Here is a 57,671-nt window from a genome sequence, read left to right on the forward strand (position 1 = left end):
GTGGTGGTCAGCGCGGGTCAGCCCAGGCCCGCACACCCCCACGCTGAGAAGGGCCGGCCCCTAACCCCCGCGGCCCCCCGGCCCCCACCTCCGCAGTGAGCGGAGGACGGGACCGGGGCGTTTCGGGGGAGCCCTTCGCAGCCTCCGACCAGCGTGCGGGGCCCGTGCGACCACGGCCGTTCGGGACCTCGGCCGCAGTGCGGCAGAATGGAAGGCTGCAAGCCGAATACTCACGACGACGCCGGAGCGATCTCACGTGGCGGAATACATCTACACGATGCGCAAGGTGCGCAAGGCACACGGCGACAAGGTCATCCTTGACGACGTGACGCTCAGCTTCCTCCCCGGAGCGAAGATCGGTGTCGTCGGCCCCAACGGCGCCGGTAAGTCGACGGTGCTGAAGATGATGGCGGGGCTGGACCAGCCCTCCAACGGCGATGCCTTCCTCTCGCCGGGCTACACCGTCGGCATGCTCCTGCAGGAGCCCCCGCTCGACGAGTCCAAGACCGTCCTGGAGAACGTCGAGGACGGCGTCAAGGAGATCAAGGGCAAGCTCAACCGGTTCAACGAGATCGCCGAGCTGATGGCGACCGACTACTCGGACGCGCTGCTCGACGAGATGGGCAAGCTCCAGGAGGACCTGGACCACGCCAACGCCTGGGACCTCGACGCCCAGCTGGAGCAGGCCATGGACGCCCTGGGCTGCCCGCCCGGTGACTGGCCGGTCACCAAGCTCTCCGGTGGCGAGAAGCGCCGCGTCGCGCTCTGCAAGCTGCTGCTGGAGGCCCCCGACCTGCTGCTGCTCGACGAGCCCACCAACCACCTGGACGCCGAGTCGGTGAACTGGCTGGAGCAGCACCTGGCCAAGTACGCCGGTACCGTCGTCGCCGTCACCCACGACCGGTACTTCCTGGACAACGTCGCCCAGTGGATCCTGGAGCTCGACCGCGGCCGCGCGTACCCGTACGAGGGCAACTACTCCACCTACCTGGAGTCCAAGCAGTCCCGTCTGAAGGTCGAGGGCCAGAAGGACGCCAAGCGCGCCAAGCGCCTCAAGGAAGAGCTGGAGTGGGTCCGCTCCAACGCCAAGGGCCGCCAGGCCAAGTCCAAGGCCCGTCTCGCCCGTTACGAGGAGATGGCGGCCGAGGCGGACAAGATGCGGAAGCTGGACTTCGAGGAGATCCAGATCCCGCCGGGCCCGCGTCTGGGCAGCATCGTCGTCGAGGTGGGCAACCTCTCCAAGGGCTTCGGCGAGAAGCTCCTGATCGACGACCTGTCCTTCACCCTGCCGCGCAACGGCATCGTCGGTGTCATCGGCCCCAACGGTGCCGGTAAGACCACCCTGTTCAAGATGCTGCAGGGCCTGGAGACCCCGGACGGCGGCGACGTCAAGGTCGGCGAGACCGTCAAGATCAGCTACGTCGACCAGAACCGGGCCAACATCGACCCGAAGAAGACCCTGTGGGAGGTCGTCTCCGACGGCCTCGACTGGATCAACGTCGGCCAGGTCGAGATGCCGTCCCGCGCCTACGTCTCCGCGTTCGGCTTCAAGGGCCCGGACCAGCAGAAGCCGGCCGGTGTGCTCTCCGGTGGTGAGCGCAACCGCCTCAACCTGGCGCTGACCCTCAAGCAGGGCGGCAACCTGCTGCTCCTCGACGAGCCGACCAACGACCTCGACGTCGAGACCCTCTCCTCGCTGGAGAACGCCCTGCTCGACTTCCCGGGCTGCGCCGTGGTCATCTCCCACGACCGCTGGTTCCTGGACCGAGTGGCCACCCACATCCTCGCCTACGAGGGCGAGAGCAAGTGGTTCTGGTTCGAGGGCAACTTCGAGTCGTACGAGAAGAACAAGATCGAGCGGATGGGCCCCGACGCCGCCCGTCCGCACCGGGCCACCTACAAGAAGCTGACCCGAGGCTGACACCCCGGCGCAGCAACGGCCCGGCAGACTGCCCCACGGTGGTCTGCCGGGCCGCCGCCCGTAAGCTACCGGCGGGTATTCGGATTTGAGGAGAACGCTCGTGGCACGCCACATCTACGCCTGCCCCCTGCGGTGGTCCGACATGGACGCCTTCGGGCACGTCAACAACGTGGTCTTCCTGCGCTACCTGGAGGAGGCCCGGATCGACTTCATGTTCACCCAGGCCGCCGCGGCCGGGGCCGGGGAGTTCGCGGGTGGCTCGGTGGTGGCGCGTCACGAGATCGACTACAAGCGTCCGCTGGTCCACCGCCCCACGCCGGTGACCATCGAGACCTGGGTGACCAAGATCGGCGGCGCCTCGCTGACGGTCTCGTACGAGATCAAGGACACCCACGAGGACGGCACCGAGACGATCTACGTCCGGGCGTCCACCGTCGTCGTCCCCTACGACCTGGTGGAGGGGCGGCCGCGCCGGATCAGCCCGGTCGAGCGGCAGTTCCTCACCGGTTTCATGGACGGCGCCGACGAGGTCGAGGGTGCGGCGAAGGCCGTTGTCGCCGGCAGCGTCGCGGCAGCCGTCTAGGTCGCGCCGGCCGCGCCCGGCCGCCGACCGTCGCTCCGACCACCGACCGTCCCCGTACCGAGTGAGCTGATCCGTTGAGTACGCCAGTCCGCCTGATGCTCGCCGATGCGGGGGAGGCTGCCGACCTGGCCGCCTTCCTGGTCCGCCTGCTGCGCTTCGACCGGGCCGCCGCCGTGCGGCTGCAGGCCGTGCGTTCGGCGGGTTCCGGGGACTCGGCGGCTGCGGAGCCGGAACCGGGCACGGACGCGTCGGGCAGCGGCGTGCTGGCGGTCTTCGGACGGCTGCCGCTGGGGAGTTCGGGGGCGCTGGCGATCCGCACGGCGAGGCTGGTCGAGCTGGGCGGGCCGGCCGATCTCACCGTCTCGGCGGGCCAGTTGCTGGAGTCCGTCGACGAGCAGGCCAACACCGTGCTCGTCCCCGCCGCCGTGACCGGGCCCGCGTGGGCCGGTCTGCTGCCGCCCCGGACCGGGTGGCAGCCGCTGGCCGAGCCGCCCGCGTCCGAGGTCTTCCCCGAACTGATGGCCGCCGTCCGGGAGTTCAAGGAGCGCAGCGAGGCGGTCCCCGAACACCACCGGACCCGCGGTGTGCTGGACGGGCTCGCCGACGAGATCTGGTCCCGCCCGTTGACAGCCGCGCCCGAGCTCCCGCTGCGGGCGGCGCACGCCGCGTACGTGATGGGCTTCCTGCGGCCCGCAGTTCCGCTCACCGTGCACGGGGCCGGGGCCTGGCTCAGGCTGAGTGCTCCGGCCGGCTCGGTGGCCGTGCGCAGCGCCGCGGCGCCGGGGGCCGGGCTGGGCCTGAGCCCGCTGCGCTGAGCCCGCTGCGCTGATTCGCTGCACAGTCCGGGCCCGTCCGGGCGCCCTGCGGTGAAGGGCCGTCAGCCCGCGGTGTTGATCATCGATGCGGCGGCGTAGGTCAGGTAGTCCCACAGCTGGCGTTCGGCGTCGGCGGGGAGCTCCAGCTCGTCCACGGCCGTGCGCATGTGCTTCAGCCAGGCGTCGTGGGCGGCGCGGTCCACCTTGAACGGCACGTGCCGCATCCGCAGCCGGGGGTGGCCGCGCTCGTTGCTGTAGGTGCGGGGGCCGCCCCAGTACTGCATCAGGAAGAGGGCCAGCCGCTCCTCCGCCGGGCCCAGGTCCTCCTCCGGGTACATCGGCCGCAGCAGTTCGTCCTCGGCGACGCCCTGGTAGAACCGGTGCACCAGCCGCCGGAAGGTCGGCTCGCCGCCGACGGCGTCGAAGAAGGTCTCCTCGCTGAGCGTGCCACGTGGGATGTCGTTCACCCGACCATGGTCGCAGACGGCCGCAGGGGCCGTACACCGGTCTTTCGGCGTACGACCCCTGCGGGGTGGACCGGAGTCCGGTCCGGGAGCGTGGTTACGCGTCGTCCCAGTTGAAGAAGCGCGAGGCGATCAGCGTCATCACGGCGGCGAAGGCCAGCAGGATCCCCATGGACGGCAGCGCGTCCATCACGCCGCCGCCCTTGCTCAGCACCGTCTTCGCGGGGTCGATCAGGTAGCGCAGCGGCAGGGCGTGCGAGACGGTCTGCAGCCAGCCCGGTGCGACGTCCAGCGGGATGAACGCGCCGCCCAGGAAGGACATCGGCAGCACGATGATCTGGTTGATCCCGTTCGCCGCCTCCTCGCTCTTCGCGATCGAGCCGGTGACCAGGCCGATCGACATGAACGCGATGGTGGCGCAGACCACCAGCGGCACGATCAGCCACCAGTTGCCGGACAGCTTGAGGCCGAAGTACGGCATGGTGGCGACCACCAGGAAGAGCGCGGTCTGGGCGAGTGCGACCAGCACGCTGACTCCGACCCGGGCGCCGACGATCGCCAGCGGTGAGACCGGCGTCAGCCGCAGGCGCCGCAGCACCCGCTTCTTGCGCCAGGTCACCAGGGTGAAGGAGGCCCCGTAGACGGCGCCCATGGCGATGGCGTAGCCCAGCAGGCCGGGGGTGAGGTACTGGATCGGCTTGAGCGAGTTGTCCTCGACCTGGCTGGCCGCCAGGGTGAAGGCCGGGGCCTTGCCGGAGGCCGCCTGGTTGGCCGACTCGACGATCGAGTTCAGGATGGCCTGCACGCTGCCGGACTTGACCTGGTCGGAGGCGCTGAAGCGGAGGACGACCTGGCCGTTCGGGCCCGAGGTCACCAGCCCGTCCAGGTCGCCCTTGCGCACCTTCTCCAGGGCGGCGTCCTGGTCCTCGTACTTGGTGATGGTGAGGACCTTGTCCAGCTGCGCCCGTGCGTCGCCCTGCGCCTGGTCGAGCAGCTGGACCGAGCCGACCTCGGCGATCTTCACGTGGGAGGTGCCGGAGCTCTTGTAGAGGCTGCCGAAGAGCAGCAGGAACAGCAGCGGCAGGACCAGCGTGAAGAACAGCGTGCCGCGGTCCCGCAGGAAGCCGAGCAGCATCACCCGGGAGAGGCCGGCGAAGGCGCTGACCCGCTCCCGCTCCGCTGGCGGCTGCCCGGTGGGTGTCTGCTGCGCCGTGGCCGAAGTCGTGCTCATGCCCGGTACTCCCGTCCGGTCAGCTGGAGGAAGACGTCCTCCAGGGTGGCTCCGCGGACTTCCAGGCCGCGCAGGGCGTTCTGCTCGGCGAGCACCGACAGCACCGGGGCCGGCGCGCGGGTGGAGACGGAGAGCGAGACCCCGTTGTCCTCCAGGTTGGCGATCTCGGCGTCGGCCGCGCCGAACAGCTCGCGCGCCCGTGCGGCGGTGAGCTGGCCGGACTCGACGCTCACCCGGACGGTGTCGTCGATCTCGCGCACCAGGGCGGCCGGAGCGCCGGTCTTCAGCACCTTGCCGTGGTCCATCACCGAGACCCGGTCGCAGAGCACCTCGGCCTCGTCCAGGTAGTGGGTCGTCAGGACGACCGTGCGGCCCTCGGAGTTGATGTCGCGGAGCAGGTCCCAGAGGTTGCGGCGGGCCTGCGGGTCGAGGCCGGTGGTCGGCTCGTCCAGGAAGACCAGTTCCGGATCGTGCGCCAACGCGCAGGCTATGGAGAGGCGTTGGGCCTGACCGCCGGACATCTTGTCGGTGTGGACGGTGGCCGAGTCGGTCAGTCCCACCCGCTCCAGCATCGCGTCGGCCCGCTTCGGGCCCACCCCGTAGAACGATGCGAAGGTGCGGATGGTCTCACGGGCCGTCAGCTTGTTGAAGAAGGCGGAGGCCTGGAACTGCACGCCGATGCGCGGCAGCAGCTTGCTGTTGCGCGGCCAGGGCGCCAGCCCCAGCAGCTCGATGCGGCCCTCGTCGGGCTCGCGGATACCCTCCAGGATTTCCAGAGTGGTGGTCTTGCCGGCCCCGTTGGGCCCGAGAATTCCGTAGAACTCGCCAGTCTCGACGGTGAGTGACACTCCGTCGACAGCCTGGACATCCCCGTACCGCTTCCGGATTCCGTCCGCGGATATAGCTGCAGTCATGTCCTGAACCCTAGGGGGTCGAGGGGATGATCGTGCAGGTCGGCGCAGCCGCTTGGGGAAATCGTGACCAGCCGGTGGCCGGGGTGGTGGGGCCCGCCGTCGACGGGCCCCACCTGAGCAGGCGTCAGGCGCGGTGCAGGGTGATCGTGGTCCAGGCGCCGACGTGGATGCGATCGCCGTCGGTCAGTGGGATTGCGGTGTGCGGCGGCACCGGTTCGGAACCGCCGTTGACCGTGGTGCCGTTGGTCGAGTCCTGGTCCACCAGCACCCAGCTGCCGTCGGTCTGCTCGGCCAGCAGCGCGTGCTGGTGCGAGGCCCCCGGGTCCTCCGGCGCGACCGACAGGTCGATCTCCGGGACGGTGCCCCGGTGCTGGCTGCGGCGTCCGATCCGCAGCTGGCCCCGGCCGGTCAGCGGGATGCGCCGCTCGGGGCAGTACGGCGGGAAGAACAGTCCGGCGGCCTCCGGACCGCTGCGCGCCATCATGTCGGTGAAGTAGTCACGGTCGGCGCTGACCACCGCTATCCACGTGGTGCGGGCGGGCTGCGGCGGCGCGGCGGGCGCGTTCGCGGGCGGCGCGAGCCTGAACGACGTCCCGAACTCGTCGCCGGGGGCGGTCGGTCCGGGCTGTGCGTACACCGGGCCGGTCCGCTCGAAGCCCTCAGGGTCGGGGAACGCCGCCGCCTTCTCGTAGGGCTGCCCGCCCTCGTACGGAGCGCCGGTCTCGTACGGCGCGGCCTTGGCGTACGGGTCGGCCTTGGCGTACTGGTCCCGTGCGTACGGGTCGGCGTTCTCGTACGGCGCCGCCTGGGGCTGGGCGTACGGATCGCGCCGGGCGTACGGGTCGGCGGGGGCGAACGGGGAGGAGCCGTCGTACCCGGGGGCGTTCGGCGCGGGAGCGCCGCCGCCGTCGAACGACATCCGGCCCGGTGCGGGCGGCGGGAACGGCGAGGGCTCCGGCGTGGGCGCGGGCGGCGGCGTCGGCGGCTGGTAGGGGCTCGGCGCGGGTGCGGGCGGTGGCATCGGGGGCTGGTACGGCGCGGGTGCGGGCGGCGGGAAACCGTACCCGCCGCCGTTCTGGTCGCCGCCGCGCGGCCCGCCGACCGGCGGCGCGGCGCGGTGCTGGCGGCCCGAGGGGGCGGACAGGTCGTAGTCGTACCCGCACTCCTCGCAGTAGCGCCCGGTCTGCGGGGTCCGGCAGATCGGGCAGGTGACCAGGCCGGCCGTCGGCTCCTGGGGGGCGGGGAAGGACGGCGGTGCCATCGGGCGCCCCATCGGCGGCGCCCCGTGCGGTGCGAACGAGCCGGGCGCGCCGGGACCACCGGGTGCGCCGGGACCACCCGGGGCCCCCGGACCGCCGAAAGGCGCCGAGCCCGGGACCGCGACGCCGGGCGGCGGGGTCATCGGGAAGCCGCAGAAGTCGCACCAGTCCTCGGCCCGCGACTCGTGGCCCCTAGGGCAGATCGGCATCAGTTCCCCCACATTCCGGCAGGTCCGCCACGCTCAGCTGAACCGGTCACTTCTTCACCCGTACCGTCTTGGTCGACCGGGTCTCGAGAGTCATCGAGTCGGCCTCGCTCACGTTCTTACGGAACCGAACCGTACCCTCCCCGGCGTCTACTACGTCCACCACCTTCTGCAGCAGCTTGAACGTGCTCTCGTTGCCGGTCTCGTGAGCGAGCCGGACGGCGGCGCCCAGCTTGGCGGTGGCGCGGTCCAGGTCGCCCGCGCGGTGGGCGGCCATGCCCTCCTGGATGGCGGCGGAGAGCTCCGCCTGACCGGTGTAGTGCGCGACCTGCGGGCTGATCCGGGTGGAGGAGACCAGGTCGTCCGTCCAGACCGCCCGGACCAGGCCCTGGGAGAGGATCTCGGCGCTGCCGTCGGGCCGGGGGAGGAGCAGGCTGATCCGGGCGGCGAGCATCTCGTTGCCGACGGCGGCGGCCGGGACCTCGATGCAGACGTGGTAGTCGCGGCTCTCGTCGCCCCAGGAGCCGGTCGGGTAGTCCCCGGCGCGCGGTCCGGCCTCGGCCCGGCGCCCGGTCAGGTCCTCGACCGTCGGCGCGACCTGCTTGACGTACCTGACCACCGCGTTGGCCGGCGTCCAGAGCCGCAGCGCCACATCGGCGACCTGCTTGCCCATGGCCTTCTCCATCATGCTGCGGAAGTCCTCGGCCAGGCCGGAGGGTTCCGCGACGATGTCCACCGTGCCGAGCAGGGCGGAGGAGATCCGGCGCAGTTCGTCGACCTTCCAGTCGGTGCCGACGCCCCGGCAGTCCACCGTGAACCGGCCGGTGACCTTGTCCAGGACGCGCTGCAGCTCGTCCGGCTTCTCGTGCTCGTTGCGGCCGTCGGTGAGCAGGATGCCGTGCCGGATGGGGATGTCGGACCGGGTCTCGAAGAGCTGGTGGGCCAGGGTCAGCCAGCTCCCGATCGCGGTGCCGCCGGACGCCTCGAGCTTGCGCAGGGCCTGCTTGGCCTGCTCGCGGGTGGCGTGGTCGGCGACGGCCAGCCCGCCGTTGCCCGGGTAGACCTCGGTGGCGTTGTGGCTGCCCGCGACCACGGCGAAGGCGACGCCGTCCCGCAGCGCGTCGATCGCGACGGCGGTGGCCTCACGGGCGTTGCGCATCTTCGTCGGCGGGTAGTCCATCGAACCCGAGCAGTCGACCATGACGACCACCGCGGCGTCGGCCCGCGCGCTGTCCGCGGACAGCCGCCCGCCCGCGGTGCCGCCGCCGGTGGCGGTGACGGTCACGATCGCGTTCACCTCGCGAGCACCGTCCGCCAGGTACTCGTTCTGGAAGATGTCGACGCTGAAACCCGGGTGCGAGTCGGACAGAGTGGCCATCGCTGCTCCTGTCGAGCGGTGAGTGAGTAGAGCGGTGAGTGAGCCGGGGGAGAGTGAGCCGGGAGAGGGCCGGGGGAGGGGGAGGGGAGGGCCGGTCGCGAGGGAAGGTGTGCCGGTGCCGGGTGGCGGAGGGTCAGACGGCGGTGCCGGTGGACGTGGGGGAGGGCTGGTCCGGCAGGGTCCGGAAGGGCTGGAAGTCCACCAGGGTCGGGGCGGGTTCGATGGCGGGCGGGTCGATCGGCAGGACGGCGACGGTGATGTTGTCGTGTCCGCCGGCCGTGACCGCGAACCTGACCAGCGCCTGGGCGGCCGCCAGCGGGTCGGTCCGGGCGTCGGCGCGGACGAGGAAGGCCAGGTCGGTGGCGGCCTCGGCGTAGTTCCACAGGCCGTCGGTGCAGACCAGCAGGACGCCGGGGACGTGCGGGGTGAAGCTGACGGTGTGCGGTTCGAGCTCCTCCGCGTCCGCGCCGAGCCAGCCGGTGATGGCGTGCGCGCGGGGGTCCGCGTACGCCTCGGCCTCGCCCATCAGCCCGGCTGCGACCACCCGCGCCGCCCAGGAGTCGTCCTCGGTGAGCCGGTACGGGACGGCGGAGACCCGGTCGTCCGGGATCCAGTACGCCCGGGTGTCGCCGACCCAGCCGATGGTGATCCGTCCGGCGGCCGAGATCGCGCTGACGTACGTGCACGCCGGCGCGTTGAGGCTGCCACCGCGCGTGAGCGGTTCGTCCTGCGCCAGCGCGGAGACGGCGCGGGCGGCCGCCTCGATGGCGCCGCGCATCGCGGCCTCGGGCTCCTCGCCCTGCTCCAGGGCGGTCAGCAGGGACTCCGAGGCGGCGTCGACTGCGGTCGCCGACGCCTCGTCGGGCCGTGCGGAGGAGGAGACGCCGTCGCAGACCACCGCGACCACGGCGGGTTCGCCGCCGGGCAGTGACGTGGCGGCCACGGTGAACGCGTCCTCGTTGCGGTGGTGGCGCAGACCGCGGTCGGTGACCCCGGCGACGCCCGCGAGGGAGCGCTCCTGGTGGTCGCGCGGCCGGGGCTGCGCGCCCCCGCAGGACTCGCAGTACCCCTCGACGGCGAGTTCGGCCGAACCGCAGTGCACGCAGCCCGGCGGCGCGCCGGGGCCGGCCTCGGCGGCGGCTTCGGGGGCGGTCTCGGCCTCGGGCCCGGCGGCGGCCTCGGGGGCGGCCCCGGGTTCGTTCAGGTTCCGGCCGCAGGCGCCGCAGAAGACGTCCTCCGGGTCCAGCGGCTCGGCACAGTTCGGGCACACGGTCTGCTGCGGCATTGCTCTCACACCCACGTCCGGGGGCGGGCCCGGTTCGCCCGCTCCACCATGTCGATCCTGGTCTCGGCCCGGTCGGACAACCGGGCCAACACTCGGTAGGAGTGTTCCAGAGCGAACCGTAGTTCCCGCTCGCTGGCCGGATGTCCGAGCACCTGAACGGCGGCCTTCGCGCCCTCGCCCGGCAGCCCGGCCAGCACCCAGCCGAGCGCACTGTCCAGCACCTCGACCGCCAGTTCCTCGCGCCGCCGGGCGTCCAGGGCGAGCCCGGACAGCTGCTCGGAGCACCGGACCAGGTCCGGTCCGAGCGGCTCCGCCGGGGCCCGGCCGCGCAGCCGGGCCCGGACGGCGCCGATCCGGGCGGCGGTGAAGTGCGCGGACGCCTCGGGCACCGCCTCCAGGGCGCGCACCGCGCCCGGCCGGTCCCCGGCGGCCAGCCGGACCCGGGCCAGGCCGAAGGCGGCGCTGACGTAGGCCCGGTCGGTGCTGCCGACCAGCCGGTAGAACTCGGCCGCGTCCTCGCCCGCGCCGAGCAGCTCGGCGCAGACGGCCAGGCCCAGCTTGGGCGCGGCCTCGCCGGGGAAGGCGTCGTAGACGGCGTCGAAGGCCTCGGCGGCCTCGGAGATCCGGGCCGGGTCGGCGGACGCCCAGGCGCCGCCGGCCGCGGTGCCCCCGGAGACGTCGGTGCTCCCGGAAGCCCCGGAGGCGGCGGTCACCAGCGCGGCCAGCCCCCGGTACCAGACGACCCGCCAGTCGTCGGGGTGGTCGGCCTCCAGGGCGCGCAGCGCGGTGTCCACCGCGGGGCCGTCCCGCAGCTCCAGGTGGGCGCGGAGTTCGCGCAGCAGCAGCTCGACCGAGGGGGTCGGCGCGGTGGCCAGCGCGGCCAGCGCCTCGGCGGGCGAACCGGCGACCAGGGCGGCGAGGAACCCGGCATTGGGGTCTGCGGGGTCGACACGCGGGGCGGGCAGGGCCAGTGCGGCGGCCGCCGGATCCAGTGGCCCGGTGGCCAACTCGGTGTCCACCACGCGCAGTTCCGGTCCGAACAGGGTGGAGAGCGCGGGGCGCGGACGCCCGTCCTTGAGGCTCAGCACCTCGCGCAGCACGCCGGTCAGCTGGTCGGCCATCTCCTCGGCGGAGGCGAACCGGCGGGCCGGGTCGGGGTCGGTGGCCCGGACCAGGAAGCGGTGGTACGACTCGTACGTCGCGAACAGCGGCACCTGCTCGGGGCCGGGCAGCTCGTAGCGGTAGGTGGTCGAGTAGCCCTGGAAGTCGAAGGTCAGTACGGCCAGGGTGCGGGCGACGGTGTACAGGTCGGAGGCGGGGGACGGGCCGTCGGTGGCGATCTCCGGGGCCTGGTAGCCGACGGTGCCGTAGATCGGGCCCTCGTCGTCGAGGCGGCGGACGGCACCCATGTCGATGATCTTGAGTGAGTCCTCGGCCTGTATCACGTTGTCGATCTTGAAGTCGCAGTAGACCAGCCCCCGGCTGTGCAGGTAGCCCAGCGCGGGCAGTGCCTCCAGCGCGTACGCGATGGCCTGTTCGACCGGCAGCGGGTCGCGGCGGCCGTCGCGGGTGCGGCGCTCGTTGGCGATGTCCTTGAGCGACTTGCCGCCGACGTACTCCATCACGATGTAGCCGTCGGCCGAGCCGGTGCGCAGGTCGGGGTGCTCGACGAAGTTGATGATGCGGACGATGTTCGGGTGGTCCACCTCGGCCAGGAAGCGGCGTTCGGCGATCGCCACCGCCAGGGCGTCCTCGTCGCCGGTGTCCAGCAGGCCCTTGAGCACCACCCAGCGGTCGCTGACCCGCCGGTCCACGGCCAGATAGATCCAGCCGAGGCCGCCGTGCGCCAGACAGCCGAGCACCTCGTACTGGCCGCCGACCAGGTCGCCGCGCGCCAGCTTGGGCGTGAACGAGTACGGCGTGCCGCACTTGGTGCAGAATCCCTCGGGACGGCCCGGACTGCCGTTCTTCTCCCGGCCCACCGGGGCGTCGCACCTGCTGCAGAACCGCTTGCGCTCGGGCACCCGGGGGTCGGTCAGTACGGCTGCGGCCGGGTCGGGGCTGGGCACCGGAGGCACCGTCACCAGCCCGGCGCCCAGGTTGCCGCGCCGCGCCGTACCCGCACTGCCGCCCTTGCTGCTGCGCACCGAGAGCGAACGGCCGCTGCCGGTGCGGGCGGAGCGGTGCGAGCGGGAACGGCTCGACGTCGACCGGGCCGAGCCGGTGCGGGCGGAGTCCGGCGAACCGGTGCGGGCCGAGGGCAGGTACGGCTGGGTCCGGGTGCCCGCCTCCAGCGGGGCCAGCCCGCACTCGTCGCAGTAGCCGTCCGCGTCGATCGTCCCGGCGCAGTCACCCCTGGCGCACCGGTCGCCGGGGCCGGCCGGCCCCGTCTGCCCGCTCTGCGTGGCCTGCCCGGTCCGGCCGGCCGACGCGCCCGCCGGAGCCAGCCCGCACTCGTCGCAGTAGCCGTCCGCATCGATCACGCCCGAACCGGAGCACTCCGGCCGTGCGCACGCCTCGCCTGCCTCGCTCATGATTCCCAAGCCCCCCGCTCGTCCTGGTACCCGGTCGCCGATTCGCCAACCGCCGGCTCCCCGGTCGGCTGCGCCGCCGCCGGCCGCGCCGGCCGCAGCGCCTGCTGGAACCGGCTCACCGCCTCCGCCGCCGCCCGCAGGTCGCACGGTGCGCTCCACAGCAGCCAGCGGGCCTTCTCGAAGCGCTCGACGACCTCCGGGTCCTCGACCACGCCGAGCCGGGCGGCCATCGCCTTGTACGCCTCCAGCCGCCCGCGCAACTCGGCCCGGAGGGCGAGCGGTTGGGCCACCTCGGTGAGCGACTGCCGGGCCCGGGCGAGCTCCTTGACGGCGGCATCCTCCAGCGTGTCCAGCAGTGCTGCCAGCCGGTGCCACTGGCCGGACTGCTGGAACTCCACCGCCTGGACGATCCGTTCGCGCAGCGCCGAGGCGGGCCCGGGCACGGCCGGGACCTCGGTCGCGGCGATCTTCGCCAGCACCTCGCCCCGGGCGCGCCGGGCCTCCGCCAGCGTGGCGTCGGCCCGTTGCAGCAGGTCGCCGACCTGCTGCAGCCGTTCGTGGGCCTCGTCGCGCAGCCGGAGCAGGCCCTCCAGCTCGACCCGGATCTCGTCCAGGCCGCGTCCGGCACGGTCGAAGCGCTCGGTGTCCACCACACCCGAGGCCGGCGCGAACGGGCCCGCGCCGGTGGGGGTGTCGCTGCCGCGCTGCGCGGGCACCCGGACCGGGCGCCAGAGCGCCAGCGGGTCGGCCAGGACCTCGGCCCGCAGCGCCGTCAACTCCCCGCTGAGCAGGGTCAGGTCGTCGCCGAGCGGGTGCGCGCCGGGCCGGACGCCGACCGAGACGGCGAGCATCTGCACCCGGCCGAGCTCGGCCAGCAGCAGGTCTATCCGGGCGGGCAGCGCGGACCAGACCGCGTCGGCGGCGTTCACCACCTCCAGCACGGTGGCGTACCAGGCGTTCATCCGCTCCATCAGCGCGTCCAGGCTGACCCGTTCCACCAGCCGCGCCGGTCCGGGGCCCGCCGCGTCCGGCAGCTGCCCGCCGGAGACGGTCACGGCCTCGCCGCCGAGCAGTTCGCTCAGCTCGGCCAGTTCGGCGCTGCCCGGACGGTTGCGGCGGGAGCGGACCGCCCGGGCGGAGGCCAGCGCCTCCGAGTAGCGGTCGAACAGCGCCCAGAGCAGCGTCAGGCCCTGCGCGGCGACGGACCAGCGTTCCTCGGTCCGGCCGCTCAGCGCGGCGCCCTCCAGCAGCCGGCGGCCGGGGTGGTCCTGCAGGGCCAGCAGCGCCGCCTCCACGGCATCGCGCTCCGCGCCGAGCCGCGCCAGTGCGCGGTCCACCTCCTCCCGGTTCATCACCGGGCCAGCAGATCCTGCCAACGCTCCGTCCTTCCTCTGTTCCTACGTTCGTGTCCCGGTCCCGGCACGGGTCCGGTCCTGTCACTGCTCCCGGCCTGCTGCGGCCCGGCGCCTGCCACTATCGCGGACCGGTCACCTGAGGTAGTCCGCCGGGTCGGCACCCATGCTCGCGGCCAGCCAGTGGTCGTAGCTGGCCCGCCAGCCGCCGTTCGCCCGGTAGTCCACCAGCACCTGGTTCACCCGCGCCACCAGGTCGGTGTCCTCCTTCTTCATCGCGATGCCCATGTGGGCGAACGCGATCTGCTCGCCGGCCTGTTCGACCGTCGGGTCCTGTGCGGCCTGGGCGGCCGCCAGCGCCGTGTCGGTCAGCGTGGCGTCCACCTGGCCGAGCTGCATCAGCACCAGGCAGTCGAGTTGGTTCTCCACCACCTTGACGTCAGCGGTCCCGTGGGGGTTCTGCCTGAGCAGTGCCTGCGAGGACGACTGGTCGGCCACGCAGGCGCGCTTGCCCTCGAGCCCCTGCTCAAGGCTGGTGACCTTCGCGGCCCTGGGCACCACCAGCCGTTGGCCGGAGGCGAAGTACGGGGCCGAGAAGGCCACGTCCTGCCACCGGTCGCAGGTGATCGTCATGGTACGGGCGATCAGATCGACCTGGCCCGTCCTGACGGCTTCGATACGCTTCGCCGTCGGGACGGTCTTGAAGGTCACCCTGTCAGGGTCGCCGAGGATCTCTTTGGCCACCGCCCTGGCGAGGTCGATGTCGAAGCCCTCGATCCGGCCGGTCTGCGGGTTCCGGTAACCCCAGTGGTAGCTGTTCTGGTCCACCCCGACGATCAGCGTGCCGCGCTGCTTGATCTGTCGGACCTTGGGCCCGTTCTCGTTCGGACTCGGCGCCGCCGTACGGTCCTCGCAGCCGCCCGCCAGGTCCTGCGCCGACTGCGCCGCCTGCGGCGCGGCCGCCCCGGCCAGGGTCTGCGCGGCCGTGGCCGGACCGGCCGCACCCGAGGTGCCCGCGCCGATCAGCCAGGCCGCGAGCACGGCGACGCCCGTCATCCGCGCCGCCCGCGCCGGCCTTGCACGTCCCGTTGCGGTACGTCCCGTCGGGATGAGTGCCGTTGCGGTACGTCCCGTCACCTGCCGTGCCTTCGTTGCCGTACGCATCGTCGGTTCCCCCTCACCGGTACTCGGCCAGTCGGCGGCCCAGGCCCCTGATCACACCGACCGCCGCCAGGACGGCCAGCACCGCGGCGCCCGCCGCCACGGCGTCCAGCACCCCGTCGGTGCCCTTCGCCGACCGCGTGAACGCCGTCTGCTCGGCCGTCGCGGCCCGCGCGAGCTGCTGGTCGAGTGCGGTGAAGACGCTCTCCGCGGAGTCGTCGGAGGTCCCGACCGTGGTGCGCAGCGCGGCGTCGTAGTCGCCCTGTTCGTTGCTCCTGGCGGCCGCCCGGTGGTGGCCGTCCCAGGCGGTGAAGAAGTCCTGTGCCCGGGCCAGCGCCGCGTCGGCCCCGCCGGGCGCGCCCGTGCGGGCCAGGGCGAGGGTGCCGCCGGTCCGGCTGCCGCCGTCCGCGGCGGGCGGACCGGCCAGCGCACCGGTCAGCGCGGCCCAGCGCGTGGTGTAGGTGTCGGAGGCGCCCCGGGCGACCAGGTCCAGGTTCTCCGCGGTGTGCGACTGGAGTGCCTCGATCCTGGCCTGGTTGAGCGTCCGCAACGGGACCGCGCCGTGCTCCCGGCTGTCCGTCAGGTCGGACCGGGCGGACAGGCTGCCCGTCGCGAGCCAGAGCACCGCGGCCAGTACGGCGGCGGTGGCGCCGAGCAGACCGGGGTTGAACACCCGGTTGGTCCGGCGCAGCAACAGCACTTGGCACAGGACCAGTGCCGCCAGCGCCAGCACGCCCAGTACGAGTGCCGCCCACGGGAAGGCGCCGGCGTCCGCGTAGTCGCCGTCCAACCGCGCGGCCTCCACCGCCGCGAGGCGTTCCGCGGCGGGCAGCATGGACTCCTGCATCTGCTTGGAGGCGTACCGCAGATACGCGCCGCCGAGCGGCAGGCCCTGCCGGTTGTCCGCCCCCGCGGTCTCCACCAGGCCCGCGTACTGCGGGAGTTGCCGGTTGAGGGTGGCGACCCACTGCTGGGCGTCGGAGGAGGAGCCGGTCCTGGCGGCGGCCTCGGTGAGCAGCCGGGCGGCGGTGTCGAGGTCGGTGCGGTAGCGGTCGCGGACGGCCTGCGGGGCGTCGCCCGCGAGCAGGAACGCGGAGGCGGCGGTGGCGTCGGCGTCGGCGAGCGAGCGGTAGATCTCGGCGGCGTTCTGGCTGAGTGGCTGGCTGTGCGAGACCACCTGGTCCGCCGCGCGGGCCCGGCCGGTCGCCTGCCAGGCCGTCAGCGTGCCGAAGGCCAGCACCAGGACGGTCAGCAGGACGGCGGCCGTCCGCAGTCGGCCGGGCGCGGTGTCCGTCGTCCGCCGCAGCAGTGCCAGGGCACGCCGGGCGGTCGGCGGCGCCGGAGCCGGTCCGGGAGCCGGGCCCGGACCTGGTCCCGGAGCCGGCGGTGGTGACTTCGGTGCCGGTGCTTCTGATCCTGGTGCCGGTGCCGGTGCCGGTGCCGGTGCCGGTGTCGGTGCCGGTGTCGGTCTCGGTGCGACTTCCCCCGTCTGTGCCGGTGTTGCCACCTGCCCCACTCTCCCCCCATGGGCCGCACCGTCCACCGGAGCCCGCCCGTTGCCAAGCAGTATGGCCGCAGCTTCGGGTGGCCACACGCGAGTTGCGCGGCTCTTGAGCTTCGGTGGACCCCTGCCCGCCGACTCTCCGGCTCCCCGGCTCCGGCCCGGATCCACCGGTGACGGGGCGTCCGGGGCCTGCCCGGTGTCTGTCGGCGTCCGGTGGCGGCACCTACCATGGACCGCATGCGTCTGCTCGGAACGATCACCCCTGACCGCCCGCTGCTCGTCGTCGCCGTCCAGGAGGAGGCCGTCTACCTCGACGACAGCCTTCCCGTACTGCTCACCGGCATGGGGAAGGTCAACGCGGCCGCCTCGCTGGCCACCGTGCTGGCCCGGGGCGACCTCCCGGCCGGGATCGTCAACCTGGGCACCGCCGGTGCACTCCGTCCGGGCTGGTCCGGTACCCACCAGGTGGCGCAGGTGATCCAGCACGACATTGACACCCCGCTCCTCGAGGCGCTCAGCGGCCGCGTCTACGGCGCACCGATCACCGTCAGCGAGACCGCCGGGCCGACCCTGGCCACCGGTGACCTCTTCGTCTCCGACCCCGAGGCCCGGGACCGCCTGGCAGAGCGCGCCGACCTGGTCGACATGGAGGGTTACGCGCTCGCCACCGTCGCCCAGCGGGCGGGCGTCCCGATCCGACTGATCAAGCACGTCAGCGACGAGGCCGACGAGGGCGCCGCCCGTACCTGGCGCGAGTCGGTGGACAGCTGCGCCAAGATCCTCGCCGAGTGGGTGCGCGCCGAGCTCCTCTGACCCGCCGCGGCCGGGCACCCGGCAGGCCCCCCGGGGCGGGGGCGGTTGTGCGACCGGGTCCGCACGTCCGCGGCGGGCTGCTCGTGAGCCCCGCCCCGCCGCGCCGCGGGGGAGCGGGCAGCGCCTAGGGTGCGGGCCATGGGACTTCTCGCGCTGATCCGGGACAACGACGACGTCGCCGACTTCCTCTGCTCGCCCGGCGAGTTCGACACCACCTGGCGGGACCACGTCGAGGAGGTCCGGCTGGCCTCCGGCGAGGCGCTGCACGGGCTGGCCAAGGACGGTGCGGGCGGCACGTACTTCTTCTGCGGCGAGGGCGGTGACGAACGCCCGGTCCTCTACGCCGACTCCGAGGGCGGCGCCGCGCTGCTCGCCGTCGGCCTGCCCGAGCTGCTCCGGCTGCTGATCGGCGCCCCGCACTGGCGCGACTGCCTGTACGGGAGCCTGGAGCAGACCCTCGCCCGGGACGACGACGAGGCACTGGAGGACCTGCTGGAGTACCACCCCGACTTCTACGCCGACCAGGCCGCCACCGCGGCGGCGCTCGGCCTGCCGGTGCTCGACCGGACCGAACTGCTGACCAGGCTGCACGAGGTCGCGACCGGCAGGGGGCGCGAGTACGTCCTGCTCAACGCCGAGGAGGGCACGGCGTACCGGTTCCTCTGGGCTCCGAGGTAATCCGCTTGCCGTGACCGTCGTCCGGTGCTGGAGTACGGCCAATGGACAGTGAAGCGATGCTGGCGGTCTTCGACCAGCAGATCAGGCAGGACGCGCCGGCCGACAGCCCCGGGGCCGTCGTCGAGCGGGTGGGCGGCGTGGTGCGGCAGGTCGGCGCGCAGCACGAGTGGAACGGTGTGCTCTGGTCGGACCTGGACGAGGACACCGCCGACGCGGCGATCGCGGCGCAGGTGCGGCACTTCACCTCGCTGGGCCTGGAGTTCGAGTGGAAGCTCTACTCCCACGACCGTCCCACCGACCTGGGGGACCGGCTCCGGGCGGCCGGCTTCGTCCCCGAGCCCCCGGAGACGCTGCTGGTGGCCCGGGTCGAGGACCTGCCCGTCGAGGTCCGGCTGCCGGACGGCGTCCGCCTGGTACCGGTGACCGACCCGGCCGGCCTCGACCTGGTGACGGCCGTTCACGAGCAGGTCTTCGGCACGGACGGCTCCCGGCTGCGGCAGCGGATGCTCGACCAGCTGACCAGGGATCCGCAGTCGCTCTCCGTGGTCCTGGCGATGGCCGGTGAGCAGCCGGTGTGCGCCGCCCGGCTGGAGTTCAACCCCGGCACCGAGTTCGCCGGCCTCTGGGGCGGGGGGACTCTCGCCGAGTGGCGCGGCCGGGGCATCTACCGGGCCATGGTGGCCCATCGGGCCCGCATCGCCGCCGAGCGCGGCTACCGCTACCTCCAGGTCGACGCCTCCGACCAGAGCAGCCCGATCCTCCGGCGGCTCGGCTTCGCGGCCCTGAGCACCACCACGCCGTACCTCCACCGGCCGTAGGGCCCGGTCCGTCGACCAGCCGTAGCCCGGCCGGGTCGGGGCGGCCGCCGCGCCGACCCGGCCGGGCTACCCGCGCGCCCCGCCCGCCGCCAGGACGGCATCGGTGGTGACCACCTTCGCGAACCGCATGCTGTGCAGCACCGCGGCGGTGGCACGGGCGAGTTCGGCGGCGGGGATCGTCTCGCCGTCCGGGCCCGCCATGTCGAAGGTGTGCATCGCGTCGATCGGGAAGACCACGTCGTAGCCGAGGTTGCCGCCCATCCGGGCGGTGGTCTCGTTGCAGACGTTGGTCATGATGCCGACCGTCACCAGCTGGGTGGCGCCCCGCTCCTGGAGCCAGGCGTGCAGGTCGGGGGTGCCGTAGAAGGTGCTGTTGACGGTCTTGGTGATGTGGAGGTCGGCCTTGGCGCGGGCCACGAAGGGCTTGAGTTCGTAGCCGGGGGTACCGGGCTCCAGCGGGCCGGACGCCGACTGGTGCTGCGCCACCACGACGGGGCGGCCGGTGGCCTGCCAGAGGTCCAGCAGCTCGGCGATCCGCTGCTCGGCTCCGGGGTTGTCCCGGGGCCCGAAGTGGTCGTACCGCTCGAAGCCCTGCTGGACGTCGATCACGATCAGGACTGCGTCGTCGGCGAGGTGGAGCGGTGCGTCGAAGGCTGCGGTGTTCGTCATGGCCCCATCCTGTGGCCGGGCCCGGAACCGCGGTGAGTGGCGGGACTGCCGGTGATCGATAGATTTCCGCCATGAGTACTGCTGCCGGTCCCGTTGCAGGTGTTCCCGCCATGCGGACGGTGGGGTGTCTGCTCTTCGACGGCGTCCGGGCCTTCGACTACGCCGTGATCGGCGAGGTCTGGGCGGACCGGACCGGCGTGCCCGCCTTCGACCTGCGGGTCTGCGGGCCGGAGGGCGCACGGGTCCGGCTCGGCGGTGGTCTGGAACGGCTGCCCGACCACGGGCTCGCCGCGCTCGCCGGGTGCGATCTGGTGCTGGTGCCCGGAGTCGAGGAACCGGCGGCCGCGCGGGCCCCCGAGATCCTGGACGCGCTGCGCGCCGTGCACGCGCGCGGCGTGCCGATCGCCTCGCTCTGCGCCGGGGCCTTCGTCCTCGCCGAGGCCGGTCTGCTGGACGGCCGGCGCGCCACCACCCACTGGGCGCTGGCCCCCGAACTGGCCCGCCGCCACCCCGCCGTGGAGGTGGATCCCGACGTGCTGTTCACCGGCGACGGCGAGATCTGGACCTCCGCCGGGGTCGCCGCCGGGATCGACCTCTGCCTGCACCTGGTCCGCTCGGCCCACGGACAGCAGGCGGCGGCGACGATCGCCCGCTCGATGGTCACCGCGCCGTTCCGGGCCGGCGGGCAGGCGCAGTTCATCCCTTCGCCCGTGCCCGGGGCCGCTCTGGCGGACGACCCGTTGGGGGCGGTCCGTGCCACGGTCCTCGGTGCGCTCGAAGTGCCGTGGACGGTCGAGCGGTTGGCGAAGCTGGCGACCATGTCCGAGCGCTCCTTCGCCCGGCACTTCACCGCCGCGACCGGGACCCCGCCGCTGCGCTGGCTGCTGGAGCAGCGGGTCCTGGCCGCCCAGCGCCTGCTGGAGGAGACCGACCTGCCGGTGGACGAGATCGCCACCCGCTGCGGCTTCGGCTCGGCTGTTTCGCTCCGCCCCGCCTTCGTCCGCCGCACCGGTGTCGCGCCCCGCGACTACCGCCGTGCTTTCCGGGGCCGGGACGCCGGTTGAGCACCCGGCCCCTCGGCCGCTCCGGGTGACCGGCCTCGGACACCCGATCCCCGGACAGCCGATCTCCGGACAGCCGATCTCCGGGCAACCGGCGGACCTCCGCGCCGCTCCGGACCCGTCCGGCGCTCCGACCGCCCGGAGGCGGCGCTCAGGCGAGGCCGGCGGCGCCTGCGGTGATCGGCGGCCTGGCGGCGTAGCCGGCGCGGAGGCGGCGTTCGGCAGCCGGTCCGCCGCCGAGGCCGGCCGCGGCGAGCTGGTCGAGGCCGAGCAGGGCGGCGCCGAGGACGGGCGGGGCGACCACGACGCGGGGTTCGGCCAGCGGGGCGGCGGCGGCCAGCCTGCCTGCCAGGTTGTCGATCAGCAGTGGCTGCCGGGCGGCCAGTACCCCGCCGCCGAGCACCACCGGCGTCGCCTCGTCGAGCAGCTCCAGCCGGGTGAGGGCGACCACCGCGAGCCCGGCGATCTCGGCCGCCTGGCGGTCGATCAGGCCGAGCGCGATGGCGTCCCCCGTCTCCGCGACCTCGAACAGCACCCGGGAGAGCTCGTGCAGCCGGATCCGTTCCAGCTGCCCGAGGTGGACCGCCTCCGCGACCGCGGTCGCGCTGGGCAGCCCGAAGTGGGCGGCGATGGCGGGGGCCAGCGCGGTGGCGGGCCCGCGTCCGTCCTCGGCGCGGGCGGCGTGCCACATCGACTCGGCGGCCAGCCCGCCGCCCCCGCCCCAGTCGCCGGTGAGCCGGCCGAGGGCCGGGAAGCGCGCGGTGCGGCCGTCGGGCAGCAGTCCGACGCAGTTGATGCCGGCGCCGCAGACCACCGCCACGCCGCGCGGCCCGTCGGTGCCGGCCCGCAGCAGCCCGAAGGTGTCGTTGGCGACGACGCTGCTCAGCCCCCACGGCTGGGCGGCGAGCGCGGCCTGGAGCTGCTGCTCCTCGACGGGCAGGTCGGCGTTGGCCAGGCAGGCGCTGACTCTGGTGGTGAGGAGTCCGTCGGCGATTCCGAGGCCCGCCTCGGCGGCCGCCGCCGCGACCAGCGGGGCCAGCTTGGCGACGGCCTGCCCGGCACCGTCCAGTTGCGGCTGGAAGCCGCCGCCCCGCGCCGTTCCGAGTACCGTGCCGTCGGCGCCGACCAGGGCGACGTCGGTCTTGCTGTTCCCGGCGTCGATGGCGAGCACGCCGTGGAGTTGCGCAGTCTGCTGCTGGTCCATCGGTCGGTCCATCAGTCCTCGCTGGTAGGCCCCCCGGCCCGGTCCGGCCGGGGGGAGTCGGTGTCGGCAGGGGCCGGCTCAGGCCCAGCTCAGGTGGGTGCGGTTGTGGGCCAGCAGCCGGTCGGTCAGCCGGTCGGCGAGGTCCAGCTGGCCGACCAGCGGGTGGGCCAGCAGGGCGTCGAACACCCGGTGGCGGCCGCCCTTGAGGGCGGCTTCCAGGGCGAGCCGCTCGTACGCGGTGACGGCGGCGATCAGCCCCGCGTACAGCGGCTCGACGGGGCGCTGCGGCAGCGGTCGCACGCCCTGGGCGTCCACCTCGGCGGGGACCTCGATCACCGCGTCGTCGGGGAGGAAGGGCAGGACGCCGTCGTTGCGGGTGTTGATCACCTGGACGTCGGTGCCGCCGCCGGTGCCGAGCAGGGCACCGATCAGCTGGACGGCGGCCTCGGAGTAGAACGCGCCGCCGCGCCTGCCGAGCAGCTCGGGCTTGCTGTCCAGCGCCGGGTCGGCGTACATCCGGAGCAACTGCCGTTCGATCTCGGCGACTTCGGCCGCCCGTGAGCCCTTGACCCGGAGCTCCTCGACCACCGCGTCGTGCTGGTAGAAGTAGCGCAGGTAGTACGAGGGCACCACGCCGAGGCGGCGGATCACCGGGAGCGGCAGCCGCAGGTCGTCGGCGATGGACTCGCCGAAGCCGTCCAGGAGTTCGGGCAGCACCTCGCGGCCGGCGGTCGCGCCCGGGGCGTCCAGCAGGGTGACGCCGCGCTCCCAGGTGAGGTGGTTGAGGCCGACGTGGTCGAGCCGGATCAGCTCGGGCGCGACACCGAGGTGGGCGGCGAACTTGCGCTGGAAGCCGATGGCGACGTTGCAGAGTCCGACGGCCTTGTGCCCGGCGTTCTGCAGGGCGCGGGTGACGATGCCGACCGGGTTGGTGAAGTCGACGATCCAGGCGTCCGGGTTGGTGCGGCGGACCCGTTCGGCGATGTCCAGGACCACGGGCACGGTCCGCAGCGCCTTCGCCAGGCCGCCCGCGCCGGTGGTCTCCTGGCCGACGCAGCCGCACTCCAGCGGCCAGGTCTCGTCCTCGTTGCGGGCGGCCTGCCCGCCGACCCGCAGCTGCAGCAGGACGGCGTCCGCCCCGGCGACTCCGGCCGTCACGTCGGTGGTCGTGGTCACCGTCGCGCGGTGCCCCTGCCGGGCGAAGATCCGGCGGGCCAGGCCGCCGATCAGCTCCAGCCGTTCGGCGGCGGGGTCGATCAGCACCAGTTCGGCGACCGGCAGGGTGTCGCGGAGCCGGGCGAAGCCGTCGACGAGCTCCGGCGTGTAGGTCGAACCGCCACCCACGATGGCCAGTTTGAGAGACATCAGCCCTTGACCCCTGTCAGTGTCACGCCTTCGACGAAGGCTTTCTGAGCGAAGAAGAACAGCACGATCACCGGTGCCGTCACGAGCAGCGTGGCGGCCATGGTGAGGTTCCAGTCGGTGTGGTGGGCGCCCTTGAAGGACTCCAGCCCGTAACTGAGCGTCCAGGCACCCGGGTTCTCGCTGGCGTAGATCTGCGGGCCGAAGTAGTCGTTCCAGCAGTAGAAGAACTGGAACAGCGCGACCGCCGCGACGGCCGGCCTGGCCATCGGCAGGACCACCCGCAGCAGGGTGCGGAGTTCACCGCAACCGTCGATCCTGGCGGCCTCCACGTACTCCTTCGGGATGGTCAGCAGGAACTGCCGCAGCAGGAAGACGGAGAAGGCGTCGCCGAAGGCCATCGGGATGATCAACGGCCAGAGCGAGCCGGTGAGGTGGAGCTGTTTGGCCCAGAACAGGTACATCGGGATGACGGTGACCTGCGGCGGCAGCATCATCATCGAGATCACCGCCATCAGGGCCAGGTTCCGGCCCCGGAAGCGGAACTTGGCCAGCGCGTAGGCCACCGGGAGACTGGAGACGATGGTCAGCAGGGTGCCGAGACCGGCGTAGAGGAGCGTGTTGCGCCACCAGCCGAGGAAGCCGGGGGTCTGCCAGACCTTCAGGTAGTTGCCCCACTGCCACTGGTGCGGCCACAGGTCGCCGGTGAGCGCCTGGCGGTCCGACATCACCGAGGTGAGGAAGACGAAGGCGAACGGCAGCAGGAAGAACAGGGCTGCCGCGACGGCCACGGAGTGGACGGCCACCCAGTGCAGGACGGCCCTGCGGCGGGCCGCACCGGCGGCAGCGGTGGTGGTGGTGGTGGAGCCCGCGGCCTTCGTGGGCCGGGTCACGGTGGTCACGGTCATCTCAGTCCTCGCTCGACACGAAGCCGCTCCGGCGCCGCAGCAGCAGCGAGGTGACGGCCATCGAGATGGCGAACAGGACCAGCGCGGCCACGCAGGCCGAGCCGGTGTCGAAACGCTGGAAGCCGAGGTTGTAGACCATCTGCGGCAGCGTCCAGGTGGAGCCGTGCGGGTAACCGGGCTCGAACTGCTGGCCCGAGCCGCCGATCACCCCGCTGGCGACCTTCCCGGCGACGATCGCCTGGGTGTAGTACTGCATGGTCTGGATCACCCCGGTGACCACCGCGAACATCACGATCGGCGCGATGTTCGGGAAGGTCACGTAGCGGAACTTCTGCCAGGGGCCCGCGCCGTCCAGTTCGGCGGCCTCGTACTGCTCCCGGGGCACGTCCAGCAGTGCCGCCATGAAGATCACCATCAGGTCGCCGATGCCCCACATCGCCAGCATGGTGAGGGCCGGCTTGGACCAGGACGGGTCGGTGAACCAGCCGGGCTGCGGCAGGCCGAGGTCGCCGAGCAGGTGGTCGACCGGCCCGGTGCCGGGGTTGAGCAGGAAGGCGAAGGCCATCGTGGCGGCCACCGGCGGTGCCAGGTACGGGAGGTAGAAGGCGGTCCGGAAGAAGCCGGCGCCGGTCTTCAGCTTGGTGATCAGCAGGCCGATGCCGAGGCCGAAGGCGACCCGCAGGGCGACCATCACGACCACCAGCCAGAGGGTGTTGCGCAGCCCCTGCCAGAAGAAGGGGTAGTGGTTGAAGACGTAGTCCCAGTTCTTCAGGCCGTTGAAGGTCGGGGCGGTGAAGCCGTCGTACTGCATGAAGGAGAAGTAGACGGTGGAGATCAGCGGGTAGGCGAAGAAGACGCCGAAGCCGATCAGCCAGGGGGAGAGGAAGGCCAGGGTCCGGGCGGTCTCCCGGCGGTGCTTGCGCTTCAGGGCCGCGGGGACGGCCGTGCTGCCGGCTGCCATCTCACTTCGCCTGGTCGATGGCGGCGTCGATCTCCTTGGCGGTGGCCGCGAGCCCGGCCGCCAGATCGGGCTGCCTGCCGGACTCGTACGCGTAGCCCAGGTTCTGGATCGAGATCTGGTACGCGCCGCCGTTGACGCTGGCCGGGGTGGTGCCGGAGTGCGGGTTCCTGGCGATGTCGATGAAGGTCCTGAAGTTGGCATCGGCGTCCAGCCTGGGCGAGTCGAGCGCCGCGACGGTACTGGGCACGTTGTGGATCGCGTTGGCGAGATCGACCACGGCGTCGGTGTCGGTGGTCAGGTACTTGACCAGCTCCCAGGAAGCGGCCTGCTTCCGGCTGGTCCGGGCGATCCCGATGATGGTGCCGGTCTGGTAGCCGCGACCGTAGGTGTCGGCCTGGTCGTCCGGCACCGGGAACGGAGCGGTGGCCCAGTCGAAGGAGACCTTGTCCTCGGCGATCGAGGCGGTCCGCCACTCCCCGTCGATGGACATCGCCACCTGCCCGGTCTCGAACGGGTTCTTGGCGCTGTACTCGTCGCCGAAGCCGCTGCGGTACTTCTCCAGCCGGTCGAAGCCGCCGAGCTTGCCGATCAGGTTCTTCTGCCAGGTGAACATCGCGGCGACCCTGGGGTCGGTGGCGATGTCCGACTTCCCGTCGTCGCCGAAGTAGGACGCGCCGTACTGGCCCAGGTAGTGCGAGGGGACGGACTCGTAGCCGTGGTAGGTCGGCATGAAGCCGAGCTGCTTGTAGCCGTCCCCGTCGGCGACGGTCAGCCTGACCGCGTCCGCCTCGAACTCGCTGAAGGTCTTCGGCGGCGCGGTGATCCCGGCGGCGGCGAACGCCGTCTTGTTGTAGTAGAGCCCGTAGGCGTCGCCGAGCAGCGGCAGCGAGCACTGACTGCCCTCGAACCCGCTGTACTTGAGCATCGCGGCGGGGAAGGTCCTGGCCGGGTCTATGCCGTCCTTCTTCAGCAGCGGGTTCAGGTCCGCCCAGACCTTCGCCGAGCAGAACTTGCCGACGTTGTCGGTGGTGAAGGAGGACACCACGTCGGGGGCGTCGGGCCCGCCGGCCCGGAGCGCCTGCTCGCTCTTGTCGTCGGCGATGTTGCCGACCACCTTCACATGGATGTTGGGGTGCAGCTTCTCGAAGGTGTCGATGTTCGCCTGGATCGCCCGGGTCTCGTTCTCCTGGCTCCAGCCGTGCCAGAAGGTGATGGTCACGTCCTTGCCGGAGGCCGAATCATCCGCACCGCCGGCCGAGTCGGTGCCGGTGCAGGCGGTGGCGAGGAGCGCGAGGACGGCGCTGCCGGTGACGGCGGCGGCCGTGCGGCGGGAACGGCGCGGGGAGTGCATCGGTCGGTCCTCCTGGGGGTGCGGGGGCAGGCGGCATCGCCCTTCGGCCCGGGCGCGGGGGATGGGTGGTGGTGCGGGGGAGCGAACAGCGGGTCAGTGCGTCGTGAAGGCCGCTTCCCGGGCGGCGGCCAGGGCGCGCTGCAGGGCGCCGTGCACGACGGGGGAGTCGGGCACGGTACTGCAGCGCACCTGCGGGCGGGGGATGGAGATCCGGGCCAGTGCCTCCTGGACCAGGGCGCGCAGCCGCTCGCCGCCCGCGGTCGGGGTGCGGCCGGAGAGCACCAGCAGCTCCGGGTCGACCACGGAGACGATCACGGACAGTCCGACGGCCAGCCGTTCGGCCAGGGTCCGCAGGAACGCGTCGCCTCCGCCGGGCGTCCGCAGGGCGAGTTCGATGGCCTGCTCGGAGGTCGGCGCGGCCAGCCCGTGCTCGGCCGCCAGGGCGAGCACCGCCTCCTCACCGGCCAGTTCCTGGAACCCGCCGGAGTTCTTCCGGTGCACGTCGTGGACCACCGGGGCGCCGGGGACCGTCATGTAGCCGACCTCGCCCGCGCCCCCGGTGAAGCCCCGGTGCAGCCGCCCGGCGAGCACGATCGCGGCACCGACGCCCTCGGCGGCCCAGAGCAGGACGAAGTCGTCGCAGCCCTGCGCTGCGCCCGAGGTCTGCTCGGCGACGGCGGCCAGGTTGACGTCGTTCTCGATGCTCACCGTGGTGCCGAGTGCCTCCGTCAGTTCGGCCAGCAGCCGGGGGGAGTGCCAGCCGGGCAGGTGCGAGGCGTACCGGAGCCTGCCGGTGACCGGGTCGAGTGCGCCGGGCACGCCGATCACCACCTCGCGCAGGCTGCCCGCCGGGAGCCCGGCCAGCCGGACCGTCTCCGCGACCGCCGCGACCGTCCGCTGCACGGCCTCGGCGGCGGGCCGACCCCTGGTGGCCACGGTGTGCTCGGCGAGGACGGCGCCGGTGATGTCGGCGACCGCGATCCGCACCCGGACGGTGTCCACGTCCAGCCCGGCGACGTACGCGGCGGCCGGGTTGACCCGGTACAGCTGCGCGTTCGGCCCGGGACCGCCGGCCGTGGTGCCCATCGGCTGCACCAGGTCGGCCGATTCGAGGCGGGCCAGCAGCTGGGAGGCGGTGGGCTTGGAGAGCCCGGTCATGGTGCCGATCTGGGTGCGGGAGAGCGGCCCGTGGGCCAGCAGCAGTTCCAGCGCGGCCCGGTCGTTGATCGCACGGAGCAGGCTCGGGGTGCCGGCCAGCGGGGTCTGCCTGGCCGAAGCGGTGGGGATCTTGTCGTTCACGGCCCGATCCTCCTCTGCCCTCGGCGCCCGGTGCCGTGCGGGGTGCGGGAACGATAACTGTTAGGAAAGTTTCCAATCGCTGAGAGGACCGTAGGTCCCGCCGCCGGAGGGTGTCAATGACCGCGCGGGCGGTAAATGCCGAAGCGGTGCCGAAGACGCACCGAGCCCCGTCCACCACCAGGGTGAACGGGGCTCGGTCGCCGCACGGGGGCTCAGTCGAGCGGCAGCGGTATCGGCTTGGCGGCCAGCGAGCGCGCCGAACTCGGGTCGGCCAGCGCCGAGGGTGCGGCCGATTCCACCGCGGGCACGGCCACCACGGGCACCGGCTCCTCCTTCAGCTTCACCCCGGCCTCGTCGAAGGCGATCTTCAGCCGCTGCCGCAGCGCCCGGCCGACCTTCGCGGACTCGCCCGGCGACGTCCTGGCCTCGACCCGCAGCACCACCGAGTCGGCGGCCACCGACTCCACGCCCAGCACCTTGGCCCGGCCCCAGATCAGCTCGTCGTACGGGGTCTCCTTGCCCAACTGCTCGGCGGTCTCCGAGATCAGCTCCGCGACCCGCTCCAGGTCCTCCCGGTAGGCGATCTGGACGTCCACCGAGGCGGTGCCCCAGCCCTGGCTCATGTTGGCGATCCGCTTCACCTCGCCGTTGCGGATGTACCAGATCTCACCGTTGCTCCCGCGCAGCTTGGTGACCCGCAGCCCGACCTCCAGCACGGTGCCGGTGGCCACCCCGGTGTCGATCTCGTCCCCGACGCCGTACTGGTCCTCCATGATCATGAAGACCCCGGACAGGAAGTCCGTCACCAGGTTCCGGGCGCCGAAACCGATCGCGACACCGGCGACACCGGCACTGGCCAGCAGCGGCGCCAGATTCACCCCCAGGGCGGACAGCACCATCAGCGCGGCCGTGCCCAGGATGCTGAACGAGGCCACGCTGCGCAGCACCGAGCCGATCGCCTCGGCCCGCTGCTGCCGGCGCTCGGTGTTCACCACCCCGCTGTTGGCCAGCAGTCCGCCGAACCGGCCGAAGTCCGCCTCGTGCTCCCCGTGCCGGATCATCCGCGTAATCAACTGCGTGATCAGCTTGCGGACCATGGCCCGCAGCACCAGCGACAGCAGCACGATGAAGACGATCCGCAGCGCGCCCTCGACCCAGTTCTGCCAGTTGGCGTCCAGCCAGCTGGCGGCCTGCCGGGTGGTGGTCGAGACCTCGTTCGCGCTGGTCGGCAGCCTGAGGTCGAGCTTGGGCAGCGGGTCGGTGGTGGCAGGGGCAGTGGGGGTGGCCGCGGGGGACGCGTCGGCGAGAAGGCCGGTGACACCGGACCGGAACACGTGCGGAGCCTCTTTCCAAACAGGGGTCGGTGGATCGGTCCAGCGTAGCGGCCGGGCGACACCCGGGCGGACGCCCCATCAGGAACCCCCGGAGCCCCCGGGGCCGCAGGTGCAGCCGCGACCAGCCGCCCCGCGGTGCACCTGGCCGGGTCGCGGGCATACCCGCTATGACGGAACCCACATCGGACCCGTTACACAGGAGTGGTGGCGCCCTACCACGGCGTAAGGCGACACTGGTGGAGATCGCGTGGCAGAAAACGGCGCGATCACCCGCTCGTCCCGGCGCGAGCCACGCGCCGCAGGCGTCCAAGGAGGCATCCGTGCCGCATGTCCTGGTCCTCAACGCGTCCTACGAGCCGCTCGGCGTGGTCTCCATGCGCCGGGCACTCATCCTGGTCCTCAACCACAAGGCGGTCAGCCTGGAGGACTCGGGAGTCACTCTGCACAGCGCCACCAGCGTCGTACCGGCGCCGTCCGTCGTCCGACTGACCCGGTTCGTCCGGGTCCCGTTCCGGGGCCCCGTCCCCCTCACCCGCCGCGCACTGTTCGCCCGTGACCACGGGCGCTGCGTCTACTGCGGCGCCGCCGCCACCAGCGTCGACCACGTCATCCCGCGCAGCCGGGGCGGTCAGCACCGCTGGGACAACGTAGTGGCGGCCTGCCGCCGCTGCAACCACACCAAGGCCGACCGCCACCTGACCGAACTCGGCTGGCGGATGAAGCGTCCCCCGGCCCCGCCCAGTGGCCTGGCCTGGCGCGTCATCGGCACCGGGATCAAGGATCCGAGCTGGCGGCCCTACCTGGAGCCGTACGGCGGGGTCGAGCAGTTCCGCGAGTACGAGCACCACGACCATACCGAGTCGACCGGAGCGCTCCCGGCGCCGCTGGGCCGCTCCCACCCCGTCCACCCCGTCCACCGCGGCGAGCGTCCCGAACCGGAACCGCTCTCCGCCTGACCGACAAGGGCTTGCCCGCCGAGACATCCGGTACGCCTCATGGGCCGCCGGCGCACCCCCCAGTGGGAGCGCCGGCGGCCCGCCGTCTGCGGGGCGGAGGGTGACCGCGGTCGGGTGCGGCCGTCGGCCGGGCTGCACCCCGAGCGCCCCGGCGGTGCGGTGCGGCGCCTCCTCCGAAGGCCCGTGCGGCCCGGTGCCCTCCGGCGCGCCCGGTGCCGCGCGCTCCCGGTGGTTCCCCCGGGACGACCCCTCAGGGCGCCGCCGCGTACGCCTCGATGCCGTAGAGCGAGTACCCGTACTTGGTCGCCCGTGAGACGCCCTGCATGCGCAGGTACTTGGTCCCCGGGGCGTCGAACCGGATCGTCTCGGTCCCGCCCCTGCCGCTGTCCACCGAGGCGACGGTGGTCCAGGTGACGCCGTCCGGCGAGGTCTGCAGCTTGTAGGCGGAGGCGTACGCGTCCTGCCAGTGCAGCACCGCCGACCCCAGCCGGACGGCCTGCGGCAGTGCCAGCTGCACCCAGGCGTCGTCCTTCGCGGGCGAGGACCACCGGCTCTTCGGGTCGCCGTCGTTGACCGCGGAGGCGGGGAAGCCCGGGGCCTCGTCGCCCGAGGAGCTCGCCGTCGCGCCGGGCGCCAGGTCGGGGCCGGCGGTGGCGGGCACCACGTGTACCTGGAGCACCTGGCGGACCGTCACCCCGCCCGCCGTGAAGGTGACCGGAACCTGGTACGTCCCCGACGGGGTGTCCTTGGTCGCAGCCACCACCAGCGGGGTGCCCACCTTGCCCCCGCGCGGCACGTTGACGGCCGCCGCCGGGGTGACCGTGAGCCCCTTCGCCGCCGCCGGGACCTCGGTCTTGAGCTCACCGGTGGTGCCGTCCGGGCGGCCGGACTCGACCACGGCCTGGGTCTGCGCGGGCGTCGGCGCGCCGGCCACCACGTCGAGCCCGGTGTCGGTCAGGCTGAGCAGGGCCGCCGGGACGTCCGTGTACCAGGGGATGATCTGGTTGACCACGGGCGGCTCGCCCCCGGGAGCCCAGGTCAGCCGGATGGCGTCCGCGTTCTCACCGCCGGCCGGCAGCTCGTTGTAGCCGGGCTGGGCGGTGCCGATCGCCACCCAGCCGCCGGCCCGGCGCACCTCGACGGTGGCGGTGGCCCGCACCGTCGGGTCGGTCAGCACCGTCACCCGGTCCATCGGCCGGGCCGTGCCCAGCTCGACGACCAGCGGGGCGTCGGAGGCGGTCGGCGCGCTCGCCGCGCGGAAGGCGGAGTCCGGGTTGCCGTCCAGGACGTCCGAGGGCGAGGAGCCGGGCACGGCGGTCGGACCGCCGCTGACCGTCGCCGGGGTGTCGCCCGGCGCTCCCACGGTGAACTCGCGCACCGCCACCGCCGTCTTCTGCCCGGTGGTGGCCCGCAGCCGGACCGCCCTGGCGACCGTCCCGGCCGGGGCGGTGACGGTGATGTTCTTCTGGTTGTGCACCTTGGCCAGCTGCTTCCAGCCGCCCTCGCCGGTCGAGTACTCCAGGACCCCGTCGTGCAGGTAGTCGTCGGCCGCGCTGATGGCGTCGGGGTCGTCGCCCCAGGAGCCCATCAGCACGGTGATCTGGCCCACCGGCCGTCCGGCGCCGAGGTCGACCCCGACCGAGTCACCGGTCTGCGGAGGAGCGGAGCTCCAGTAGAAGGTGTCCGCCGCGCCGTCCGTCATCAGCGCCGGGCCGTGGTCGTGCGCGGTCCCCAGCGTGGTGGTCGGCGTCAGCGAGCCCGCGCTCACGCCCGACCAGTTGTCCGCCGACTGCAGCGCCCGGTCCAGGAACGGATCGAGGACGCCCGAACCGACCGTCGCCCCGCCCTGGGTCAGCTGCTGGCGCAGCTGCCGCAGCTCCACCCGGGCCTGCCAGGCGGCCGAACCGTCCCCGCTGTGCTGGGCCAGCAGCATGTCCACGGCGGCCTGTCCGGCCCGGCCGTAGGTGCTCAGCTGGGCCAGCCAGGGCGCGGCCTCGCTGCCGACCGCCTCCAGGGCGAGCGCGCGCTGGGCACCGGCCATGGTGGTGAACGCGTCCCGCACCGGGGCCGCCGCGTCGCGCAGCTTCGCCAGGTCGGGCGGGCTGCCCGCGCTCGGCTCCAGCGCCGCCCAGAACTTGTCCAGCAGCGGTGTCAGGTAGCCGGACTCGGTCCTGGCCATCGGGGAGGACTCGCTGTTGCCCGCCAGCGCGGTGAGCGCCGCCAGGCCCGGACCGTCGCCGACCAGCGGTCGCAGCGCGGCCTGCCAGGAGTCGGCCGGACGGTAGCCCGCCGGGTTCCAGGCGAAGTCGGCCGCGGTCGCCAGCGGGATCCGGGAGGCCACCGGCTGGCTCATCGCGGAGGTCAGCAGCGCGGCCGACCGGCTCGCCACGCCCGGGTCGCGCCCGGTGTAGCTGCCGAGGTACAGCCGGTCCGGCGTGGAGTCGTTGACCGGGTAGCTGTCCAACGTCATCAGCGGGTGGCCGTTCCCCTGGGCCACGGCCTGGGCGGTCTGCGCGTCCGTGATCTTCGCCGGGATCACCGCGCCGCCGCTCCAGGCGATCTGGACGCCCTTCGGCAGCGCGGCCGCCAGCGCCGTCCGGTACGGGCTGGTGCCGGCCCGCTGGTACTCGGTCGGGACGATCGACAGCGGGGCCAGTCCGGGGTGCTTGGCCATCAGCCGGTCCTGCACCTTGGCGACCACCTGGGCTTGCGCCTTGGCGGCGGCGGCCGGGCCCTTGCCGAAGTTCTTCCGGTCGATCGTGCAGTGCCACTCGTCGTAGCTGACGTCCAGGAACTGCAGCTGGAAGGCGCCGAAGCCGATCTCCCGCAGCCCGTCCAGCTTGGCCACCAGCGCGTCCACGTCCCGGTCGGAGCTGAAGCAGAACGACTGGCCGGGGTCGACGGAGTACCCGAGCGTGACGTGGTTGTGCCGGGCCCGCTCCGCCAGCTGCCGCAGGTCGGCGGCCTGTGCCTCGGGGTACGCCTCCCGCCACCGGGAGAGCCGGTACGGGTCGCCGCCGGGCGCGTAGAGGTAGAAGTTCTGCTTGCTGCGGCCGAGGAAGTCCAGCTGGCTCAGCCGCTGGTCGGTGGTCCACGGGGTGCCGTAGAAGGACTCGGCGATGCCGCGCACCGGCGCACCGCTCGGCCAGTCCCGGATGCTGACGGCCGGGAAGCCCTTGGCGCCGTCGCCCTGGCCCTGCCCGGCGGGGACCGGGGCGAGCAGCTGGCGCAGGCTCTGCGCGGCGTTGAACGTCCCGACCTTGTCCGCCCCGGCGAGCACCACCGCGCCGTACGTCCCGCCGTCGGTCGGCAGCTGGCCGGTCGTCAGCAGGTAGCCGCCGGTGGGCAGGCCGACGAACGACGGGACGGCGGTGCCCGTGCCGGCCCCTCCGTTCGCATCCGCGGTGCCGGTCGCGCCCGCCGCCGCGGCGAGGTCGCGCAGCACCCGGTCGGCCGTACCGCCGGCGCCCTCGGTGGGGCCACCGACGTACACCACCAGCGAACCGGCGGCCGGGGTCTGCGGGGCCATGGTGGTGATCTCGGCGGCCCCGGCGGAGGTGAGCACCTCCCGGACGGCGTCCAGGGCCGGCCCGTCGGCATCGGCGGCGGCGACCAGGACCACGTTCCTGGGAACGCTGACGGGCCGTCCGGCGGCGTGCAGCTCCTGCGGTCTCGGGTAGACCTGAGGATCGGTCACCGTGCCGAGTTGCACCTGCTGGGCGCTGCTGACCGCCGGCTGCTCCTGCGGGGCGGCGGCACAGGCGGGGGAGCCGATCAGCAGGCTGCCCACCACGGCGGCGGCCGACAGCGTCGCCGCGAGCTGCAGCGCGGCCCGGCGGCGGCCGGCCGGGCGGCCGGTGCCGCCGGCGGTCCGGCGCTCGGCGCGGACCGAGGCGAGCAGCGGTTCCGTCCCCTTGAGGTCCGCGATCAGCCGGTCCGCCGTCTTCGGCGCCAGCTGTCGCGCGGTACGCGCCGTCGCCCGGCGCGCGGCCAGCGCGGCCGGGTGCTGCAACACCTCACGCAGGGCCGTGCCGTGCTCGATCCGCTGCCTCAGCCGCCGCCCCGCGAATTCCGAAACCCGCGCCTGCACAGCAGCCTCCTTGCACCCGAAAACCCCAGTTCACCGGCCCGGCGCCCGCACACTCCCAGCCGGTCCCGGCACGCTCGACCCCACTCGCCGCACACCCCACCAGCTACCCGGGCCGGTGTCAACGTGGCCGGTGGGTATAGATGATATGTCCCCTACATTCCCCTCCCGACCAACGAGCCCGCGCGGGCGCCGGGGAGGCCGCGACGCGGTCGGTGCGCCACGGTTCCTGACCACCGCTCAGCCCGGTCGCCGTGGCCGGTTCACCGCTGCACCGCCGTGCCGGACTCGCAGCAGGTTTCGCCGGCGGCTGGACGGCGAGGCGTTCTTGACGCGGTGGGCGGCCAAGTTCACCCGTCCGGTGCCCGGGGCCGGTCGTGTCGTACGGGGTCGGGTGGGGTGGGCGCGGGTAGGACTGTGGGGTCCGAATCGCCCTCTGGACCCGCAGGAGTGCAAGAGTGGCCGCTTATCTCGACAGTGCCGGAGCAGCCGGCAGCTCGCAGGCCCCCGCCGAGGACGCTCCGCCCCCGCCACCGGAGTTGGCGGCGCTGGCGCACGCGTACGGGGTGGACAGTACGTACGACCCCGGCAGCGGGCCGGTGACGGTGGCGGCGCACACGCTGGTGGCGGTGCTCGCCGCGCTCGGAGTGGACGCGCGGACGCCGGAGGCGGTGCGGCAGTCGCTGGAGCGCCACCGCGCCCAGCTGGCGGACCGGTTGCTGCCGCCGTGCGTGGTGGTGCGGTCCGGGCGGCGGACGGCACTGGACGTGCCGGCCGGGGCGCAGCTGAGTCTCACGCTGGAGGACGGCAGGGTGTGGACGCTGCCTTCCGCACGTTCGCACTGGCTGCCGGCCGATCTCCCGCTCGGGCGGCACCGGCTGACGGTGCGCCTGGCGAAGGGGGCACCCCCGGCCGAAGGCCGGGGGAGGGAGGAGAGCGCCGTGCTGATCGTGGCGCCGCAGCGGGTGCCCGAGCCGACGGGCCGGAGCTGGGGCTTCCTGGCGCAGCTGTACTCGGTGCTCTCGGAGCGCTCGTGGGGGATGGGCGACCTGGGGGACCTGGCCGAGCTGGCGAGTTGGTCCGGCAGCGCGCTCGGCGCGGGATTCCTGCAGATCAACCCGCTGCACGCGGGACGTCCCGGGGCGCCCTGCGACCCTTCGCCCTACCGGCCGTCCTCGCGCCGCTTCGCCGACCCGGTGCACCTGCGGATCGAGGCGGTGCCCGAGTTCGCCTACGCCGATCTCGGTGAACTCCCGGCCCGCGCGGCCCGGTTGCGCGACGAGGTGCTGCGGCACGACGGGCTGATCGACCGGGACGGGGTCTGGGCGCTCAAGCGCGAGGCGCTGGAGATCCTGCACCGGGTGCCGCGCGGAGCCGGCCGGGAGGCGGCGTTCCGGGCGTTCGTCCGGCGCGAGGGCGAGTGGTTGGAGCAGTACGCCACCTGGTGCGCGCTGGCCGACGTCCACGGCAGTGACTGGCGCGGCTGGCCGAAGGGCCTGCGCCGGCCGGACAGTCCGCACGTCACCGCCGCGCGGGTCGAGCACGCCGAGCGGGTCGAGTTCCACCGTTGGCTGGCCTGGCTGGTGGACGAACAGCTCGGCGCCGCACAGGGGGCCACCGAGCGGGCGGGCATGCCGATCGGGCTGATCCACGACCTCGCGGTCGGGGTGCACCCGGAGGGCGCCGACGCCTGGGCGCTGCAGGACGTCCTCGCCGAGGGCATCTCGGTCGGGGCCCCGCCCGACGCGTTCAGCCCGCACGGCCAGGACTGGGGCCTGCCGCCGTGGCGTCCGGACGCGCTGGCCGCCACCGGCTACGCCCCGTACGCGGAGCTGCTGCGGGCGTCCGCCCGGCACGCGGGGGCGCTGCGGATCGACCATGTGATGGGCCTGTTCCGGCTCTGGTGGGTGCCGGCCGGGCACCCGCCGACCCAGGGGGCGTACGTCCGCTACGACGCGGAGGCGATGCTCGGGGTGCTCGCCCTGGAGGCGCACCGGGCCGGTACCGCGGTGATCGGCGAGGATCTGGGCACGGTCGAGCCCGGGGTGCGGGAGGAGCTGGCGGCGCGCGGGATCCTCGGCACCTCGGTGCTCTGGTTCGAGCGGGACTGGCGGCACAAGGGGGCCATCCTGCCCCCCGAGCACTGGCGCGCCGCCTGCCTGGCCACCCTCACCACCCATGACCTGCCGAGCACCGAGGCCCGGCTCAGCGGCGAGCACGTCGAGCTGCGGCACCGGCTCGGCCTGCTGGTCCGTCCGCTCGGCGAGGAGCAGGCCGAGGCGGTGCACGAGTTGGCCGAATGGCGGGCGGAGCTGGCCAGGGCCGGGCTGCTCGCCGAGGGGGAGGTGCTCACCCCCGAGGCGCTGTACGGCTTCCTGGCCGCCACCCCGGCCGAACTGGTCGGTCTCTGGCTGCCGGACGCGGTCGGCGATCCGCGCCCGCAGAACCTGCCCGGGACCTGGGACCAGTACCCCAACTGGCGCCTTCCGGTGGCCGATCGGTCGGGCCGGCCGGTCACCCTCGACCAGCTGGCCGCGGCACCCGGTACCGGGCGGCTGGTGGCGGCACTCGCAGCGGCGCTCGGAAGGCGCACCCCGGCGCGCGAGGGCTGATAAGCGGCCGGTACCTTGGGAAACGTGGACAAGAGGAACGCTTTGCGCGCTGGTGCGGTCACCGCAGCGGCCACGCTGATGATGCTGATGTCGTCGCCCGCCATGGCCCTGACCCGGGACGACGGCGACAACCCGGGCTCCGGTCTGAGCGTGGCCCAGACCCTCGGCCTTTTCGTGCTGGCCCCGGTGGTGCTCTTCGCGATCATCGCCGGCCTGGTCATGCTCCCCTCGCTCGGCAAGGGCAAGAAGAAGTAGTCGCAGCCGGACCACGACGTCGCGAACGCCGCCGGGGGATCCGACCCCGGCGGCGTTTCGGCGTGCGCACCGCGGGCGGGGCCGGCACCCGGCGCTGCGCACCCCTCAGGGGCGGCCGGTCGGGAGCCCGGTCGGGTCGGCCGAACCGGTCTGCGGCGGTGCGAAGGCGAAGCCGGGGGTACGGCGCCGGGTGCCGTCGGGGAGCACCGCCAGCGCCTCCACCCCGGGGTGCCCGGCCGCCCAGGCGAGGCCCAGGTCGGGGCCCATGGCGAAGGCCGCGGTGGCCCGGGCGTCGGTCAGGGCCAGCCCGCGGCCGACCAGGGTGAGCGAGACCAGGCCGGTGGCCGGCCGGCCGGTGTGCGGATCGACGATGTGCGCACCGCGCTCGGCCGTGCCGGAGGTGGCGACGGCGAGGTCGTACCCGGCCAGCACGCCGAGGACGGCGCCGGGCCGCACCGGGTCGGCGATGCCGATCCGCCAGGGCCCGCCGCAGGTCTGGACGTCACCGCCGCCGGTGACGGTGTGCCGGTCGAAACCGGCCGCCCGCAGCTGCTCGGACGCCTCCTCGACCGCCCAGCCCTTGACCCACCCGCTCGGGTCGAGCCGGCCGCCAGGCCGTTCGGTGAACCAGCCGCCGGTCTCGGCCGCGACCTCGCGGCACCGCTCCAGCACCTCGGCCACGGCCGGATCGCACTGGGCGAGCGCGAGCTCACCGCGGCCGAACCTGCTGATGTCGCTCTGCGGCCGGTAGGTCGAGAAGACCTCGTCGATCCGGTGCAGCCGGCGGACCACCGGCCCGAGCGCCTCGGCGACCCCGGCTTCGGCCCCGGCCCCGGTGCCGCGGACGGCGAAGGAGAACACCGTGCCCATGACGTGCTCGGCGTGCCGGACCACCGGGCCCGCCGGGTTCACCGGGCACCCGCCTTGTCGAGTGCGCTCTGCAGGGAGCGGGTGTAGCCGTCGCTGGTGTACGTCGCCCCGGAGACGGCGTCGATCTGCGCGCTCTGGGCGGCGATCGCCTCCTGGTTGAGCGTGGGCAGGGCGTCGGCGTTGATCCGCCGGTCGTGGCCGCTGCTAGACGGGTACTGCAGGACGTCGATCCGGCTGATCCGTCCGCCGCTCAGCGACAGCCGGACCTGCACCGGTCCGTAGCGGGTGTCGACGGCATCGCCGGTGACGGTCCGCGAGCCACTGGAACCCGCACCCGCACTCGACGTCGGGCCGGAACTCGGGCCGGCGCTGGCGGTACCCGGGTCGGGGCCGGCGGAGTCCGTGGCGCCGGCCCCGCTGCCGGTGCTGATCACCTGGGCGGTGGCGGCCGTGCCCGCGTGGGGCTTGAGCGAGAGCAGCAGGATCACCCCTGCCACGGTGGCGGTACTGGTGACGACGGCTCGTCGCACGGTGGGCTCCTGACTGGGAATCCGGTGGGCGGTCAGAGGGCGAAGGACTCGTGGTGGATCCGGGACCGGCGGACCCCGGCGGCCCGCAGTGACCGGACGGCCTCCACGGTGAGAGCGTCCGGGCCGCACAGGTAGACCTCGTGCCCGGCCAGGTCGGGGACCAGCCGCCGGAGCGCAGAGCCGAGGTCGCCGACCTGCTCCCGGCTGCCGAGCAGCTCGTGGTACCGGGCACCCCTGGCCCGGGCCACGGCGGCCAGCTCGGCTCGGAACAGCAGGTCCTCGCTCCGCCGTGCACGCTGGACCAGGACGGGTTCGCCGGGCAGCGTCTCGAACAGGGCCCGCAGCGGGGTGATCCCGACCCCGACGCCCAGCAGCAGCACCCGGCGCCCCCGTCGGCGCCGCGCCGTGAACGCACCGTACGGCCCTTCGGCCCGGACCCTGGTGCCCGGCCGGAGCCCGGCCACCGCCGCGCTGTGGTCGCCGAGGTTCTTGACGGTGAAGCGCAGGAAACCGTGCTGCGGGGGAGCGGAGAGCGAGTACGGGTTGGCGGCCCAGCGCAGGCCGGGCGCCTGGAACTGGAGCCGGAAGAACTGCCCGGACTCGGCCCCCAGCTCCGCCAGCCGCTCGCCGGTCAGGAAGACCGACACCACCCCGGGGCCCTCCGGGCGCACCTCGGCGACCCGCAGCCGGTGCCGCCGGTCCCGCAGGTGGGGCACGGCCAGCCGGTACCAGCCGATCAGGGCCGCCGTGCCGAGGTACAGCGCGTACCAGGCGGCACGCCCCGGGCCGCCACCGAGGCTCGCTCCGGTGGCCAGCTGGTGGCCGAAGCCGAGCGCCACGGCCAGATAGCCGGCCAGGTGGAGGTAGTACCAGGTCTCGTGGCGCAGCCGACGGCGTGCGGCGCGGGCGGAGAGGGCGCCGGTGCCGAGCAGGAGCAGCGTGCCCAGCGTGGCCTTGATCATCTCGGGGAAGTGGAAGACGATCTCGACCTCCTCGCCGATCAGGCCCCGACCGTCCGTCAGCGCGTAGCCGTAGCTGACCGTCACGACGTGCGCCGAGACCAGCCCGACCAGGTAGCGGCCACCCGCGGCGTGCCAGCGGGCCAGCCGGTCCGCCCCCAACTCGCGCTCCAGCAGAGGGATGCGGGCCATCAGCAGGAGCAGGACGGGAGCTGCGTACCCGGCCAGCAGGCCGGTGATCCGGCCGGCCTCGGTCAGCCACTCGGACGCACCGCTGATCCACGGGGTGTCGCGCCACCACAGGGCGAGGACGCCCAGACCGCCGATCGCGATCGCCGCCAGGACGGCCGCCGGCAGCGCCTCGTCGGGCAGCTGCCGGAGCCAGGCCGAGCACCGGGGCCCGGGCGTGCGCCGGGAGCGCCGGGGCAGGTCGTGCGGCCTGCGGTCGGCGGGGGAGAGCGTTGCCACAGGGGATCTCCTTGCCATCCGGGCTGCTTCGGCAGCAACCTTGGCACCGGAAGCTCTCAGTTACCTCTGAAACGGTGGCCGCCGAACCGCCCGAAATCCACGTTCTGCCAGCTCAGCGTGGGTTTCGCGGGCTTCGGGCCGGAGGTGGATCTCACCGCATTCTCATCGCGGGGCGGCAGGATGACAGCTCCCGGTGACGAGACGACCCCCAGGATGTGCGCATGGACAACCCAGCCGGCCCCGGGCGGCGCCCGTGGCGGATCCTGGTCGTCGACGACGAACCCGACCTGGTCGAGGTGGTCTGCGGCGCCCTCCGGTACGAGGGCTGGGACGTGCGCGGGGCCACGGCCGGGCAGTCGGCCGTCGAGCAGGCGGACGCCTGGCGGCCCGACGCCGTGGTCCTCGACATGATGCTGCCGGACCTCGACGGGATGGAGGTGCTGCGCCGGATCCACGCCGTCCAACCCGAGATCAGGGTGCTGTTCCTGACGGCCAAGGACGCCGTCGAGGACCGGATCGCCGGCCTGGCCGCCGGGGGCGACGACTACGTCACCAAGCCGTTCAGCCTGGCCGAGGTCGTGGTCCGGCTGCGGAGCCTGCTCCGGCGCGCCCGGCCCGCCGGACCGCAGGTGCCGGAGGGCGCACTGGTCCTGGGCGACCTGGTGCTCGACGAGCGGGCCAGGGAGGTGTTCCGCGGCGGCGAGGCGGTGGAGCTCAGCCCCACCGAGTTCGGGCTGCTGCGCTACCTGATGCAGCACCCCCGGCAGGTGGTGAGCAAGGCGCAGATCCTCGACGCGGTCTGGTCGTACGACTTCGGCGGGCAGGCACACGTGGTCGAGCTGTACATCAGCTATCTGCGGAAGAAGGTGGACCTGGGCCGTTCCCCGATGATCCACACCGTCCGGGGCGCCGGCTACGTGATCAAGGCGCCGCAGTGATCCGCCCGAGCGCGCAGTGGGCCGGCCCGCTCCGCCGGGCGGTGCCGCGCACCCTGCGGGCCCGCCTGATCGCCGGACTGCTCGCGCTGCTGCTACTCACCTGCGCGGGTGTCGGACTGGCCACCACCCAGGCGCTGCGGCACTTCCTGGTCGACCGGCTCGACCAGCAGCTCGCCGACACCGGCGGCCGGTACGCGGCCAGCCTGGAGCACCCGGAACTCTCGACCGCGGGTGCCGCCCGTGGCGACACCAGGGCCCAGGCCCCGGGGACCTTCGGTGCCTGGCTGCTGAACGGCACGGTCACCGCCGCCCGGGTGGTGGACGGCGACGCGGACGATCCGGCGGTGGCGGAGGGGACGGTGGCCGCCGACACCGACGACACGGTCTCGCTGACCGTCGCCGACCGCGGTGCCCTGGCCGCCCTGCCGGCCGGCGGCCCGGCCCGCAGCGTCGGGCTGTCCGGCCTCGGGGACTACCGGCTGAGAGCGGTCGCCGGGCGGGACGGTGACGTCCTGGTCACCGGGCTCCCGCTGCGCCCGCTGGACGACGCGGTGCACCGGCTGGTCACGATCGAGCTGGTGGTGTTCGCGGCGGCGCTGGCCTCGACGGGGGTCGCGGGGGCGCTCTGGATCCGGGTCTCGCTGCGCCCGCTGGACCGGGTGGTCGGTGCGGCCGAGCGGGTGAGCGCGCTGCCGCTGGCCAGCGGTGAGGCCGCCGTGCCGGTCCGGGTGCCCGACGACGACCTCGGTACCGAGGTCGGACGGGTGGGTGCCGCGCTCAACCGGATGCTCGGCCACGTCGAGGACGCGCTCGCCCGGCGGCAGTCGGTCGAGGACCGGCTGCGGGCCTTCGCGGCCGACGCCAGCCACGAACTGCGCACCCCGGTGGCGGCGGTCCGGGGCCACGCCGAACTGGCGCTGCGCCACCCCGGCCCGGTGCCGGGCGAGGTGCGGCACTCGCTCACCCGGATCGAGGCGGAGTCGCAGCGGATGGGTGCGATCGTCGAGGACCTGCTGCTGCTGGCCCGGCTGGACGCGGGGCGGCCGCTCGCCGCGGCGGAGGTGGACCTGACCCGGGTGGCGCTGGACTGCGTCGCCGACGCCCGCGCGGCCGGCCCCGGGCACCGCTGGCAGCTGGAACTTCCCGAGGAGCCGGTGCTGGTCACGGGCGACGCCGACCGGCTGCGGCAGGTGGTGGCCAACCTGCTGGCCAACGCCCGCGTCCACACCCCCGAGGACACCCGGGTGACGCTCGCGCTCTCGACCGGACCCGGCGGCGCGGGCGAGGTCCGGCTGACCGTGACGGACACCGGCCCGGGCATCGAACCGGAGCTCGCGGGGCGGATCTTCGAACGCTTCGTCCGCGGCGACCAGGCCCGGGCCAGGAGCACCGGCAGCACCGGCCTCGGCCTGGCCATCGTCCGCGCCGTCAGCACCGCCCACCACGGCAGCGTCGAACTCTCGACCCGCCCCGGCCGCACCTCTTTCACCGTCCGGCTGCCGGCCCGTCAGGACGATGCGCACCGCGGGCACGTTGCGCCCCCGCAGGGGCGCGGGGAACCGCGGGCGCAACCCACTGCTGCGAACCGCCGTACAGCGTAGGCGAGTTGCACCCCCGCGGGGTGCGGGGAACTACGCGATCAACCCTCCACGGAGAGGCAGGTCTCTCGAGCGGTCCCCCGCGCCCCGACTGGTGTGCCCCACCCGGCGTGGTCCGCGCGCGTGGGCCACGCGCGCGGCCGGCCCGTGGGGCCCACCGCCCGGGTCAGTGCCCCAGGGCCCGGGCGCCCGCCGCGTGGTCGACGGCCTGCGCCTTGAGCGCGCGCTCGATGCCCGCGCGGGCCTCGACCACCATGCGCCGCAGCGCCGGAGCGGGCGAGGAGGCGTCCAGCCAGGCGTCGGTGGCGTCCAGCGTGCCCTGCTCGACCAGCAGGGAGGGGTACAGCCCGGTGATGATCTGCTGCGAGATCTCGTGGCTGCGGGTCTCCCAGATGCCCTTGATCGCCGCGAAGTACTCGGCGCTGTAAGGGGCGAGCAGCTCGCGCTGGTCGGCCTGCTGGAAGCCGCCGATCACCGCGTCCTGGACGTAGTTGGTGAGCTTGTCGGACTCGACCACCGAGGCCCAGGCCTCGGCCTTGGCGGCGGCGGTCGGCCGGGCGGCGCGGCAGCTCGCCGCGTGCTCCTGGCCGGCGGCGGTGTTGTCGCGGGCCAGCTCGGCGTCGATCGCCTTCTCGTCGGCACGGCCGGTGGCGACCAGGCGGGAGAGCAGCGTCCAGCGCAGCTCGGTGTCGACGGCCAGGCCGTCCAGCGTCCGGCTGCCGTTGAGCAGGCCCTCCAGCAGGTCGAGCTGGCGGTCCGTGCGGGCGACCGAGGCGAGGGCGCGGGCCCAGGTCAGCTGGTGGTCGCTGCCGGGGGCGGCGGCGTGCAGCTGCTGCTCGGTGGCCTCGGCCCAGCGGGCCGTGCCCTGCTCGCGCCAGGACGGGTCGACGTAGGCGTTCAGGGCCAGCTGGACCTGGCGCTGCACCGACTGGACCACACCGATGTCGGTCTCCCGGGCCAGGCCGGAGAGGGCCAGCGCGAGGTAGTCGCGGGCGGCGAGCTCGCCGTCGCGGGTCATGTCCCAGGCGGAGGCCCAGCACAGCGCGCGCGGCAGCGAGTCGGTGAAGCCGCCGAGGTGCTCGGTGACGACGGCGAGCGAGTCCTCGTCGAGGCGGACCTTGGCGTAGGAGAGGTCGTCGTCGTTGAGCAGCAGTACGGCGGGCCGGTGCGCGCCGACCAGCTGCGGGACCTCGGTGCGCGGGCCGTCGACGTCCAGCTCGATCCGGTCGACCCGGATCAGCTTGCCGTCCTTCAGCTCGTACGCGCCGATGGCGATCCGGTGCGGGCGCAGCACGGCCTCGCCCTTGGCGCCGGCCGGCAGCGCGGGCGCCTCCTGGATGACGGCGAAGGACTCGATCTGCCCGTCGGAGTTGAGGGTGATCTCGGGACGCAGCACGTTGATGCCGGCGGTCTCCAGCCAGGCCTTCGACCAGGTCTTCAGGTCGCGGCCGCTGGCCTCCTCCAGGGCGCCGAGCAGGTCGGTGAGGCGGGTGTTGCCCCAGGCGTGGGCCTTGAAGTACGCCTGGACGCCCTTGAAGAAGGCGTCCTGACCGACGTAGGCGACCAGCTGCTTGAGCACCGAGGCGCCCTTGGCGTAGGTGATGCCGTCGAAGTTGACCTGGACGTCCTCCAGGTCGTTGATCTCCGCCATGATCGGGTGGGTGGACGGCAGCTGGTCCTGCCGGTACGCCCAGGTCTTCATCTGGTTGGCGAAGGTGGTCCAGGAGTGCGGCCACCGGGAACCGGCGGCCTCGGCCTGGCAGACCGTCTCGGCGAAGGTTGCGAACGACTCGTTGAGCCAGAGGTCGTTCCACCACTCCATGGTGACCAGGTCGCCGAACCACATGTGGGCCAGCTCGTGCAGGATCGTCGCGGCCCGCGCCTCGTACGCCGCGTCGGTCACCTTGGACCGGAAGACGTACTGGTCGCGCAGGGTGACGGCGCCTGCGTTCTCCATCGCGCCGGCGTTGAACTCCGGGACGAACAGCTGGTCGTACTTGGCGAAGGGGTACGCGAAGTCGAACTTCTCCTGGAAGTAGTCGAAGCCCTGCTTGGTGACCTCGAAGATCGCCTCGGCGTCCAGGAACTCGCGCAGCGAGGGGCGGCAGTAGACGCCCAGCGGGACCTTCTGGTCGCCCTTCTCGTAAGCGTCGAAGACACCGACGTAGGGGCCGGCGACCAGCGCGGTGATGTAGGAGGAGATCCGGGGGGTCGGCTCGAAGTGCCAGACCCGGGTGTCCCCTTCGCCGACCGGGGTCGGGGTGGGGGAGTTGGAGACCACGACCCAGCCCTTCGGGGCGGTCACGGTGAACCTGAACGGGGCCTTCAGGTCGGGCTGTTCGAAGGAGGCGAAGACGCGGCGGGCGTCCGGGACCTCGAACTGGGTGTAGAGGTAGGTCTCGCCGTCCACCGGGTCGACGAAGCGGTGCAGGCCCTCGCCGGTGTTGGTGTAGGCGCAGTCGGCGACGACGCGCAGCTCGTTCTGGGCCTCGAGCGAGGGCAGCGCGATCCGGCTGTCGGAGAAGTTCGCCAGTGGCAGCGACACGCCGTTCAGCACGATCTCGGCGACGGTGGGCGCGACCAGGTCGATGAAGCTGTCGGCGCCGGGGGTGGCGGCGGTGAAACGGACCACGGTGGTCGACCGGAAGGTTCCACCCTCGCGGGCCGAGCTCAGGTCGAGCTCGATGTCGTACGCGTCCACGTGGAGAAGCGCGGCCCGGGTGCGGGCCTCCTCGCGGGTCAAGTTGGTGCCAGGCACTCGCAGGACTCCTTCGTCAGGCATGGATGCCAGGCATCTTCCCATGCCGGTGTGCGGGTCCCGCGCGGATATTCGCAGGCGAGGGGGCGGCTCAGCAGAGGTTTCCTAACGATCTGTCTTCGGTCTTGACGCGGTATCGGGCTGGTGGCCGAGCATAGAGTTCAGAAGTTGAAAGTGGGGCCCGGCGGAGGGTTCGGCACCCGAGGGTGACGACCGCCGCGGCCGCAACGGAGCTCCGCCGCAAAGGCGCGGCAGGGGTGAGGGGACGGTCGAGTCCCCGGGCCCTGGAAGGGTGAATCATGTCGATGGACACACCGGGATCGCAGTCCTCGCTGCACCGGGCGAACCTCGAACGGGTACTGCGTGCGGTCCGGATGGCGGGCTCGCTGACCCAGGCCGAGATCGCCCGGAGCACGGGACTGTCGGCGGCCACGGTGTCCAACATCGTCCGGGAGCTCAAGGAGGGCGGCACCGTGGTGGTCGCCGACACCTCCTCGGGCGGCCGCCGGGCCCGCAGCGTCTCGCTCAGCGGGGACGCCGGGATCGTGGTGGGCGTCGACTTCGGCCACACCCACCTGCGGGTGGCCGTGGGCAATCTGGCGCACCGGGTGCTCGCCGAGGAGAGCGAGCCGATCGACGTCGACGTCTCCGCCCAGCAGGGCTTCGACCGGGCCGAGGCGATGGTGGAGCGGCTGCTGGCCCAGGCCGGGTTCCGCTCCGACAAGGTGATCGGCGTGGGCCTGGGCGTACCGGGCCCGATCGACGTGGAGACCGGGGCGCTCGGCTCCACCGCGATCCTGCCCGGCTGGACGGGCATCGCCCCCGGCCGGGAGCTGTCCCAGCGGCTCGGCATGCCGGTGTACGTGGACAACGACGCCAACCTCGGCGCGCTGGGCGAGCTGGTCTGGGGCGCCGGACGCGGGCTGAGCGACCTGGCGTACATCAAGGTGGCCAGCGGTGTCGGCGCGGGGCTGGTGATCAACGGTCAGATCTACCGGGGTCCCGGCGGGACGGCGGGCGAGATCGGGCACATCACCCTGGACGAGGCGGGTCCGGTCTGCCGCTGCGGCAACCGCGGGTGCCTGGAGACCTTCGTCGGCTCCCGCTACCTGCTCAACCTTTTGAACGCCAACCATCCGGGTGAACTGACCCTGACCAAGGTGGTCCAGCTGGCCGGCCAGGGCGATCTGGGCTGCCGCCGGGTGATCGCCGACGCCGGGCGGCAGATCGGCACCGGCGTGGCCACCCTGTGCAACCTGCTCAACCCGCGCCGGATCATCCTCGGCGGTGATCTGGCCGAGGCCGGTGAGCTGGTGCTTTCCCCGATCCGGGACTCGGTGGCCCGGTACGCCATCCCGAGCGCGGCGCGTCAGCTCTCGGTCGTCCCGGGCACGTTGGGCGGCCGGGCGGAGGTGCTCGGGGCGCTCGCGCTGGTGATGAGCGAGATGGGCGAATCGGGAGCTATCCGACAGCCGGGAGCCTCGGCGACGCTCCACGTCTGAGGGGTTCGGGGGGCGGGCCGGGGTCGAGCCGAGGCCCGCCACAGCCGGTTGGTCTCGGCTTCGCCTTCAGGAAGATAACGAAAGGGTTCGGATGTCCGGTCTTCCGGTTTTACTTATTGACGTCAAGTGACCGGGCCGGGTTGACTCCCTTCCACCTCGCCGCAACGTTGCGGCTCTGTCAGGGAGGCACCCCCAACCATGAACGCAATGACGCGTCGCGCGGTGATCGGCACCGCCGCTGTCTCGATGGCTCTGACCATGGCCGCCTGTGGCAAGGCCGGCGGTGACAAGAAGGACAGCGCCTCCTCCGGTGACACCAAGTCGATCGGCCTGCTGCTCCCCGAGAACGCTTCGTCGACCCGGTACGAGTCCTTCGACAAGCCGTTCATCGAGGCCAAGGTCAAGGCGCTGTGCAGTGACTGCGACGTCAAGTACAGCAACGCCGAGGGCTCTGCCGCCAAGCAGAAGCAGCAGTTCGACACGCTGATCGCGCAGGGCGTGAAGGTCATCATCCTGGACGCCTTCGACGCGAAGTCCACCCAGCAGTGGGTGAAGGAAGCCGCGGACAAGAACGTCAAGGTCATTGCGTACGACCGGCTGGCCACCGGCCCGGTCTCGGCGTACGTCTCCTTCGACAACGAGAAGGTCGGCGAGCTGCAGGGCCAGGCCCTGGTCGACGCGCTGGGGGACAAGGCCGCCGACTCCAACGTCGTGATGATCAACGGTGACGACGCGGACCCGAACGCCGGTCAGTTCAAGGCCGGTGCGCACAAGGTGCTGGACAGCAAGGTCAAGAAGATCGTCTACGAGCAGTCCGGTGAGTGGAAGCCCACCGTGGCCGGCCAGAAGATCGGCGCCGCCATCACCCAGCTGGGCAAGGACGGCTTCCAGGCCGTCTACTCGGCCAACGACGGCATGGCCGCCGCCATCGTCACCCAGCTGAAGGCCTCCGGCATCACCGTGCCGGTGGGCGGCCAGGACGCGGGCCTCGACGCCATCCAGCGCATCGTCGCCGGCGACCAGACCTACACCATCTACAAGGCGTACAAGCCGCTCGCCGACAACGCCGCCGAGCTCGCCGTCGACCTGCTGCAGGGCAAGGACATCAAGTCCGTCGCCACCTCCACTGCGGACAGCGACACCGACAAGGGCATCCCGGCCAAGCTGCTGGACGCCAAGGTCGTCACCAAGGCGAACATCAAGGACACCGTGATCGCCGACGGCCTCTACAAGGTGGGCGACATCTGCACCGCCGACTACGCCGACGCCTGCAAGGCCGCGGGCCTGCAGTAAGGCTTCCGGCCGTAGCAGTACCAGCGGTTCGGGAGGCGCCCCCGACCCCCTCCGGGGGTGCCTCCCACCGTGCGCGGCGTGCAGAACCCCGCCGTGCCCGTTCATTTCTCGTACTACCCCTTCGCGCCCGGGTCGGCGCGCGGCAGGCCGTGCCACCGCCGAATGTAGAGCCAGCGGCACGGAACGAAGGAGTTGGTTCACGTGACAGGCGCACCCGTACTGGCGTTGCGCGGGGTCTCCAAGCGCTTCGGCGCTGTCCAGGCGCTCACCGACGTCCACCTCGAGGTGCACGCGGGTGAGGTGGTCGCCCTGGTCGGCGACAACGGCGCCGGAAAGTCCACGCTGGTGAAGACCATCGCGGGCGTCCACCCGATCGACGAGGGCTCGATCGAGTGGGAGGGCAGGCAGGTCGGCATCAACCGGCCGCACGACGCCCAGTCGCTCGGTGTCGCGACCGTCTACCAGGACCTCGCGCTCTGCGACAACCTCGACGTGGTCGGCAACCTCTTCCTCGGCCGCGAGCTGCGCCGCTTCGGCACGCTCGACGAGGTCGCGATGGAGAAGCGGGCCAAGGAGCTGCTCGACACCCTGTCGATCCGCATCCCCAGCGTCCGGATCCCGATCGCCGCGCTCTCCGGCGGCCAGCGCCAGGTGGTGGCCATCGCCCGCGCCCTGGTCGGCGACCCGAAGATCGTCATCCTGGACGAGCCCACCGCCGCGCTCGGCGTGGAGCAGACCGCCCAGGTGCTCGACCTGGTCGAGCGGCTGCGCGAGCGCGGCCTCGGCGTCATCCTGATCAGCCACAACATGGCCGACGTCAAGGCCGTCGCGGACACCGTCGCGGTGCTCCGACTCGGCCGCAACAACGGCGTGTTCGAGGTGGCCACCACCTCGCACGAGGAGATCATCTCCGCCATCACCGGCGCCACCGAGAACGCGGTGACCCGGCGTCAGGCGCGTCTCGCGGAGGAAGCCAAGTGACCACCGACCCGACCACCACCTCGGCCGCCGAGGCCGCTGTCGAGGCCGTCGAGGCCGTCGAGGCGGCAGCCGACGGCTCGGCCGACACCGCGCCCGCCGCCGTCGCCCCCGCGGTCGACCCGCGCCTGCTGGTCCGCGAGGCCGGATTCGCCGGCTACCTCGACGAGTTCAAGCGGCGGATGAAGAGCGGCGACCTGGGCTCCGTCCCGGTCGTGCTCGGCCTGATCCTGATCGCGGCGATCTTCCAGGGCCTGACCGGCAACTTCCTGAACCCGGACAACCTCACCAACATCACCAAGTGGATCGCCGGCCCCGGCCTGATCGGGGTGGGCATCGTCTTCGTCCTGCTGCTCGGTGAGATCGACCTCTCGCTCGGCTCGGTGGCCGGTGTCTCGGCCGCCATCGCCTCGGTGGTCTCGGTCCGCTCCGGGGTGAACGAGTGGCTGGCCATCCTGATCGCGATCGGCGCCGCCGTCGGCATGGGCGCCCTGCACGGCTTCTTCTTCGCCAAGATCGGCGTGCCCTCCTTCGTGGTCACCCTCGCGGGTCTGCTGACCTGGAGCGGTCTGCAGATGTACGTGCTCGGCGACAAGGGCACCGTCAACCTGATCAACGACGGTGTGATCGCCAACCTGGACACCTACTTCCTCGGTGACGGCGACGTCTTCTACGCCTGGGCGCTGGCGGTGCTGGGGACCGTGCTCTTCGTGGTCGGCCAGCTGCTGGACCACCGCCGCCGCACGGCGGCCGGGCTGCCCGCCCGCCCGATGAGCGAGATCTGGCTGCGCACCGGCGTGGTCGCGGTGATCTCCCTGGTCGCGGCGTACGTGCTGAACCAGAACCAGGGCCTGCCGCTGCCGCTGGTGATCTTCCTCGCGGTCGTCGTGATCGGCGACTTCGTGCTCCGCCGCACCTCCTACGGCCGGCAGGTCTTCGCGGTCGGCGGTGGCGTCGAGGCGGCCCGCCGGGCGGGCATCAACGTGGCCTGGGTGCGGATCTCGGTCTACATGATCTCGGCCGGCATGGCGGCCCTCGGCGGTCTGTTCATCGCCTCCCAGCAGGGCTCCGGCGACAAGCTGCTGGGCAGCGGCAACGTCCTGATGAACTCGATCGCGGCGGTCGTCATCGGCGGCACCAGCCTCTTCGGCGGCCGTGGCAAGACCTGGTCGGCGCTGCTCGGCATCCTGGTGATCCAGTCGATCATCACCGGCCTGGACCTGGTGCACGTCAACCAGTCCATCCAGTACATGATCACGGGTGCGGTGCTGCTGGGCGCCGTCGTCCTGGACTCGGTCTCCCGGCGGACGCAGAAGTCCGCAGGTCGAGGCTGACACCGGGGGGAGCGTGCGGGCTCCCCCCGACGGGCCGCGGGTCGAACCGACCCGCGGCCCGTTCTGCTGTGCCCGCTCGGGTGTCCGAAAACCACGCTGTGTACGGGAGTTGAGGCTGGGCATACTGCCCGCTGACGGGGTGCGAGGGGGGAGCGGCGATGGTGCAGCAGGATCCGCCCGGCAGCGGCGAGGCCGAACTGCTGCCCGAGCCGTTCTGGACGGCCGACCGGGCGTCGATCGAGGGCCAGCAGCGGACCCTGCGCTGGTACCGCTGGCAGATCCTGTTACTGGTCGCGGCCGCGGTGGTCAGCGTGCTGCCCGGCTCGCACCGCGACGGCGGCGGGGACGCCACCCCGCTGGTCTCGGTCGCCGCCTTCCTGGGCGCGGGCTACTTCTGGTACCGCCTGCGCAACACCAACCCGCAGGGCCGCTGGTACGAGGCGCGGGCCGCCGCCGAGTCGGTCAAGACACTGGCCTGGAAGTACGCGGTCCGGGCGCAGCCCTTCGAGGGCCCCGCCGACTCGCTGGAGGCGCAGAGCCGCTACCAGCTCCAGCTGGCCGACGTGCTGCGGGCCTTCGAGGACCCGGAGATCGTGCCGCCCGGGACGCAGGCGGAGATCACCGACGAGATGAGGCAGCTGCGGGCCGCCACGCTGACGGTCCGGCGGACCAGGTACCTGCGGGCGCGGGTGGACGGGCAGCGCCTGTGGTACCGCTCGCGGGCCGAGGCCTGTGAGTCGCAGGCGGTGTCCTGGGGGCTGGCCACGGTGGCCCTGATGATCGTCGGCGGCGCGGCCGCGGTCGCCCAGGTGGCGGGCGCGCTCTCGGTTCAGGCGTTCGGCGCCTGCGCGGCGGCCGCGGCAGCGGTGATCGCCTGGACCCAGCTCAAGCAGCTGCGGCCGCTGGCCGCGGCCTACCTGCTGGCGGCCCGGGAGCTGGAGATCGTCTCCGGGCAGCTCTCCACCATGGACCTCAACGCGGAGGACTCCGAGTCCACTTGGGCCAAGCTGGCGGCCGACGCCGAGGAGGCCGTCTCCCGCGAGCACACCACCTGGCGCGCCCGCCGGGCCTTCCCCCGCTGAGCCGCCCTCCCGCGGCGTGACCGGCGGCACGGGGCGACGCCCTCCGGCGGCGCGCCCGGCGGCGCGGTGCACCGCACACAGCCGGGCGTCCGGCCGCGCCGCCGCACGCGCCCGTCCGAGGAACGTGCGGCGCAGCGGGCCGTGGACCGGCCGGCAGCCGGGACCCCGTGCCCGCGACGGCGTCCGCCCCGCCCCGCCCCGGGCCGCCGCCGGTCGCGTCCCGGAGCCCGCGGAGGGCGTAAAATCAGCGGCTTGGGCTTCGGCGGGCAGCAGGTGCACGGCCCGCCGCAGAAGTCCGAGTTGTGGACATTAGACTCGACCAGCCGGGCGTGGCGGAACTCGCCGAGCGCGCCGGTACAAACGGGCAGCGAGGCCCGTCGGGCCCGAGAGGGCCTGAGACCCTTTGAACGAGGAGGAACGGGTGGCCCTGCTGACCCGCATTCGGGGACCGCGCGATCTCGACCGGCTCACCGGGCCGCAGCTGGCCGCACTGGCCCAGGAGATCCGCAGCTTCCTGGTCGAAGAGGTCTCCAAGACGGGCGGCCACCTCGGGCCGAACCTGGGCGTGGTGGAGCTCACCATCGCGATGCACCGGGTCTTCGACTCGCCGCGCGACCGCATCCTCTTCGACACCGGTCACCAGAGCTACGTCCACAAGCTGCTCACCGGCCGCCAGGACTTCTCCCGGCTGAAGATGAAGGGCGGCCTCTCCGGCTACCCGTCCCGGGCCGAGTCCGAGCACGACGTGATCGAGAACTCGCACGCCTCCACCGTGCTCGGCTACGCCGACGGCCTGGCCAAGGCCAACAAGATCCAGGGCCACAAGGACCGCCCGGTGGTCGCCGTGATCGGTGACGGCGCGCTCACCGGCGGCATGGCCTGGGAGGCGCTCAACAACATCGCGGACTGCAAGGACCTGCCGGTCGTCATCGTCGTCAACGACAACGAGCGCTCGTACTCGCCGACCATCGGCGGCCTGGCCAACCACCTCGCGACGCTGCGCACCACGCAGAACTACGAGCGCTTCCTGACCTGGGGCAAGGAGGCGCTGCAGCGCACCCCCGTGGTCGGCCAGTCGCTCTTCGAGACCCTGCACGGCGCCAAGAAGGGCCTGAAGGACTTCATCGCCCCGCAGGGCATGTTCGAGGACCTGGGCCTGAAGTACATCGGCCCGATCGACGGCCACGACCTGGCGGCGCTGGAGTCGGCCTTCACCAAGGCGCGCGGCTTCGGCGGCCCGGTGATCGTGCACTGCATCACCGAGAAGGGCCGCGGCTACCACGCCGCCGAGCAGAACGACGAGGACCGCTTCCACGCGGTGGGCGTGATCCACCCGGAGACCGGTCTGCCGATCAAGAGCTCGGGCAAGGACTGGACCTCGGTCTTCGGCGAGGAGATGGTCTCCCTCGGCCGCGAGCGCAAGGACATCGTGGCGATCACCGCCGCGATGCTGCACCCGGTGGGCCTGGCCCCGTTCGCCAAGGCGTACCCGGACCGGATCTTCGACGTCGGCATCGCCGAGCAGCACGCCGCCGTCTCGGCCGCGGGCCTGGCCACCAACGGCCTGCACCCGGTGGTGGCGGTCTACGCGACCTTCCTGAACCGGGCCTTCGACCAGGTGCTGATGGACGTCGCCCTGCACAAGCTGGGCGTCACCTTCGTGCTCGACCGCGCGGGTGTCACCGGCACCGACGGCGCCTCGCACAACGGCATGTGGGACATGTCGATCCTGCAGGTCGTCCCGGGTCTGCGGCTCGCCGCGCCGCGCGACGCCGACCAGGTCAGGGCCCAGCTGCGGGAGGCCGTCGAGGTCGGGGACGCGCCCACCGTGGTCCGCTACTCCAAGGGCACGGTCGGCCCCGCGGTTCCCGCCCTGGGCCGGATCGGCGGCATGGACGTGCTGCGCGAGAACGGGGAGGACGGCGCGGGCGCCGACGGCAGGCGGGCCGACGTCCTGATCGTCTCGGTCGGCGCGATGGCCACCATGTGCCTGGAGGCCGCCGAGCTGCTGGCCGCCCAGGGCATCACCACCACCGTGGTGGACCCGCGCTGGGTCAAGCCGGTGGACGCGGCCCTGCCGGGGCTGGCCGCCGAGCACCGGATGGTCGTCACGGTCGAGGACAACGGCCGGGCCGGCGGCGTCGGCTCGGCGATCGCCCAGGCGCTGCGCGACGCGGGGGTGGACCTGCCGCTGCGCGACTTCGGCATCCCGCAGGAGTTCCTCGACCACGCCAAGCGCGAGGAGATCCTGGCCGAGATCGGCCTGACCGCCCCGGACATCGCGCGCAAGGTCACCGAGACGGTGGCCCGGCTCGACCGGGTCGGCGTCGAGGCGTGACGAAGGACACAGCGCGGTCGGTTCGATGACGCCCGATCGAGCAGGGGCACATCGAACGACTGTCAGATGATCGGATCCAAAGGCGGGACCGACGCCACCGGCGTCGGTCCCGCCGGGTAGTTTGTCACCTGTGCTTGACTCCCCCACACGTGTGGCACCGGCCGACCGCCTGACCGACCGCCTGGAACGGCGGCTGCTCGGGCGCGTCCGCACGGGCTACTGGACCAGGGTCGTTCCGGTGCTGGCCCTGCTGGCGGTGGTCACCCACATCCCCTCCTTCCTCCGCCCGGTCTGGAGCCCCGACGAGGGCTACCTGGCCACCCAGGCCAGGATGCTGGCCGACGGCGGAGTGCTGTACGACACCGTGGTGGACCGCAAGCCCCCGCTGCTGCCCTGGCTGTACGAGGCCTGCTTCGCGGTCTTCGGGTCGCTCTCGCTCTGGCCGCTGCGCGTCCTGGCGATCGTGGCGCACCTGGTCACCGCCGTCCTGCTGGCCTCGCTGGCCCGTGGCCGCTGGGGGAACCGGGCGGGTGCGATCGCCGGGGCGCTGTACCTGCTGGTCTCCATCGGCCTCTCCCCGGAGGACACCCAGGCGGCGACCTTCGAGGTCTTCATGCTCCCCGCCATGGTGGCCGCCTTCCGGTACGCCGAGCGGCGGCGCTGGCTGGCGGCCGGGATCGCGGTCGCGCTCTGCTCGCTCACCAAGCAGACCGGCGGGGCGGTGCTGATGGCCGTGCTCTGGATGCTCTGGCAGGACGCCCGGCACCGCGGGGTGGCCTGGCGGCCCGCCCTGTTCAAGATCTGCTTCGGCTTCGCACTGCCGATAGCGCTGGTCGCGGTGATCCTCACCAAGCCGAAGGGCTTCCTGTTCTGGGTGGTCACCGGCAGCGGCGACTACGCCTCGCTGGACGGCGCCTGGCTGCAGATGCTCGGCCGGGCCTTCGGCAACGCGGGCATCCTGCTGGCCGCCGGTCTCGGCTTCCTGGCCCCGGTGGGCCGCCGGCTCTGGCTGAAGTACCGGGGCCGTCCGGTGGCCGAGCGGGCGGGCGAGGCGCACGGCTCGACCGGCGACCTGTGGGTCTGGCTGCTCTCCTCGGTGATCGCGGTGAGCACCGGCTTCCACTTCTTCGGGCACTACTACCTGCAGCTGATGCCGCCGCTGGTGCTGCTCGGGGTGGGCGCGGTGTGCACCTCGCAGGTCCGCTGGCGGCCGGTGCTGGTGTACACCACGGTCGCGGCGACGGTGTTCTGGGGCCTGGCCCTGTTCTGGCCGGGCCAGAAGCTGACCCACACCACCGAGGTCGCCACCACGATCGCCAAGCAGACCACGCCCAAGGACACCGTGCTGGTCTGGGGCATGCACCCGGAGCTGTACTGGCTGGCCGACCGACGCCCGGTCACGCGCTATCTGACGGCGGGTTTCCTGACCAACTACAGCGGCGGCAAGGACAGCAGCCAGAACGTCGGCGAGCAGTACAGCGTCGCCGACGCCTGGCAGACCTTCGATCAGGAGCTCTCCAAGGGGCTGCCCGAGGTGGTGGTGGACGACTCCGGTCGCGCTCCCTACCAGCCGGTCCTGGTGCCGAGGATCGAGAGCCTGCTGGACAGCAGGTACGAGGTGGTCGCGGTGAACGCGGACACCGTCATCTACCGCCTCAAGAAGTGACAAATCGGTAGTTTGCCGGGTGATGGTGCGTGACCATTCCTTGGCAATGCCGTATTCAAGCGGACATCGCCGCCCGGTAATCTGTTCATGAGATCATGATGAACTCATGGCGCCAGACCCAGCGACCCACACCGCGATCCCCCGGGGCCAGCACGAAGTTCTAGGAAGGACCGTGGCGAGCGGTGGCGTTGGCCGGTGACATGAACGACGACTCCTCGGAGGCGCGGGTGGCGGGGCGGGGCTCGCACCGCAGAACCATGACCCTCGGTGAGGTCAGGGACCGCACGCTGAAGAAGCGCGACGCCTGGTGGACCGTGGTCCTGGTGGACCCGGTGGCCACGCCCCTGGTCCGCTGGGTCGCCCGCCACACCAGGATCACCCCGAACCAGATCACCTGGGCCGCGCTGTTCCTCGGCCTCGGCTCGGCCTGGCTCTTCGCCCTCGGCGACCGCACCGCGCTGATCCTCGGCGCCGGGCTCTACCACCTCAGCTTCATCCTCGACTGCATGGACGGGAAGCTGGCCCGGCTCACCGGCAACGGCAGCATCTTCGGCGCCTGGCTGGACTACGTCTTCGACCGGATCCGGGTCGTCATCTGCGCACTCTGCCTGATGGTCGGTCAGTTCCGGGACAACCCGACCGAGATGTACTTCTGGCTGGCCATCCTGGTCATCTTCCTCGACATGATCCGCTACGTGAACGCGCTGCAGATCTACAAGATGCGCCAGGGCATGCGGAAGAAGCTGGAGACCGTCAGCGGCGGCAGCACCGACGGCGTCAGCGGCAAGTCGCTGCTCTTCATGGAGGACCTGCTCCGCGACAACCCCGAACTCGACACCGCCCAGCCCGAGATCGTCCAGGCCCAGGTGCACCTGGAGACCCAGGACGCCGAGATCGTCGACCTGCACCAGGGCTTCCGGAAGAACTTCCCCTGGTACATGCGGGCCCGCAACTTCCTCAAGCGGCACCGCATCCGCACCCATCTGATCAGCGGCATCGAGTTCCAGATGGGCGTCTTCATCGTCGCTCCGATCGTCGGCCGGATCGGTCTGGTCACCGTGGTGGTCTCGGTCGGCCTGTCGGTCTTCGAGCTCGCCATCCTGTACAAGTTCTGGCTCTCCACCAAGGACTTCGAGCGGACCATGGCCGACATGGCCCTGCGCAAGCGCCGCCGGGACCTGGAGATCGCCGCGGGCCTGCGCCCGCCGCACCCCTCCGACGAGCCGGGGCAGGGGCGGCAGTCCGCCGGCCCCCAGCCGCGGCAGGAACAGCAGCCCGTCCGCTCGTTCCAGGCGGAAGAGGACAGCCCGACCATGTACCTGCGCACGATCCGGTGAGCCCCCTTGCGTCCGAGCACTGAGTACGTGACCTCCCACGCCCCGGCCGTCTCGGTGGTGATCGCCGCCTACAACGCGGCGGGCACGGTCGGCCGGGCGATCCAGTCGGCCCAGCTCCAGACCCTCGACGCGATCGAGATCCTGGTGGTGGACGACTGCTCCGAGGACAACACGGTCGAACTGGTCCAGGGTTTCGCGCAGGCCGACCCGCGGATCCGCCTGATATCCCGTCAGGCCAACAGCGGTGGCGTGGGCGCCCCCCGCAACGACGGCGTCGCGGCGGCGACCGGTGCCTACGTGCTGTTCCTGGACGCCGACGACGAACTGCCCAACAAGGCGTGCGAGGACCTGCTGGAGTCCGCGCTGCGCACCGGCGCCGACCTCACCCTCGGCCGCGCGATCCGGGTCAACGTGGAGACCGGCGAGCCCAAGCTCTGGGCCGCGGACCTGCACGCCGATCCCGAGGAGCGGCGGTTCGCCGGCATCCGGGACTACCCGGACCTGCTCACCGACCCGATCGCCGCGGCCAAGCTCTACCGCCGCGAGTACCTGCTGCGCGGCAACGTCCGCTTCCCCGAGGGCGTGTTCTACGAGGACACCCTCTTCTCCACCGTGGCGTACGCCTGCGCCGACGGCATCGTCGTCATCCCCAGGCCGGTCTACCGCTGGCTCTACGAGGACAGCTCCGAGACCCCGTCCATCACCCGCAGGCTCGGTGAGATCCGCAGCATCGCCGACCGGGTCTGGGTGCACCGGAGAGCCGACGAGTTCCTGCTGGGCCGGGGCGCCTACGACCTGAAGATCCGTAAGGACCTGAAGTTCCTCTCCCACGACCTCAAGCTCTACATGGGCGTCCTGCGCAGCGGGGACGCCGAGTACCGGGCCGCCTTCCAGCGGATCACGGCCGAGTACCTGGAGACCGTCACCCCCGAGGCGTACGAGCGCTGCGGGGTGATCGAGCGGATCCGGGCCTACTGCCTGCGGCAGGGGCTGCTGGACGCGGCGGTGGCCACCGCCGACTACGTCCAGCGCCGCTCGGTGGTCG

44 protein-coding genes (1 of these 44 cut by a window edge) are annotated in these 57,671 nt (G+C 72.8%); 21 read left to right on the forward strand and 23 right to left on the reverse strand.

Going from position 1 to position 57,671, the window contains the following annotated elements; all coding sequences use genetic code 11:
• Nucleotides 1–256 precede the first annotated feature (256 nt).
• From ettA to ACFC1R_RS11030, 3 genes are all read left to right on the forward strand, one after another.
• On the forward strand, nucleotides 257–1,921 hold the full coding sequence (ettA, locus tag ACFC1R_RS11020) for an energy-dependent translational throttle protein EttA (RefSeq protein ID WP_375936142.1): 1,665 nt from the start codon (nucleotides 257–259) through the stop codon (nucleotides 1,919–1,921).
• Between the two features lie 100 nt (nucleotides 1,922–2,021).
• Nucleotides 2,022–2,504, forward strand: coding sequence for an acyl-CoA thioesterase (locus tag ACFC1R_RS11025; protein WP_375936145.1), 483 nt, complete (start codon nucleotides 2,022–2,024; stop codon nucleotides 2,502–2,504).
• A gap of 74 nt (nucleotides 2,505–2,578) precedes the next feature.
• Entirely contained in the window at nucleotides 2,579–3,319 is a 741-nt protein-coding gene (locus tag ACFC1R_RS11030; RefSeq protein ID WP_375936148.1) for a hypothetical protein, read from the forward strand.
• A gap of 62 nt (nucleotides 3,320–3,381) precedes the next feature.
• On the opposite strand, the gene ACFC1R_RS11035 is transcribed toward ACFC1R_RS11030, so the two are convergent.
• From ACFC1R_RS11035 to ACFC1R_RS11080, 10 genes are all read right to left on the reverse strand, one after another.
• On the reverse strand, nucleotides 3,382–3,786 hold the full coding sequence (locus ACFC1R_RS11035) for a globin (RefSeq protein ID WP_045304705.1): 405 nt from the start codon (nucleotides 3,784–3,786) through the stop codon (nucleotides 3,382–3,384).
• 94 nt (nucleotides 3,787–3,880) lie between these two features.
• Nucleotides 3,881–5,014: an ABC transporter permease gene (locus ACFC1R_RS11040; RefSeq protein ID WP_375936152.1), complete on the reverse strand. Its 1,134-nt coding sequence runs from the start codon at nucleotides 5,012–5,014 to the stop codon at nucleotides 3,881–3,883.
• Entirely contained in the window at nucleotides 5,011–5,928 is a 918-nt protein-coding gene (locus ACFC1R_RS11045; protein ID WP_375936155.1) for an ATP-binding cassette domain-containing protein, read from the reverse strand. Before ACFC1R_RS11045 ends, ACFC1R_RS11040 begins: the two co-directional genes overlap by 4 nt.
• Before the next feature lie 124 nt (nucleotides 5,929–6,052).
• Nucleotides 6,053–7,189: an FHA domain-containing protein gene (locus ACFC1R_RS11050; RefSeq protein WP_375936159.1), complete on the reverse strand. Its 1,137-nt coding sequence runs from the start codon at nucleotides 7,187–7,189 to the stop codon at nucleotides 6,053–6,055.
• Between the two features lie 253 nt (nucleotides 7,190–7,442).
• Complete coding sequence (locus ACFC1R_RS11055; protein WP_375936162.1) at nucleotides 7,443–8,771, reverse strand: VWA domain-containing protein; 1,329 nt, start codon at nucleotides 8,769–8,771, stop codon at nucleotides 7,443–7,445.
• 133 nt (nucleotides 8,772–8,904) lie between these two features.
• Complete coding sequence (locus ACFC1R_RS11060; protein WP_375936165.1) at nucleotides 8,905–10,056, reverse strand: PP2C family serine/threonine-protein phosphatase; 1,152 nt, start codon at nucleotides 10,054–10,056, stop codon at nucleotides 8,905–8,907.
• 5 nt (nucleotides 10,057–10,061) lie between these two features.
• Nucleotides 10,062–12,590: a tetratricopeptide repeat protein gene (locus ACFC1R_RS11065; RefSeq protein ID WP_375936168.1), complete on the reverse strand. Its 2,529-nt coding sequence runs from the start codon at nucleotides 12,588–12,590 to the stop codon at nucleotides 10,062–10,064.
• Nucleotides 12,587–13,942 (reverse strand): hypothetical protein, encoded by a 1,356-nt coding sequence (locus ACFC1R_RS11070; protein WP_375936409.1) that lies wholly within the window; start codon nucleotides 13,940–13,942, stop codon nucleotides 12,587–12,589. The genes ACFC1R_RS11065 and ACFC1R_RS11070 overlap by 4 nt, the downstream gene beginning before the upstream one ends.
• Before the next feature lie 135 nt (nucleotides 13,943–14,077).
• The gene (locus tag ACFC1R_RS11075) at nucleotides 14,078–14,998 is read right to left on the reverse strand and encodes a glutamate ABC transporter substrate-binding protein (RefSeq protein WP_375936171.1); all 921 of its coding nucleotides are present in this window, start codon (nucleotides 14,996–14,998) and stop codon (nucleotides 14,078–14,080) included.
• A gap of 121 nt (nucleotides 14,999–15,119) precedes the next feature.
• A complete protein-coding gene (locus ACFC1R_RS11080; protein WP_375936174.1) occupies nucleotides 15,120–16,343 on the reverse strand; it encodes a hypothetical protein in 1,224 nt (407 codons plus the stop codon).
• 501 nt (nucleotides 16,344–16,844) lie between these two features.
• Between ACFC1R_RS11080 and ACFC1R_RS11085 the strand changes: the two genes are divergently transcribed.
• The 3 genes from ACFC1R_RS11085 to ACFC1R_RS11095 all read left to right on the forward strand — a co-directional run bounded on the left by ACFC1R_RS11085 (nucleotide 16,845) and on the right by ACFC1R_RS11095 (nucleotide 18,916).
• On the forward strand, nucleotides 16,845–17,420 hold the full coding sequence (locus ACFC1R_RS11085) for a nucleosidase (RefSeq protein ID WP_375936177.1): 576 nt from the start codon (nucleotides 16,845–16,847) through the stop codon (nucleotides 17,418–17,420).
• 138 nt (nucleotides 17,421–17,558) lie between these two features.
• A complete protein-coding gene (locus ACFC1R_RS11090; RefSeq protein ID WP_375936180.1) occupies nucleotides 17,559–18,098 on the forward strand; it encodes a hypothetical protein in 540 nt (179 codons plus the stop codon).
• Between the two features lie 41 nt (nucleotides 18,099–18,139).
• Entirely contained in the window at nucleotides 18,140–18,916 is a 777-nt protein-coding gene (locus ACFC1R_RS11095; RefSeq protein WP_375936183.1) for a GNAT family N-acetyltransferase, read from the forward strand.
• Nucleotides 18,917–18,982: 66 nt separating this feature from the next.
• On the opposite strand, the gene ACFC1R_RS11100 is transcribed toward ACFC1R_RS11095, so the two are convergent.
• The gene (locus ACFC1R_RS11100) at nucleotides 18,983–19,585 is read right to left on the reverse strand and encodes a cysteine hydrolase family protein (protein ID WP_375936186.1); all 603 of its coding nucleotides are present in this window, start codon (nucleotides 19,583–19,585) and stop codon (nucleotides 18,983–18,985) included.
• 71 nt (nucleotides 19,586–19,656) lie between these two features.
• Between ACFC1R_RS11100 and ACFC1R_RS11105 the strand changes: the two genes are divergently transcribed.
• Entirely contained in the window at nucleotides 19,657–20,649 is a 993-nt protein-coding gene (locus tag ACFC1R_RS11105) for a GlxA family transcriptional regulator (protein ID WP_375936189.1), read from the forward strand.
• 148 nt (nucleotides 20,650–20,797) lie between these two features.
• Here ACFC1R_RS11105 and ACFC1R_RS11110 read toward each other — a convergent pair whose 3' ends face one another.
• The 7 genes from ACFC1R_RS11110 to ACFC1R_RS11140 all read right to left on the reverse strand — a co-directional run bounded on the left by ACFC1R_RS11110 (nucleotide 20,798) and on the right by ACFC1R_RS11140 (nucleotide 29,065).
• Nucleotides 20,798–21,850 carry an N-acetylglucosamine kinase gene (locus ACFC1R_RS11110; RefSeq protein ID WP_375936192.1) on the reverse strand — a complete coding sequence of 351 codons (1,053 nt, stop codon included), beginning with the start codon at nucleotides 21,848–21,850 and terminating at the stop codon, nucleotides 20,798–20,800.
• A 78-nt stretch (nucleotides 21,851–21,928) separates the two neighbouring features.
• The gene (locus ACFC1R_RS11115; RefSeq protein WP_375936195.1) at nucleotides 21,929–23,215 is read right to left on the reverse strand and encodes a 6-phospho-beta-glucosidase; all 1,287 of its coding nucleotides are present in this window, start codon (nucleotides 23,213–23,215) and stop codon (nucleotides 21,929–21,931) included.
• On the reverse strand, nucleotides 23,215–24,120 hold the full coding sequence (locus ACFC1R_RS11120; protein ID WP_375936199.1) for a carbohydrate ABC transporter permease: 906 nt from the start codon (nucleotides 24,118–24,120) through the stop codon (nucleotides 23,215–23,217). The genes ACFC1R_RS11115 and ACFC1R_RS11120 overlap by 1 nt, the downstream gene beginning before the upstream one ends.
• Nucleotide 24,121: 1 nt before the next feature.
• On the reverse strand, nucleotides 24,122–25,081 hold the full coding sequence (locus ACFC1R_RS11125) for a carbohydrate ABC transporter permease (protein WP_375936202.1): 960 nt from the start codon (nucleotides 25,079–25,081) through the stop codon (nucleotides 24,122–24,124).
• Between the two features lies 1 nt (nucleotide 25,082).
• A complete protein-coding gene (locus tag ACFC1R_RS11130) occupies nucleotides 25,083–26,432 on the reverse strand; it encodes an extracellular solute-binding protein (RefSeq protein WP_375936205.1) in 1,350 nt (449 codons plus the stop codon).
• 93 nt (nucleotides 26,433–26,525) lie between these two features.
• Complete coding sequence (locus ACFC1R_RS11135; protein ID WP_375936208.1) at nucleotides 26,526–27,731, reverse strand: ROK family transcriptional regulator; 1,206 nt, start codon at nucleotides 27,729–27,731, stop codon at nucleotides 26,526–26,528.
• A 212-nt stretch (nucleotides 27,732–27,943) separates the two neighbouring features.
• Nucleotides 27,944–29,065, reverse strand: coding sequence for a mechanosensitive ion channel family protein (locus ACFC1R_RS11140; protein ID WP_375936211.1), 1,122 nt, complete (start codon nucleotides 29,063–29,065; stop codon nucleotides 27,944–27,946).
• 320 nt (nucleotides 29,066–29,385) lie between these two features.
• Between ACFC1R_RS11140 and ACFC1R_RS11145 the strand changes: the two genes are divergently transcribed.
• Complete coding sequence (locus ACFC1R_RS11145; RefSeq protein ID WP_375936214.1) at nucleotides 29,386–30,021, forward strand: HNH endonuclease; 636 nt, start codon at nucleotides 29,386–29,388, stop codon at nucleotides 30,019–30,021.
• Between the two features lie 250 nt (nucleotides 30,022–30,271).
• Here ACFC1R_RS11145 and ACFC1R_RS11150 read toward each other — a convergent pair whose 3' ends face one another.
• Entirely contained in the window at nucleotides 30,272–34,111 is a 3,840-nt protein-coding gene (locus ACFC1R_RS11150) for a beta-N-acetylglucosaminidase domain-containing protein (protein ID WP_375936217.1), read from the reverse strand.
• Between the two features lie 455 nt (nucleotides 34,112–34,566).
• On the opposite strand from ACFC1R_RS11150, the gene malQ reads away from it, so the two are divergent.
• On the forward strand, nucleotides 34,567–36,720 hold the full coding sequence (gene malQ, locus ACFC1R_RS11155; protein WP_375936220.1) for a 4-alpha-glucanotransferase: 2,154 nt from the start codon (nucleotides 34,567–34,569) through the stop codon (nucleotides 36,718–36,720).
• 24 nt (nucleotides 36,721–36,744) lie between these two features.
• Nucleotides 36,745–36,975, forward strand: a complete 231-nt coding sequence (locus ACFC1R_RS11160) for a hypothetical protein (RefSeq protein WP_375936223.1) — start codon at nucleotides 36,745–36,747, stop codon at nucleotides 36,973–36,975.
• A 105-nt stretch (nucleotides 36,976–37,080) separates the two neighbouring features.
• On the opposite strand, the gene ACFC1R_RS11165 is transcribed toward ACFC1R_RS11160, so the two are convergent.
• From ACFC1R_RS11165 to ACFC1R_RS11175, 3 genes are read right to left on the reverse strand one after another with little or no spacing between them, the layout of a single operon-like run.
• Complete coding sequence (locus ACFC1R_RS11165; protein ID WP_375936412.1) at nucleotides 37,081–37,845, reverse strand: FAD:protein FMN transferase; 765 nt, start codon at nucleotides 37,843–37,845, stop codon at nucleotides 37,081–37,083.
• A 38-nt stretch (nucleotides 37,846–37,883) separates the two neighbouring features.
• Nucleotides 37,884–38,375, reverse strand: a complete 492-nt coding sequence (locus ACFC1R_RS11170; protein WP_375936226.1) for an FMN-binding protein — start codon at nucleotides 38,373–38,375, stop codon at nucleotides 37,884–37,886.
• Nucleotides 38,376–38,407: 32 nt separating this feature from the next.
• Nucleotides 38,408–39,802 carry a ferric reductase-like transmembrane domain-containing protein gene (locus ACFC1R_RS11175; protein ID WP_375936229.1) on the reverse strand — a complete coding sequence of 465 codons (1,395 nt, stop codon included), beginning with the start codon at nucleotides 39,800–39,802 and terminating at the stop codon, nucleotides 38,408–38,410.
• Nucleotides 39,803–40,023: 221 nt separating this feature from the next.
• Between ACFC1R_RS11175 and ACFC1R_RS11180 the strand changes: the two genes are divergently transcribed.
• Both ACFC1R_RS11180 and ACFC1R_RS11185 read left to right on the forward strand, forming a co-directional pair.
• Nucleotides 40,024–40,740, forward strand: coding sequence for a response regulator transcription factor (locus tag ACFC1R_RS11180; RefSeq protein WP_375936232.1), 717 nt, complete (start codon nucleotides 40,024–40,026; stop codon nucleotides 40,738–40,740).
• Nucleotides 40,737–42,341 carry a sensor histidine kinase gene (locus ACFC1R_RS11185; protein ID WP_375936235.1) on the forward strand — a complete coding sequence of 535 codons (1,605 nt, stop codon included), beginning with the start codon at nucleotides 40,737–40,739 and terminating at the stop codon, nucleotides 42,339–42,341. The genes ACFC1R_RS11180 and ACFC1R_RS11185 overlap by 4 nt, the downstream gene beginning before the upstream one ends.
• Nucleotides 42,342–42,504: 163 nt before the next feature.
• On the opposite strand, the gene pepN is transcribed toward ACFC1R_RS11185, so the two are convergent.
• Nucleotides 42,505–45,096 (reverse strand): aminopeptidase N, encoded by a 2,592-nt coding sequence (gene pepN, locus ACFC1R_RS11190; RefSeq protein ID WP_375936239.1) that lies wholly within the window; start codon nucleotides 45,094–45,096, stop codon nucleotides 42,505–42,507.
• A gap of 305 nt (nucleotides 45,097–45,401) precedes the next feature.
• Between pepN and ACFC1R_RS11195 the strand changes: the two genes are divergently transcribed.
• From ACFC1R_RS11195 to ACFC1R_RS11235, 9 genes are all read left to right on the forward strand, one after another.
• Complete coding sequence (locus tag ACFC1R_RS11195) at nucleotides 45,402–46,598, forward strand: ROK family protein (RefSeq protein WP_375936415.1); 1,197 nt, start codon at nucleotides 45,402–45,404, stop codon at nucleotides 46,596–46,598.
• 198 nt (nucleotides 46,599–46,796) lie between these two features.
• Nucleotides 46,797–47,891: a sugar ABC transporter substrate-binding protein gene (locus ACFC1R_RS11200; RefSeq protein WP_375936242.1), complete on the forward strand. Its 1,095-nt coding sequence runs from the start codon at nucleotides 46,797–46,799 to the stop codon at nucleotides 47,889–47,891.
• 192 nt (nucleotides 47,892–48,083) lie between these two features.
• Complete coding sequence (locus tag ACFC1R_RS11205) at nucleotides 48,084–48,872, forward strand: ATP-binding cassette domain-containing protein (protein WP_375936244.1); 789 nt, start codon at nucleotides 48,084–48,086, stop codon at nucleotides 48,870–48,872.
• Nucleotides 48,869–50,203, forward strand: a complete 1,335-nt coding sequence (locus tag ACFC1R_RS11210) for a sugar ABC transporter permease (protein WP_375936247.1) — start codon at nucleotides 48,869–48,871, stop codon at nucleotides 50,201–50,203. The genes ACFC1R_RS11205 and ACFC1R_RS11210 overlap by 4 nt, the downstream gene beginning before the upstream one ends.
• A gap of 158 nt (nucleotides 50,204–50,361) precedes the next feature.
• Nucleotides 50,362–51,285, forward strand: a complete 924-nt coding sequence (locus tag ACFC1R_RS11215; RefSeq protein WP_375936249.1) for a DUF4231 domain-containing protein — start codon at nucleotides 50,362–50,364, stop codon at nucleotides 51,283–51,285.
• A gap of 421 nt (nucleotides 51,286–51,706) precedes the next feature.
• Complete coding sequence (gene dxs, locus ACFC1R_RS11220; RefSeq protein WP_375936252.1) at nucleotides 51,707–53,623, forward strand: 1-deoxy-D-xylulose-5-phosphate synthase; 1,917 nt, start codon at nucleotides 51,707–51,709, stop codon at nucleotides 53,621–53,623.
• Between the two features lie 151 nt (nucleotides 53,624–53,774).
• Nucleotides 53,775–55,289 carry an ArnT family glycosyltransferase gene (locus ACFC1R_RS11225; protein WP_375936255.1) on the forward strand — a complete coding sequence of 505 codons (1,515 nt, stop codon included), beginning with the start codon at nucleotides 53,775–53,777 and terminating at the stop codon, nucleotides 55,287–55,289.
• Nucleotides 55,290–55,471: 182 nt separating this feature from the next.
• Entirely contained in the window at nucleotides 55,472–56,626 is a 1,155-nt protein-coding gene (locus tag ACFC1R_RS11230) for a CDP-alcohol phosphatidyltransferase family protein (RefSeq protein WP_375936258.1), read from the forward strand.
• Between the two features lie 6 nt (nucleotides 56,627–56,632).
• Nucleotides 56,633–57,671, forward strand: partial view of a glycosyltransferase gene (locus ACFC1R_RS11235; RefSeq protein WP_375936261.1) — the 5' portion only. 3,368 nt of this gene lie beyond the right edge of the window; 1,039 of the gene's 4,407 nt are visible here — the first part of the coding sequence; the start codon lies at nucleotides 56,633–56,635; the stop codon falls past the right edge of the window.

It is taken from the genome of Kitasatospora sp. NPDC056138, assembly GCF_042264695.1.
Taxonomy (GTDB): domain Bacteria; phylum Actinomycetota; class Actinomycetes; order Streptomycetales; family Streptomycetaceae; genus Kitasatospora.

Bases quoted from the DNA above. Each gene is read 5' to 3' on its own strand.
- ACFC1R_RS11100 (WP_375936186.1), bottom strand. From the start codon at position 19,585: ATGACGAACACCGCAGCCTTCGACGCACCGCTCCACCTCGCCGACGAC.
- ACFC1R_RS11065 (WP_375936168.1), bottom strand. From the start codon at position 12,590: ATGAGCGAGGCAGGCGAGGCGTGCGCACGGCCGGAGTGCTCCGGTTCG.
- ACFC1R_RS11215 (WP_375936249.1), top strand. From the start codon at position 50,362: ATGGTGCAGCAGGATCCGCCCGGCAGCGGCGAGGCCGAACTGCTGCCC.
- ACFC1R_RS11045 (WP_375936155.1), bottom strand. From the start codon at position 5,928: ATGACTGCAGCTATATCCGCGGACGGAATCCGGAAGCGGTACGGGGAT.
- ACFC1R_RS11105 (WP_375936189.1), top strand. From the start codon at position 19,657: ATGAGTACTGCTGCCGGTCCCGTTGCAGGTGTTCCCGCCATGCGGACG.
- ACFC1R_RS11075 (WP_375936171.1), bottom strand. From the start codon at position 14,998: ATGACGGGCGTCGCCGTGCTCGCGGCCTGGCTGATCGGCGCGGGCACC.
- ACFC1R_RS11050 (WP_375936159.1), bottom strand. From the start codon at position 7,189: ATGGCACCGCCGTCCTTCCCCGCCCCCCAGGAGCCGACGGCCGGCCTG.
- ACFC1R_RS11055 (WP_375936162.1), bottom strand. From the start codon at position 8,771: ATGGCCACTCTGTCCGACTCGCACCCGGGTTTCAGCGTCGACATCTTC.
- ACFC1R_RS11120 (WP_375936199.1), bottom strand. From the start codon at position 24,120: ATGACCGTGACCACCGTGACCCGGCCCACGAAGGCCGCGGGCTCCACC.
- ACFC1R_RS11070 (WP_375936409.1), bottom strand. From the start codon at position 13,942: ATGAACCGGGAGGAGGTGGACCGCGCACTGGCGCGGCTCGGCGCGGAG.
- ACFC1R_RS11060 (WP_375936165.1), bottom strand. From the start codon at position 10,056: ATGCCGCAGCAGACCGTGTGCCCGAACTGTGCCGAGCCGCTGGACCCG.
- ACFC1R_RS11125 (WP_375936202.1), bottom strand. From the start codon at position 25,081: ATGGCAGCCGGCAGCACGGCCGTCCCCGCGGCCCTGAAGCGCAAGCAC.
- ACFC1R_RS11195 (WP_375936415.1), top strand. From the start codon at position 45,402: ATGGACACACCGGGATCGCAGTCCTCGCTGCACCGGGCGAACCTCGAA.
- ACFC1R_RS11040 (WP_375936152.1), bottom strand. From the start codon at position 5,014: ATGAGCACGACTTCGGCCACGGCGCAGCAGACACCCACCGGGCAGCCG.
- ACFC1R_RS11180 (WP_375936232.1), top strand. From the start codon at position 40,024: ATGGACAACCCAGCCGGCCCCGGGCGGCGCCCGTGGCGGATCCTGGTC.
- ACFC1R_RS11110 (WP_375936192.1), bottom strand. From the start codon at position 21,850: ATGGACCAGCAGCAGACTGCGCAACTCCACGGCGTGCTCGCCATCGAC.
- ACFC1R_RS11165 (WP_375936412.1), bottom strand. From the start codon at position 37,845: ATGGGCACGGTGTTCTCCTTCGCCGTCCGCGGCACCGGGGCCGGGGCC.
- ACFC1R_RS11115 (WP_375936195.1), bottom strand. From the start codon at position 23,215: ATGTCTCTCAAACTGGCCATCGTGGGTGGCGGTTCGACCTACACGCCG.
- ACFC1R_RS11130 (WP_375936205.1), bottom strand. From the start codon at position 26,432: ATGCACTCCCCGCGCCGTTCCCGCCGCACGGCCGCCGCCGTCACCGGC.
- ACFC1R_RS11200 (WP_375936242.1), top strand. From the start codon at position 46,797: ATGAACGCAATGACGCGTCGCGCGGTGATCGGCACCGCCGCTGTCTCG.
- ACFC1R_RS11085 (WP_375936177.1), top strand. From the start codon at position 16,845: ATGCGTCTGCTCGGAACGATCACCCCTGACCGCCCGCTGCTCGTCGTC.
- ACFC1R_RS11090 (WP_375936180.1), top strand. From the start codon at position 17,559: ATGGGACTTCTCGCGCTGATCCGGGACAACGACGACGTCGCCGACTTC.
- ACFC1R_RS11095 (WP_375936183.1), top strand. From the start codon at position 18,140: ATGGACAGTGAAGCGATGCTGGCGGTCTTCGACCAGCAGATCAGGCAG.